This window comes from Sphaerotilus hippei (assembly GCF_003201595.1).
Lineage (GTDB): Bacteria > Pseudomonadota > Gammaproteobacteria > Burkholderiales > Burkholderiaceae_C > Sphaerotilus > Sphaerotilus hippei.
In genome coordinates, this window is the sequence record NZ_QJJS01000020.1 from 1 (window position 1) to 53883 (window position 53883).

The 53883-nt window shown below is 71.4% G+C and carries 59 protein-coding genes (1 of these 59 only partly in view); 27 read left to right on the forward strand and 32 right to left on the reverse strand.

The genetic code is table 11. From position 1 onward, the window contains the following. Nucleotides 1-211: 211 nt before the first annotated feature. The 3 genes from C7444_RS17050 to araD form a co-directional block, all read right to left on the reverse strand. A complete protein-coding gene (locus C7444_RS17050; protein ID WP_110402061.1) occupies nucleotides 212-1213 on the reverse strand; it encodes a Bug family tripartite tricarboxylate transporter substrate binding protein in 1002 nt (333 codons plus the stop codon). Nucleotides 1214-1271: 58 nt separating this feature from the next. Beyond that, nucleotides 1272-1982, reverse strand: a complete 711-nt coding sequence (locus C7444_RS17055; RefSeq protein WP_110402062.1) for a ribonuclease activity regulator RraA — start codon at nucleotides 1980-1982, stop codon at nucleotides 1272-1274. An 85-nt stretch (nucleotides 1983-2067) separates the two neighbouring features. Further along, a complete protein-coding gene (gene araD, locus C7444_RS17060; RefSeq protein WP_110402063.1) occupies nucleotides 2068-3798 on the reverse strand; it encodes an L-arabinonate dehydratase in 1731 nt (576 codons plus the stop codon). 109 nt (nucleotides 3799-3907) lie between these two features. Between araD and C7444_RS17065 the strand changes: the two genes are divergently transcribed. After that, a complete protein-coding gene (locus tag C7444_RS17065) occupies nucleotides 3908-4609 on the forward strand; it encodes a GntR family transcriptional regulator (RefSeq protein ID WP_110402064.1) in 702 nt (233 codons plus the stop codon). A 21-nt stretch (nucleotides 4610-4630) separates the two neighbouring features. Here C7444_RS17065 and C7444_RS17070 read toward each other — a convergent pair whose 3' ends face one another. Then, nucleotides 4631-5581 carry a DUF3616 domain-containing protein gene (locus C7444_RS17070; protein WP_170130789.1) on the reverse strand — a complete coding sequence of 317 codons (951 nt, stop codon included), beginning with the start codon at nucleotides 5579-5581 and terminating at the stop codon, nucleotides 4631-4633. A gap of 271 nt (nucleotides 5582-5852) precedes the next feature. Here C7444_RS17070 and C7444_RS17075 point away from each other — a divergent pair, with 271 nt between their 5' ends. After that, on the forward strand, nucleotides 5853-7844 hold the full coding sequence (locus tag C7444_RS17075) for a secretin N-terminal domain-containing protein (protein WP_110402066.1): 1992 nt from the start codon (nucleotides 5853-5855) through the stop codon (nucleotides 7842-7844). A gap of 18 nt (nucleotides 7845-7862) precedes the next feature. Here C7444_RS17075 and C7444_RS17080 read toward each other — a convergent pair whose 3' ends face one another. Further along, nucleotides 7863-8261: a response regulator gene (locus C7444_RS17080; protein ID WP_211317586.1), complete on the reverse strand. Its 399-nt coding sequence runs from the start codon at nucleotides 8259-8261 to the stop codon at nucleotides 7863-7865. A 324-nt stretch (nucleotides 8262-8585) separates the two neighbouring features. Here C7444_RS17080 and C7444_RS17085 point away from each other — a divergent pair, with 324 nt between their 5' ends. Next, on the forward strand, nucleotides 8586-9566 hold the full coding sequence (locus C7444_RS17085) for an alpha/beta hydrolase family protein (protein ID WP_110402068.1): 981 nt from the start codon (nucleotides 8586-8588) through the stop codon (nucleotides 9564-9566). Between the two features lie 35 nt (nucleotides 9567-9601). Here the strand turns inward: C7444_RS17085 and C7444_RS17090 are convergent, their stop codons facing one another. Continuing rightward, entirely contained in the window at nucleotides 9602-9931 is a 330-nt protein-coding gene (locus C7444_RS17090; protein ID WP_110402069.1) for a hypothetical protein, read from the reverse strand. Nucleotides 9932-10042: 111 nt separating this feature from the next. Between C7444_RS17090 and C7444_RS17095 the strand changes: the two genes are divergently transcribed. Beyond that, nucleotides 10043-10429 (forward strand): SirB2 family protein, encoded by a 387-nt coding sequence (locus C7444_RS17095; RefSeq protein WP_110402070.1) that lies wholly within the window; start codon nucleotides 10043-10045, stop codon nucleotides 10427-10429. 4 nt (nucleotides 10430-10433) lie between these two features. On the opposite strand, the gene C7444_RS17100 is transcribed toward C7444_RS17095, so the two are convergent. The 5 genes from C7444_RS17100 to C7444_RS17120 all read right to left on the reverse strand — a co-directional run bounded on the left by C7444_RS17100 (nucleotide 10434) and on the right by C7444_RS17120 (nucleotide 13905). Continuing rightward, nucleotides 10434-11519 carry a hypothetical protein gene (locus C7444_RS17100; protein WP_110402071.1) on the reverse strand — a complete coding sequence of 362 codons (1086 nt, stop codon included), beginning with the start codon at nucleotides 11517-11519 and terminating at the stop codon, nucleotides 10434-10436. Next, nucleotides 11513-11836 (reverse strand): metal-sulfur cluster assembly factor, encoded by a 324-nt coding sequence (locus C7444_RS17105; RefSeq protein WP_245909614.1) that lies wholly within the window; start codon nucleotides 11834-11836, stop codon nucleotides 11513-11515. Before C7444_RS17105 ends, C7444_RS17100 begins: the two co-directional genes overlap by 7 nt. A 58-nt stretch (nucleotides 11837-11894) precedes the next feature. Next, the gene (locus tag C7444_RS17110) at nucleotides 11895-12365 is read right to left on the reverse strand and encodes an RrF2 family transcriptional regulator (RefSeq protein ID WP_110402073.1); all 471 of its coding nucleotides are present in this window, start codon (nucleotides 12363-12365) and stop codon (nucleotides 11895-11897) included. A gap of 64 nt (nucleotides 12366-12429) precedes the next feature. Beyond that, nucleotides 12430-13626, reverse strand: a complete 1197-nt coding sequence (locus C7444_RS17115; RefSeq protein WP_211317587.1) for an NnrS family protein — start codon at nucleotides 13624-13626, stop codon at nucleotides 12430-12432. 12 nt (nucleotides 13627-13638) lie between these two features. Continuing rightward, nucleotides 13639-13905: a DUF2249 domain-containing protein gene (locus C7444_RS17120; protein ID WP_110402074.1), complete on the reverse strand. Its 267-nt coding sequence runs from the start codon at nucleotides 13903-13905 to the stop codon at nucleotides 13639-13641. Nucleotides 13906-14028: 123 nt separating this feature from the next. On the opposite strand from C7444_RS17120, the gene C7444_RS17125 reads away from it, so the two are divergent. From C7444_RS17125 to C7444_RS17215, 19 genes are all read left to right on the forward strand, one after another. Continuing rightward, nucleotides 14029-15216, forward strand: a complete 1188-nt coding sequence (locus C7444_RS17125) for an HPP family protein (protein ID WP_110402075.1) — start codon at nucleotides 14029-14031, stop codon at nucleotides 15214-15216. 93 nt (nucleotides 15217-15309) lie between these two features. After that, a complete protein-coding gene (locus tag C7444_RS17130; protein ID WP_110402076.1) occupies nucleotides 15310-15744 on the forward strand; it encodes a c-type cytochrome in 435 nt (144 codons plus the stop codon). 14 nt (nucleotides 15745-15758) lie between these two features. Further along, complete coding sequence (locus C7444_RS17135; protein WP_110402077.1) at nucleotides 15759-17210, forward strand: cbb3-type cytochrome c oxidase subunit I; 1452 nt, start codon at nucleotides 15759-15761, stop codon at nucleotides 17208-17210. 20 nt (nucleotides 17211-17230) lie between these two features. Then, nucleotides 17231-18043: a CbbQ/NirQ/NorQ/GpvN family protein gene (locus tag C7444_RS17140; protein ID WP_110402078.1), complete on the forward strand. Its 813-nt coding sequence runs from the start codon at nucleotides 17231-17233 to the stop codon at nucleotides 18041-18043. A 104-nt stretch (nucleotides 18044-18147) separates the two neighbouring features. Further along, nucleotides 18148-19098 (forward strand): 4Fe-4S binding protein, encoded by a 951-nt coding sequence (locus C7444_RS17145; protein WP_110402079.1) that lies wholly within the window; start codon nucleotides 18148-18150, stop codon nucleotides 19096-19098. Further along, on the forward strand, nucleotides 19098-20930 hold the full coding sequence (locus C7444_RS17150; RefSeq protein ID WP_110402080.1) for a VWA domain-containing protein: 1833 nt from the start codon (nucleotides 19098-19100) through the stop codon (nucleotides 20928-20930). The genes C7444_RS17145 and C7444_RS17150 overlap by 1 nt, the downstream gene beginning before the upstream one ends. Before the next feature lie 100 nt (nucleotides 20931-21030). Then, nucleotides 21031-21795, forward strand: a complete 765-nt coding sequence (locus C7444_RS17155; RefSeq protein WP_110402081.1) for a Crp/Fnr family transcriptional regulator — start codon at nucleotides 21031-21033, stop codon at nucleotides 21793-21795. An 8-nt stretch (nucleotides 21796-21803) separates the two neighbouring features. Next, nucleotides 21804-22439, forward strand: a complete 636-nt coding sequence (ccmA, locus tag C7444_RS17160) for a heme ABC exporter ATP-binding protein CcmA (RefSeq protein ID WP_110402082.1) — start codon at nucleotides 21804-21806, stop codon at nucleotides 22437-22439. Next, on the forward strand, nucleotides 22436-23179 hold the full coding sequence (locus C7444_RS17165) for a heme exporter protein CcmB (RefSeq protein ID WP_245909615.1): 744 nt from the start codon (nucleotides 22436-22438) through the stop codon (nucleotides 23177-23179). The genes ccmA and C7444_RS17165 overlap by 4 nt, the downstream gene beginning before the upstream one ends. Before the next feature lie 81 nt (nucleotides 23180-23260). Then, entirely contained in the window at nucleotides 23261-24040 is a 780-nt protein-coding gene (gene ccmC, locus C7444_RS17170) for a heme ABC transporter permease CcmC (protein WP_110402083.1), read from the forward strand. Further along, on the forward strand, nucleotides 24033-24209 hold the full coding sequence (gene ccmD / locus C7444_RS17175; protein WP_211317589.1) for a heme exporter protein CcmD: 177 nt from the start codon (nucleotides 24033-24035) through the stop codon (nucleotides 24207-24209). Before ccmC ends, ccmD begins: the two co-directional genes overlap by 8 nt. Continuing rightward, nucleotides 24206-24637 (forward strand): cytochrome c maturation protein CcmE, encoded by a 432-nt coding sequence (gene ccmE, locus C7444_RS17180; protein ID WP_110402084.1) that lies wholly within the window; start codon nucleotides 24206-24208, stop codon nucleotides 24635-24637. Before ccmD ends, ccmE begins: the two co-directional genes overlap by 4 nt. Further along, nucleotides 24634-26664: a heme lyase CcmF/NrfE family subunit gene (locus tag C7444_RS17185; protein WP_110402085.1), complete on the forward strand. Its 2031-nt coding sequence runs from the start codon at nucleotides 24634-24636 to the stop codon at nucleotides 26662-26664. The genes ccmE and C7444_RS17185 overlap by 4 nt, the downstream gene beginning before the upstream one ends. After that, on the forward strand, nucleotides 26661-27233 hold the full coding sequence (locus C7444_RS17190) for a DsbE family thiol:disulfide interchange protein (protein ID WP_110402086.1): 573 nt from the start codon (nucleotides 26661-26663) through the stop codon (nucleotides 27231-27233). The genes C7444_RS17185 and C7444_RS17190 overlap by 4 nt, the downstream gene beginning before the upstream one ends. Beyond that, a complete protein-coding gene (locus C7444_RS17195) occupies nucleotides 27230-27721 on the forward strand; it encodes a cytochrome c-type biogenesis protein (protein ID WP_110402087.1) in 492 nt (163 codons plus the stop codon). The genes C7444_RS17190 and C7444_RS17195 overlap by 4 nt, the downstream gene beginning before the upstream one ends. After that, nucleotides 27718-28419, forward strand: coding sequence for a tetratricopeptide repeat protein (locus C7444_RS17200; RefSeq protein WP_110402088.1), 702 nt, complete (start codon nucleotides 27718-27720; stop codon nucleotides 28417-28419). Before C7444_RS17195 ends, C7444_RS17200 begins: the two co-directional genes overlap by 4 nt. A gap of 33 nt (nucleotides 28420-28452) precedes the next feature. Beyond that, nucleotides 28453-28977 (forward strand): ferredoxin-type protein NapF, encoded by a 525-nt coding sequence (locus tag C7444_RS17205; protein ID WP_110402089.1) that lies wholly within the window; start codon nucleotides 28453-28455, stop codon nucleotides 28975-28977. Nucleotides 28978-28992: 15 nt separating this feature from the next. Further along, nucleotides 28993-29661: a nitroreductase family protein gene (locus C7444_RS17210; protein WP_110402090.1), complete on the forward strand. Its 669-nt coding sequence runs from the start codon at nucleotides 28993-28995 to the stop codon at nucleotides 29659-29661. A gap of 28 nt (nucleotides 29662-29689) precedes the next feature. Beyond that, a complete protein-coding gene (locus C7444_RS17215) occupies nucleotides 29690-30028 on the forward strand; it encodes a cupin domain-containing protein (protein ID WP_110402091.1) in 339 nt (112 codons plus the stop codon). A gap of 108 nt (nucleotides 30029-30136) precedes the next feature. Here C7444_RS17215 and C7444_RS17220 read toward each other — a convergent pair whose 3' ends face one another. The 15 genes from C7444_RS17220 to C7444_RS17290 all read right to left on the reverse strand — a co-directional run bounded on the left by C7444_RS17220 (nucleotide 30137) and on the right by C7444_RS17290 (nucleotide 44736). Continuing rightward, entirely contained in the window at nucleotides 30137-30757 is a 621-nt protein-coding gene (locus C7444_RS17220; RefSeq protein WP_211317593.1) for a NapC/NirT family cytochrome c, read from the reverse strand. 96 nt (nucleotides 30758-30853) lie between these two features. Continuing rightward, entirely contained in the window at nucleotides 30854-31327 is a 474-nt protein-coding gene (locus tag C7444_RS17225) for a nitrate reductase cytochrome c-type subunit (protein WP_211317590.1), read from the reverse strand. Then, a complete protein-coding gene (gene napH / locus C7444_RS17230) occupies nucleotides 31327-32244 on the reverse strand; it encodes a quinol dehydrogenase ferredoxin subunit NapH (protein ID WP_110402093.1) in 918 nt (305 codons plus the stop codon). The genes C7444_RS17225 and napH overlap by 1 nt, the downstream gene beginning before the upstream one ends. Next, nucleotides 32241-33062 carry a ferredoxin-type protein NapG gene (napG, locus tag C7444_RS17235; protein ID WP_110402094.1) on the reverse strand — a complete coding sequence of 274 codons (822 nt, stop codon included), beginning with the start codon at nucleotides 33060-33062 and terminating at the stop codon, nucleotides 32241-32243. The genes napH and napG overlap by 4 nt, the downstream gene beginning before the upstream one ends. Before the next feature lie 113 nt (nucleotides 33063-33175). Then, entirely contained in the window at nucleotides 33176-35728 is a 2553-nt protein-coding gene (gene napA / locus C7444_RS17240) for a nitrate reductase catalytic subunit NapA (RefSeq protein WP_110402095.1), read from the reverse strand. A gap of 138 nt (nucleotides 35729-35866) precedes the next feature. Further along, on the reverse strand, nucleotides 35867-36187 hold the full coding sequence (locus C7444_RS17245; RefSeq protein WP_110402096.1) for a chaperone NapD: 321 nt from the start codon (nucleotides 36185-36187) through the stop codon (nucleotides 35867-35869). A 112-nt stretch (nucleotides 36188-36299) separates the two neighbouring features. Further along, entirely contained in the window at nucleotides 36300-37859 is a 1560-nt protein-coding gene (locus C7444_RS17250; protein ID WP_110402135.1) for a cytochrome D1 domain-containing protein, read from the reverse strand. A 52-nt stretch (nucleotides 37860-37911) separates the two neighbouring features. Beyond that, nucleotides 37912-39150: a heme d1 biosynthesis radical SAM protein NirJ gene (gene nirJ, locus C7444_RS17255; protein WP_110402097.1), complete on the reverse strand. Its 1239-nt coding sequence runs from the start codon at nucleotides 39148-39150 to the stop codon at nucleotides 37912-37914. Nucleotides 39151-39153: 3 nt separating this feature from the next. Then, a complete protein-coding gene (ahbB, locus tag C7444_RS17260; protein WP_110402098.1) occupies nucleotides 39154-39639 on the reverse strand; it encodes a siroheme decarboxylase subunit beta in 486 nt (161 codons plus the stop codon). Continuing rightward, complete coding sequence (locus tag C7444_RS17265) at nucleotides 39626-40111, reverse strand: Lrp/AsnC family transcriptional regulator (protein ID WP_110402099.1); 486 nt, start codon at nucleotides 40109-40111, stop codon at nucleotides 39626-39628. The genes ahbB (C7444_RS17260) and C7444_RS17265 overlap by 14 nt, the downstream gene beginning before the upstream one ends. Next, nucleotides 40098-41111: a siroheme decarboxylase subunit beta gene (gene ahbB / locus C7444_RS17270; RefSeq protein ID WP_110402100.1), complete on the reverse strand. Its 1014-nt coding sequence runs from the start codon at nucleotides 41109-41111 to the stop codon at nucleotides 40098-40100. Before ahbB (C7444_RS17270) ends, C7444_RS17265 begins: the two co-directional genes overlap by 14 nt. A 1-nt stretch (nucleotide 41112) precedes the next feature. Then, the gene (locus tag C7444_RS17275; protein WP_110402136.1) at nucleotides 41113-42297 is read right to left on the reverse strand and encodes a cytochrome D1 domain-containing protein; all 1185 of its coding nucleotides are present in this window, start codon (nucleotides 42295-42297) and stop codon (nucleotides 41113-41115) included. Then, nucleotides 42297-42668, reverse strand: coding sequence for a c-type cytochrome (locus tag C7444_RS17280; protein ID WP_110402101.1), 372 nt, complete (start codon nucleotides 42666-42668; stop codon nucleotides 42297-42299). Before C7444_RS17280 ends, C7444_RS17275 begins: the two co-directional genes overlap by 1 nt. 7 nt (nucleotides 42669-42675) lie before the next feature. Beyond that, entirely contained in the window at nucleotides 42676-42978 is a 303-nt protein-coding gene (locus tag C7444_RS17285) for a c-type cytochrome (protein ID WP_375136942.1), read from the reverse strand. Nucleotides 42979-43014: 36 nt separating this feature from the next. Beyond that, nucleotides 43015-44736 carry a nitrite reductase gene (locus C7444_RS17290; RefSeq protein ID WP_110402103.1) on the reverse strand — a complete coding sequence of 574 codons (1722 nt, stop codon included), beginning with the start codon at nucleotides 44734-44736 and terminating at the stop codon, nucleotides 43015-43017. Between the two features lie 257 nt (nucleotides 44737-44993). On the opposite strand from C7444_RS17290, the gene cobA reads away from it, so the two are divergent. Continuing rightward, nucleotides 44994-45794, forward strand: coding sequence for a uroporphyrinogen-III C-methyltransferase (cobA, locus tag C7444_RS17295; protein WP_245909619.1), 801 nt, complete (start codon nucleotides 44994-44996; stop codon nucleotides 45792-45794). A 72-nt stretch (nucleotides 45795-45866) separates the two neighbouring features. Here the strand turns inward: cobA and C7444_RS17300 are convergent, their stop codons facing one another. The 6 genes from C7444_RS17300 to C7444_RS17325 all read right to left on the reverse strand — a co-directional run bounded on the left by C7444_RS17300 (nucleotide 45867) and on the right by C7444_RS17325 (nucleotide 51576). Next, a complete protein-coding gene (locus C7444_RS17300; protein ID WP_110402104.1) occupies nucleotides 45867-47867 on the reverse strand; it encodes a family 2A encapsulin nanocompartment cargo protein cysteine desulfurase in 2001 nt (666 codons plus the stop codon). Further along, entirely contained in the window at nucleotides 47842-48771 is a 930-nt protein-coding gene (locus tag C7444_RS17305; RefSeq protein WP_110402105.1) for a family 2A encapsulin nanocompartment shell protein, read from the reverse strand. The genes C7444_RS17300 and C7444_RS17305 overlap by 26 nt, the downstream gene beginning before the upstream one ends. Before the next feature lie 134 nt (nucleotides 48772-48905). Continuing rightward, complete coding sequence (locus C7444_RS17310; protein WP_110402106.1) at nucleotides 48906-49163, reverse strand: helix-turn-helix domain-containing protein; 258 nt, start codon at nucleotides 49161-49163, stop codon at nucleotides 48906-48908. Further along, nucleotides 49160-50095, reverse strand: a complete 936-nt coding sequence (epsC, locus tag C7444_RS17315; protein WP_110402107.1) for a serine O-acetyltransferase EpsC — start codon at nucleotides 50093-50095, stop codon at nucleotides 49160-49162. The genes C7444_RS17310 and epsC overlap by 4 nt, the downstream gene beginning before the upstream one ends. Beyond that, complete coding sequence (cysK, locus tag C7444_RS17320) at nucleotides 50092-51072, reverse strand: cysteine synthase A (RefSeq protein ID WP_110402108.1); 981 nt, start codon at nucleotides 51070-51072, stop codon at nucleotides 50092-50094. Before cysK ends, epsC begins: the two co-directional genes overlap by 4 nt. Nucleotides 51073-51108: 36 nt before the next feature. Further along, on the reverse strand, nucleotides 51109-51576 hold the full coding sequence (locus tag C7444_RS17325; protein WP_110402109.1) for a rhodanese-like domain-containing protein: 468 nt from the start codon (nucleotides 51574-51576) through the stop codon (nucleotides 51109-51111). 282 nt (nucleotides 51577-51858) lie between these two features. On the opposite strand from C7444_RS17325, the gene C7444_RS17330 reads away from it, so the two are divergent. From C7444_RS17330 to C7444_RS20330, 3 genes are all read left to right on the forward strand, one after another. Then, complete coding sequence (locus C7444_RS17330; RefSeq protein ID WP_110402110.1) at nucleotides 51859-52404, forward strand: RBBP9/YdeN family alpha/beta hydrolase; 546 nt, start codon at nucleotides 51859-51861, stop codon at nucleotides 52402-52404. Nucleotides 52405-52553: 149 nt separating this feature from the next. After that, the gene (locus C7444_RS17335) at nucleotides 52554-53564 is read left to right on the forward strand and encodes a sulfate ABC transporter substrate-binding protein (RefSeq protein ID WP_110402111.1); all 1011 of its coding nucleotides are present in this window, start codon (nucleotides 52554-52556) and stop codon (nucleotides 53562-53564) included. Between the two features lie 185 nt (nucleotides 53565-53749). Continuing rightward, nucleotides 53750-53883 carry the 5' portion of a hypothetical protein gene (locus C7444_RS20330; protein ID WP_170130790.1) on the forward strand. 22 nt of this gene lie beyond the right edge of the window, so only the first 134 of its 156 coding nucleotides appear in the window; the start codon lies at nucleotides 53750-53752; the stop codon falls past the right edge of the window.

A 53883-nucleotide genomic window follows, 5' to 3' on the forward strand; every position in this document is an offset into this window, starting at 1 on the left:
CGCCCTGTCCTACTCCAAGGGCAAGGACCTGGCGGCCGGCACCCCCGACAAGAACACCTCCCTGCGCGTGCGCTTCAACTACGCCTTCTGATCCCCCGGGCCTTCGGGCCCGCCGCGCCGGATCCTCCCCACCAGGGAACCCCGGCGCTCACCGCTCCATGCAAAAGGGCTTCCCCTCGGGAAGCCCTTTTTCCATGGCCGGACGGGCCGCTCAGTTGACGCTGGCACCGGACTTCTTGATCAGCGCCGCCCAGCGCGGGATCTCCTTGGCCATCAGCGCGGCCAGCTCACTCGGTGAGCTGCCCACCACTTCCATGCCCAGCGTGGCCAATTTCTCCTTCACGTCGGGCTGCTTCAGCGCCTTGGCGATCTCGTCGTGCAGGCGGTCGACCACGGCCTTGGACGTGCCCTTGGGCGCATACACCGCCTGCCACGAGAACATCTCGAAGCCCGGCACGCCGGCTTCGATCATGGTCGGCGTGCCGGGCGAGGCGGGTGAGCGCTTGGGGCTGGTGACGGCCAGCAGCTTGAGCTTGCCGGCCTGGATCAGCGGCAGTGCGGCGGTGAGCTGGTCGAACATGAAGGTGATCTGGCCCTGCGACACGTCGATCATCGCCGGCGGCGTGCCCTTGTAGGGGATGTGCGTCAGCGGCACCTCGATCAGGTCGGCGAACAGCTCGCCCGCGAGGTGGGTGGAGGTGCCTGCGCCCGAGGAGGCAAAGGTCCGCTGCTTGTCGTCCTTCCTGATCAGCGCCACCAGCTCGGCCACGGTGTTGACCTTGAATTGGGTGCTCACCAGCAGCACGTTCGGCAGGAAGCCGACCAGCGACACCGGCTCGAAGTCCTTCACGGGGTCGTAGCCCAGGTTCTTGTAGAGGCCGGCATTGATGGCGTGCGTGCTGATGGTGCCGCCGATCAGCGTGTAGCCGTCGGCGGGCTGCTTGGCCACGTAGCTGCTGCCCAGGCCGCCGCCGGTGCCGGCGCGGTTCTCCACCACCACGGTCTGCTTGAGCGCGTCCTGCAGCTTGCTGGCCAGCGTGCGGCCCACCACGTCGGTGGTGCCGCCGGCGGTGAAGGGCACGACATAGGTGATGGGCTTGGCGGCGGGCCAGGCGGTTGGTGCCTGGGCCTGGGCCCAGACCGGCAGCACGGCAGCGGCGGCGCCCGCGCCGAGGTGGGTGAGCAGGTCGCGGCGGGTGGGGGTGCGGGTCATGGTCTTGTCTCCGGAGGTCTCGTGGCGCGGGTGCTGCGCGGTCTCGTCAGGTGCAGGCTCAGCGGCCCGTGGCGGCGCGCCAGGTGGCGAAGTCGCTGCGGCTTTGTTCCTGGGTCGGCGGGTACAGGCCGATCACGGCGCGGCCCTTCAACACTTCTTCTTGGACGAAATCTTCGAAGGCGGTCATCTCCACCGCCTCGTCGGCGATCTCGTCGGCGATGGCGGCGGGGATCACGATCACGGCCTCGGCATCACCGACCACGATGTCGCCCGGGAACACCGGCGCGTCGCCGCAGCCAATCGGCACGTTCAGGTCGAGCGCCTGGTGCAGCGTCAGGTTGGTGGGCGCGCTGGGCCGTGCGTGGTAGGCGGGCATGCTGTACTTGGCGATGTCGGGCGAGTCGCGGAAGCCGCCGTCAGTGACCACGCCGGCCACGCCGCGCACCATCAGCCGCGCCACCAGGATGCCGCCGGCCGAGGCCGCGCGGGCGTCCTTGCGGCTGTCCATCACCAGCACCGCGCCCTCGGGGCATTGCTCCACGGCCACGCGCTGCGGGTGGTTCGGATCCTGGAACACGGCGATGCCGTTCAGGTCCTCACGCGCGGGGATGTAGCGCAGCGTATAGGCAGGGCCGACCATGTTGGGCAGGCTGCGGTTGAGGGGCTGCACGCCCTGGATCACCTGGTGGCGCAGGCCGCGCTTGAAGAGCGCGGTGCAGAGGGTGGCGACGCTGACGGTCATCAGCTTGGCGCGGGTGCTGGGGTTCATGGCGGGTCTCGGTCTGGAAATGGAAAGCAGGACTCTGGCGAGCAGGGCAGGGCCTCGTGGACGGCTCGGCGTCGCGGGCGACGCGTCAGAAGATGTCGGGCTCAGGCACGGGCTGGCCGAAAGTGGTCTCCAGGAAATCGAAATCACAGCCCTCGTTGGCCTGCAGGATGTGGCGGCCGAACATCCAGCCATAGCCGCGCTCGTAGCGGGGCGGCGGCGGGGTCCAGGCGGCGCGGCGCGTGGCCATCTCGTCGTCGGAGATGTCGAGATGGATGCTGCGGGCGGGCACGTCGACGCTGATCAGGTCGCCCGTCTTCACCAGGGCCAGCGGGCCGCCCACCGCGGCTTCGGGCGAGCAGTGCAGCAGGCAGCCGCCGTAGCTGGTGCCGCTCATGCGCGCGTCGCTCAGGCGCAGCATGTCGGTCACGCCTTGTTTGAGCAGCTTGGTGGGGATGGGCAACATGCCCCACTCGGGCATGCCGGCGCCGCGCGGGCCGGCGTTGCGCAGCACCAGGATGTCGTCGCCCGTCACGTCGAGGTCGGGGTCGTCCACGGCGGCCTTCAGGCTTGGGTAGTCGTCAAACACCAGCGCGCGGCCGGTGTGCTGCAGCAGGTGCGGCGCGCAGGCGCTGGGCTTCACGGCCACGCCATCGGGTGCCAGGTTGCCGCGCAGCACCGCCAGCGCGCCCTCGGCATAAATCGGGTTCGTCACCGGGCGGATCACGTCGGCGTTGTAGACCTCGGCGCCAGCGATGTTCTCGCCCAGCGTGCGGCCGTTGACGGTGAGCGCCTCGGTGGCCAGGTGCGGGCGGATCTGTTCCAGCATCGCGGGCAGTGCACCGGCGTAATAGAAGTCCTCCATCAGGTAGCGGTCGCCGCTGGGGCGGATGTTGGCGATCACCGGCACGCGGCGGCTGGCGGCGTCGAAGTCGTCCAGCGTCACCGGGTGGCCGGCGCGGCGGCTCATGGCGATGAGGTGAATGATGGCGTTGGTGGAGCAGCCCATGGCCATCGCGCAGGCGATGCCGTTCTCGAAGTTGGCGCGGCTCAACATGCGCGCCGGCGTCAGGTCCTCCCACACCATGTCGACGATGCGGCGGCCGCACTCGGCGCTCATGCGGATGTGGTTGGCATCCGCAGCCGGGATGCTGCTGGAGCCGGGCAGCGCGAAGCCCACGGCCTCGGCGATGCCCATCATCGTGGCGGCCGTGCCCATGGTCATGCAGGTGCCGTGGCTGCGGGCGATGCCGGCCTCCATCTCGGCCCAGGCCTGGTCGCTGAGGCGGCCGGCGCGGCGCTCGTCCCAGTACTTGAAGGCATCCGAGCCCGAGCCCAGCACCTGGCCCTTCCAGTTGCCGCGCAGCATGGGGCCGGCGGGCAGATAGATGAAGGGCAGGCCCATGCTGAGCGCGCCCATGGTCAGGCCGGGCGTGGTCTTGTCGCAGCCGCCCATCAGCACCGCGCCGTCCACCGGGTGGCTGCGCAGCAGCTCCTCGGTCTCCATGGCCAGGAAGTTGCGGTAGAGCATGGTGGTCGGCTTCACCATCGACTCGCTCAAGGAGATGGCGGGCAGCTCCAGCGGAAACCCGCCGGCCTGCAAGATGCCGCGCTTCACGTCGTCCACCCGCTGCTTGAAGTGCGAGTGGCACTGGTTGGCATCGCTCCAGGTGTTGACGATGGCGATCAGCGGCTTGCCGACGAACTCCTGCTTGTCGTAGCCCATCTGCAGCACACGCGAGCGGTGGCCGAAGCTGCGGAAGTCGTCGGGGGCGAACCAGCGCGCACTGCGCAGGGAATCAGGGGTGCGTCGTGTCATGGCCGAAGTAAAGCACTAATATATTAGTGCGTCAACCGGGCCATCACGTCTGCCGGGCTTTCTACAATCGAGGCCACGCCCTCGTGCCGCTCCGTTCCTGCCCGCCCTCATGCCCCTGCCCTCCACTCCCATCCGCCTGGACCGATCCCGCCATGCGGCCCCCCAGGTCTTCGAGAAGCTGCGGGAGATGATCCTGACGCTGGAGCTGGCCCCGGGCACGCTGCTGTCGCGCGCGGAGCTGGCCGCCTGGTTCGGCATCAGCCAGACGCCGGTGCGTGATGCGCTGATCAAGCTGGGTGAGGAGGGGCTGGTCGACATCTTTCCGCAGCACGCCACGGTGGTCAGCCGCATCGGCCTGGCCGCGGCGCGCCAGGCGCACTTCCTGCGCCGGGCCATCGAGCTGGAAGCGGTGCTGGCCGCCGCCGCGCTGCCCGGCGAGGCCCGTGCCACGCTGGCGGCCCGGCTGGGCGACGTCATCCATCGGCAGGATCAGGCGATGAACGCCCAGGACGTGAACGGCTTCATCGAGAGCGACCGCGGTTTCCACCGCCTGCTGATCGAGGCGGCGGCGGTGCCCGACCTCGGCGACCTGATCCACCGGCGCAGCGGCCAGGTCGACCGGCTGCGCCGCCTGCATCTGCCGGCCCAGGGCAAGATGGCCGCCATCCTGATCGACCACCGCCGGATCGTCGCGGCCATCGCCGCCGGAGACGGCGCGGCGGCACAGGCCGCGCTGCGCCAGCACCTGTCGGGCACGCTCAGCCAGGCCGAGCAGATCCGCAGCCGCCATCCGGACTACGTCGAGGACTGAGCCGGGCCGCCCCGGCCGGCCTCACTGCGGCCGGGGCAGGCGCAGGCTGCGGAACGACTGCCGCGCGGCGGGCAGGTCCTTGCAGGCCTGTCCGGCGGTCTCGATGCCACCGTCGTCGCTGAGCAGCTGCAGCGTGCCGGTGGGCATCTCGAACAGCGCCTCGGGCCGCAGGTCGCCCAGAGGGGCCTCGGCATGCGCCTGCGGGGCCTCGCCCGGCAGGCCCGACCACTTGTAGAGCTGGAAACGGCCCTCGTCGGCGGTCGGCCCGGCGACGATGAAGTAGTAGGCGCCGACCCGCTCGATGCTGCGGATGCCCCGCCCGCCCAGGTCGAGCTCGACGGGCGTGCCGAGGCGGGCCCGCTCGCTGCCCATGACCACCTCCTGCGGGTTCTCGATGGGCACCAGCAGCGCCCGGCCCTGGCGCAGCGGGCTGCGCAGGCCGACCAGCAGCTGGCCCTGGGGCGTCGCCGCCAGGCCCTCGATGTTCAGCCCGCCCGGGGCCTCGGGCGCCAGGCGGGCCGCCTCGCGCAGCCGGTAGGGCGCCAGCTGCGGGGCGGCCAGCAGGTCGTCCGGCAACTGGCGGTAAGGCCGCCCGACCGGGACCAGCGTGGGCACCGCGCCGCGGCGGTCGACCTCGGTGGCGAACAGGCGCTGGCGCTCGGGCCGTTCCTTGCCGTTGCGGTTGCGGCCGTGCGAGCCGATCCAGTAGAGGCGCCGCCCCACCGTGGCCACGCCCTCGAGGTCGGACTCCTTGCCCTCGGTGTCGAGGAAGGCGTCGAGCGAGACCGTGGCGCGGGCCGCGGCCCGGCCGCGCTGGAAGATGAACAGGGTGTTGACCTCGTCGCTGGCCACCACGAAGTGCGTGGCATCGAGGGCGGCGGCGGCCGAGGCATCGCACAGGCCCTCGTGCACCGCCTGCTGCTGGGCCGACACCGGTGCGGCGAGCACGCCCAGGCCACCGAGCACCAGCATGCCGCCAGCCAGCAGGCGCCACGGCGACCGCCGGCCGGCCGGACGCGCGCGGGGATCGGCGCACAAGGCGGGAACGGGAACGGGAACGGCAGCGTGGCAGGCAGGGCTCATGGTCGACGCCGATGATGCCTCAATCGCCGCGGCCCACCGTTCGCCGCAGCATCGTTACGTATCTTCAGCAAGCGTTGACACGGCCTGCCGATGATGGCCGGCCCTCCCGACCGAAGCCGTGCCCTTGAATCCAGCGTACCCGGCGTCGCTCCTGCGACGCATGCCCTCGTTCCTGTCGCTGCTGCTGGTCGCCGCCCTGCTGTGCAGCCCGCCTGCGGCCCGGGCCCGCAGCGCCACGGCCGCACCGGTCACGCTGAACTTCCCGGACGCCGACATCGGCGCCGTCTCGCGGGCGATGGCCGCCATCCTGGGCCGCCCGATCCTGGTCGACCCGCGGGTCAAGGGCCGCATGACGCTCTACACCGAGCAGCCGGTGTCGCTGGCCCAGGCCCACGCGCTCTACGTCGCCACGCTGCGGGGGCTGGGCCATGCGGTGGTGGAGTCGGCCGGGCTGCTCAAGGTCGTGCCCGAGACCGAGGCCAAGCTGCAGACCGGCACGGTGGTGACCGTGCCCGCGTCGCCGGCGAGCCGCCAGGGTGACCAGATCGTCACACGGATCTTTCCCGTCGTGCACGAGAGCGCGAACAACCTGTCGACCGTGCTGCGTCCGCTGATCAGCCCGAACAACCTGATCAACGTCAACCCCGGCAACAACACGCTGGTCATCACCGACTACGAGAGCAACCTGCAGCGCCTGGCCACGCTGATCAGCGCGCTCGACACCCCCAGCGCCACCGACGTGGAGGTGGTCGTGCTGCAGCACACGCTGGCCAGCACGCTGGCCGTCACCGTGCAGAAGCTGCTCGACGGCACGCCGTCGTCATCGGGCTCCGGTGGCCAGGGCGGCCAGGGCGGTGGCGCCTCGGGCGGGTCGGCCACGACCGTGCTGGCCGACCCGAGCCTCAACGCCCTGCTGATCCGGGCCCCCCACCCGGCCCGGCTGGCCGCCGCCCGGGCGCTGATCGCCCGGCTGGACCAGCGTGGCGCCGGCGCCGGAGGCAGCGACGTGCACGTCATCTACCTGAAGAACGCCGAGGCGACCCGCCTGGCGACCGTGCTGCGCGCGGCCTTCCCCCACATCGGCGAATCGGGGCGCAGCAGCGGGGGCGGCAGCCCGGCCGCCGCCAGCACCGGCGGCGCGCCGGCCGGTGGCAGCAGCTCGGCCTCCGCGGCCTCGGCCGGCGGCAGCTCGGGCAGCGCGGGCTCGTCGCAGACGACCACCCCGGTCACCGCCACCGCCGCACCGTCGACCGGCGGCTCCATCCAGGCCGATCCGGCCACCAACTCGCTGATCGTCACCGCCGCGCCCCCGCTGCTCAAGGAGCTGCGGGCGGTGATCGAGCGGCTCGACGCCCGGCGCGCGCAGCTCTACGTCGAGTCGCTGGTCGTCGAGGTCGATGCCAGCAAGGCGCGCGACGTGGGCGTCAAGTGGCAGCAGATCTTCAACATCAGCACCCTCTCGGGCCTGACGCTGGGCACGGTGGCCGAGGCGCTCGAGTCGATGTCGGGCACCAACATCCTGTCCACCGCCAACGTGGTGACGCTGGACAACGAGGAGGCCAAGATCGTGGTCGGCCAGAACGTGCCCTTCGTGACCGGCTCCTACACCACGACCAGCGGCACCTCGAGCAACCCCTTCCAGACCATCGAGCGCAAGGACGTGGGCGTCACGCTGCGCATCCGGCCGCAGATCAGCGAGAACGGCAGCGTGCGCATGACCATCTTCCAGGAGTCGTCGTCGATCTCGTCGACCGCCGCGACGGGCACCAGCAACGCCGGCCCGACCACCAACAAGCGCTCGATCGAGACCAACGTGATCGTGCACGACGGCCGCATCGTCGTGCTGGGCGGGCTGATCCAGGACAGCCAGACCGACGATGCCGCGGAAGTGCCCTACCTCTCCAGCGTGCCGGTGCTCGGCGCGCTGTTCCGCAGCCGCAGCCACAGCCGCAGCAAGTCCAACCTGATCGTGTTCCTGCGGCCGGTCGTGATGCGCGACGAGACCGCCTCGAACCAGCTCACGCTGGACCGCTACGACTTCATCCGGGCGCGCCAGCGCGAGATGCCCGAGGACATCAAGGACGTGCTGCCCGGCCGGGATCGCCCCGAAGTGCCCGACCTGCCGGCGCTGCAGCCCGCGGACGGCCGCTGAGCCGCGGGGCCGAGGGACTCAGGCCGTCACCAGGCCCTTCTTGCGCAGGATGTTGCCCAGCTTGTCGGCCAGCGTGGCCGCGGTGAAGGGCTTGACGATGTAACCGTCGGCCCCCGCCTGGGCGGCCTCGACGATGTTCTCCTTGCGCGCCTCGGCGGTGATCAGCAGGAAAGGCAGGTGGCGGTGCTCGGGCGAGCGGCGCACGGCCTTGAGCAGCTCCAGGCCGTTCATGACCGGCATGTTCCAGTCGCTGATCACCATGTGGATGGTGCCCGACTCGATCAGGTCGAGCGCCTGCCGGTCGTCCTCGGCCTCGAGCGTGCGGCTGTAGCCGCTCTCGCGCAGCAGGTTGACGACGATGCGCCGCATCGTGCTGAAGTCGTCGACGATCAGCACGCTCATGGAATTGGGGTTCATGGTCTGTGACGGGTTCTGCGCAGACAGCGCTGCCGGCCCCTGGGGAAAGTACCCGTGCGAGGATTGCCGGGCTTCAGCGAATAGATCGACGGGCAGGCCGAAAACTTGAGCCTTCAAGCAAATTACATTCCCTCTGGGTTCTTCATCGATCCCCACCCGAGTGGATCAGATCGGATCGAACGCACTGATCCGGCTGCGCGAGCATGATCGTCTGACGAGTCCAGTCCGCGGTTGAAAGACCTCGCCGATCACTTTTCTCGCGCTGACAGGCATCCTGTCGATCAGAACAATTTTTGGCCATGCCACGACCGAGGACACGACCGCATGAACTGGACCCCTCGACGACGCGATCTGCTGAAGCTGGGACTGGGCACGGCCCTGCTGTCGGGCCTGCGGCCGGCCTGGAGCGCCGACGAGGACAGCGCGCCGATCCGGGTGCTGGACCTGGACTGGGTCGACCGGGCCCGCGACCGGGCCGTGCCGGTGCGGCTCTACCTGCCCGGGCGCGACGCGCCGGTGGCGCTGATGGTGTTCTCGCACGGCCTGTTCGGCACCCGCCTGGGCTACAGCTACCTGGGCCGCCACGTCGCCGAGCACGGCATCGCCAGCCTGCACCTGCAGCACGTGGGCAGCGACCGCGGCATCTGGAACACCAATGTGCTGACGCGGCTGGGCAACGTGCTTCAGGCGGTTCGGGACAGCGAAGCCACCGCGCGCGCGCTGGACCTGCGCTTCGCGCTCGACCGGCTGCTGGCCGAGCCGGCGCTGGGTGAGCGCATCGACGCCGGGCGCATCGTCGCGGCCGGCCATTCCTACGGCGCCAACACCACGCTGCTGGCCACCGGCGCGCACGTGGTGCGCAGCGGCAAGGCGTTGTCGCTGCGCGACGACCGGCTGCGTGGCGCCCTGCTGCTGTCGGCCCCGCCGTTCTACGGCGATGCCGACCTGAGCCCGATCCTCGGTCCGGTGCAGGTGCCGTCGCTGCATGTCACCAACACCGAGGACACCATCGACATCCCCGGCTACCGCAGCCCGGTGACCGACCGGCTGGCGGTGTTCGACGCCATCGGCAGCACGCAGAAGGCGCTGGCCGTGTTCCACGGCGGCGGGCACAGCGTCTTCACCGACCGCACCGGCCCGGGCGGCGCCGAACTCAACGCCCGCATCAAGGAGGCCACGCGGACCCTGACGCTGGCCTTCCTCGACGGCCTGTTCCGCGACGGTCGCCCCAGCGCCGCCGCCCTCGAGCCCTGGCGCATGCGCCATGCCAACACGCTGGCACGCTTCGACCTGCGGGCGGGCTGAAGGCACCCGAGAATCCAGGAAGCAAGCGCCGTCCCTCACTCCAGCGGCTCGCGCCCCGGCGGCGGATAAGGATCGGCGACGTAGGCCGGCCCCTTCATCACGATGACGATGGCGCAGCCGATCAGCAGCGTCAGCACCAGGGTCCAGTCGAGCACGACCACGCCGATCAGCATGTAGTCCATCAGCCGCAGCGCACGCTCGTCGCCGGGCGTGGGGGTGTCGGGGGCCATCAGGTGCACGAGCAGCGAAGCCAGCGCGGGCAGTGCCGTGCCCCACAGCAGCAGCGCCGGCAGGCGGCGCCAGAGCGCCCACTCGAGGCCGGGGGCCGAGCGCTGGAAGCCCTTGAGCTTGTGGAACCAGTTCATCAGCGGACTCCCTTCGGGGTGATCGGGCCGCATCGTCGGCCGGACTCCGGCTTGTAGCAGACCCGGCGCCCGGTGGGGAATTCAGGGTCAAAAAGGCGCTAGGCTCACGGCATGGACTACAGCACCCTCCGCAGCCTGCACATCGGCTGCGCCGCCCTCAGCATCGGCCTGTTCGCCTCGCGTGGGGCCCTGCAGCTGCTGGGCGTCGACTGGCGCCGATGGCGCTGGCTGCGCATCCTGCCCCACGCCAACGACACCGTGCTGCTGACGGCGGCGGTCTCGCTGGCCGTGCTCAGCGGCCAGTATCCGCTGGCCCGGCCCTGGCTCACGGCCAAGGTGGTCGCGCTGGTGCTCTACGTGGTGCTCGGCCGCATCGCGCTGCAGCCCCGCCCGGGCCGGCGCCTGCATCTGCCGGCCTGGCTGGCGGCGCTGGCCTGCGCGGGCTACATCGTGGGCGTGGCCGTGACCCGCTCCCCCAGCCTGGGGCTGGGGGCCTGACGCCTCAGCGCCGGCGCCGGGCGGCCTGCCCCCGCCGCACCGACACGCCCATCACCAGCGCGAAGACCACCAGGGCGAGGGCGTGTCCGGCGCCGGCCCAGGGCAGCAGGGCCGGCCGGTCGGCCAGCGGCGCGGTGATGCGCAGCAGCAGGCTCAGGCCCAGGACGGGCAGCGGCAGCAGCGCCCAGCGGGTCGGCAGCGGTCGCCAGCCGGCCAGCGCGGGCAGCATGATCGGCGCGTGGCCGAAGACCATCGCCATGACGAAGCCCAGCCACAGCACATGCCAGGCCACCGCCTGTCCGGCCAGGCCCAGCAGGGCCGCGCCCAGCAGCCAGAGGTAGCCCGTGCTCAGGCACAGGGCCGTGTGGCCGGCCCAGCCGCGGGCCCGCCATTGCCGGCTCGGCAGGTCCCAGCGCAGCAGCCAGGCCGCCAGGGCGGCCAGCAAGGCCCACCACAAGGCCAGGCCGGCCGGCTCCCGGCCCGCCAGCAGCAGGCCCGCGGCCACCGCCAGCAGCGCCCAGCCGACGACGAACCCGTGCTCGCTCCAGCGTGGCAGGCGCACCATCTGCATCAGCTCGCGGCGCTCCCCGGCGATCGTCAGCACCAGGAAGGCGCTCCAGCCCAGCCGCGCCAGCATCGGCTGGCCGGCGCCGAAGCCCAGCGTGCCCACCAGCAGCGCCAGGGCACCGGAGGCCTCGACCGCCAGCGGCAGCGATGCCGCCCGGTGCCAGGCCGCCCAGGCGTACAGCCCCAGCAGCCCCGCGGCCGAAGCCGACCACGACACCTGCGCCACCGACCAGGCGCCGAAGCCCCAGGCCAGCAGGCCGCCCAGTCCCGCCAGCGCCGGCACCCACAGCCCGCGCCGCAGCGCCACCGCCCGCTCGAGCGCGATCAGCGCACCGAAGAAGCCGGCCATCATCACCGCGCCGTGGGCGGCGACCGCCTGCGCGCCGCCAGGGCCGTGCAGCGCGGGCGGCAGCGTGCCCAGGCGCACCAGCCCGCCACCGAGCGCGCCCAGCAGGTTCAGCATCGCCAGCAGCACCACGGCGGCCACCGCCGCGCGCGGCAACGGGGCCCGTTCGTTCACCATCCGAAACGCGCCTTCAGCGCCGGCGCCAGGCGTTCGGGCGACCAGGCCGTGTCCCAGTCCATCGCCACCTCCACGGCCAGGCCGGGCGGGCAGATGCGCTCCACCTCGACCCACGCGTCATCGAGGATCACGTCGGCCATCGGACAGGTGACGCTGGTCGGGATCAGCGTGACGCGCAGCTCGCCGGCCGCCAGCGCGACGTCCAGCACCAGGCCCAGGTCGACCAGGTTCTCGCCCATCTCCGGATCGTGCACACGGGCAAGCGCGTCGAGCACGGCGGCATGCAGGTCGGGCGGCATCGGGAGCGGGGGCGACACGACGGGGTTCATGGCAGGCTCGCAGGGAAAGTGGAAAGGGGCCGGCGGCGCCCGGCGTTCAGGCCGGGCTGCGGGCCCGGCGGGTGGCCGCACGGCGTGGCAGCGCCACCACCTGCGCGGCCTCGTGCACCGGCGGGGGCAGCACGTCGGCCAGCGTGCGGCAGTCGAGTGACTGCATGAACGCCGACAGCGCCTCGCTGAACACGCCGGTCAGCCGGCAGCGGCCGGTGAGCTGGCAGCCCGTGCCGCTCGACAGGCATTCGACCAGCTGGAAATCGGGCTCCACGCTGCGCACCAGCGCGCCCAGGTTGATCGCCTCGGGGGCCAGCGCGAGCCGCATGCCCCCGCCCTTGCCCCGCACCGTCGTGATCCAGCCCGCCAGCCCGAGCTGGTGGGTGATCTTCATCAGGTGGGCCTCCGACAGGCCATGGGCCGTCGCGACCTCGGCGATGGTGCACAGGCGGTCGGGGCGCTGGCCGATGTACATCAGCAGTCGCAGCGCATAGTCGGTCATCGCGGTCAGTCGCATGGTCGCTTTCTCGGGGCATCTCTCGGGCCGGGGCCGTGGCGGCCGGACCGCATTGTGGAGCGACTCAGCCGGGCTGGCCGTCGGCACGGGGCTGCAGCAGCCAGGGCGTGTAGCGCACCAGGTACAGCACGAAGGCCAGCGACCACAGGCCGGCCGAGCCCAGCGTGGCCGGCATCAGCCAGGCCGGCTCCAGCAGCGGGCCGCCCACCCGCACCAGCGCGGCCAGCGTCACCAGCAGGTAGGCCGTGGTCTCGACCGGGCCGGCCTGCAGCGGCCGGCCGGTGTGGCCCAGCGCGGTGCGGGTGATCATGCCCAGCGTGATGCCACCGATCAGGCCCACGGTCAGCGCGTGGGTGGCCAGGCCCGATGGCACCCATCCGGCCTGGGCCGCGATGCGCAGCGCCAGGTGCACCGGCAGCCACGCATACGCCAGGTGCAGCACCCACACCAGCGGGTTGGAAAGGGTCTTCCAGGGCTGCCACAGCAGCAGGCGCACGCCGTGAGCCAGCAGCGCGACGCCGAGCAGCAGCACCAGCGGCAGGCCCTGCAGGCCCAGCGCGTCGGCCGCCAGCAGCAGCAGCACGCTGCCCAGGGCCAGCTTCTCGAGGCGCGGATCGCGCCGCGCCTTCAGGCCCGGCACGCCGTTGTTGCTGAACATCGGGATGACCCGTCCGCCCATGACGGCGATCATGAACAGCAGCACGTCCAGCGCCACCGGCAGGCCCGGACCCGCGGGCAGCACGATCCAGCCGAGCTGGCCGAGGTGCAGCACCGCGCAGGCCAGCGCCATCAGCAGCAGCAGGCCGACGAAAAAATAGTTGCGACGGTTGCGGCCCGCGTGCAGCGCACGCCACAGGCCCCAGGCCGCCAGCAGCGGAAACGCGACGTTGACCACCGCCGCGGCCACGCCCCAGGGCGTCAGCACCAGCACGCGGCCGGCCAGCCACAGCAGCGCCAGGGCCATCAGCGGCCAGCCGGTGGGCGTGGGCCGGCCCGACCAGTTGCGCCCGGCGGTGAACAGGAAACCGACGACGATGGCCAGCGTGTAGCCGAACACCATCTCGTGCGCATGCCACAGCGAACCGCGCAGCCAGGGCGGCGTGATCAGGCCGGAGAACTGCAGCGCCCACAGCGGCACGGACAGCACGGCCAGCGCCGCGGCCAGCAGGTAGAACGGCCGGAAGCCCAGGTCCCACAAGGCCAGCCGGCGGGCCGGCGGCAGGCGCCGGGGTTCGGCCAGCGGCATCAGCACGGTCGCCATGGCGGGCTCCGCTCAGCCGCCGCAGCAGCCGCAGCAGCTCTTGCCGGCGGCCTGCCGGGTGATGCGCACGCGCCACTGCGCCGGGCCGGCCTCCAGCACCGTCCAGTCGAACTGGCCGGGCCACCGGGCCTGGAACTGCTGCTGCAGCGGCACCGGCTCATGGTCATTGAGCAGCTCGAAGCCGTCGCCCGCCGGCAGGCCCAGGAACAGGTCGAACAGGGTCGCGTGGCGCAGGGGCGCCGGGATCTGGCGCACGTCCAGCAAGGTGACGGAGCTCATGGTCGGCATGCCTTCATAAGGTTGATTTCAGATGAATCTATTGTGCACAGGAAAACCACCATAAGCAACATCAAGAATAGATCTTATGATGCGCGGCCCGATTTCCGCCTTGATCCCCGCCCGATGTCCCGCCCCTCCCCGATCGATCCCACCCTCGAGGCCGCCCGACCCGCGCCCTGGCAGCGCCTGTGGCGAGCGCTGCGTCCGACGGCGCTGGCGATCGATCGCCGTGAACGCTGGCGGGTCGTCGCCGGGGCCTGGCTGGGCGTGGGCCTGGTCGCGATGCTGGCCTGGCACTGGCCGCCCGCGGCCGGACTGCCCTGGCTGCTGGCCCCGCTGGGCGCCAGCGCGGTGCTGGTCTATGCGCTGCCCGCCAGCCCGCTGGCCCAGCCCTGGGCGGTGGTGGGCGGCAATACCCTGTCCGCCCTCGTGGGCCTGCTGTGCACGGCCTGGGTGCCCTGGCCGCCGCTGGCCGCGGCCCTGGCCGTGGCCGGTGCCATCGCCGCGATGATGGCTGCCCGCTGCCTGCACCCGCCTGGCGGGGCGGTGGCCCTGCTGACGGTGGTCGCCGGCATCGGCGATGCCGGCTTCGCGCTGGCACCGGTGGCGCTGGATTCGGCGCTGCTGGTGGTCTGCGGCCTGCTCTACAACCCGCTGACGGGGCGGCGCTATCCGCATGCCCAGGACCTGCCGCGCCCGGCCCCCGCCGAGGCCGGGCGGCGGGCCTTCGACTTCAGCGCGGACGACCTGGACCGGGTGCTGGCGCGCTACAACCAGGTGCTCGACGTGCCGCGCGACGACCTGCGCGACCTGCTGGTGCAGGCCGAGCACGAGGCCGGCCGGCGGCGCCTGCAGACGCTGCGCTGCCGCGACATCATGACCGCCGACCCGCTGGCGGTGAACTTCGGCACCCCGCTGGCCGAGGCCTGGCAGCGGCTGCGCGGCGCACGCATCAAGGCCCTGCCGGTGGTCGACCGCTACGGCCACGTGATGGGCATCGTCACGCAGGCCGACTTCCTGCGCCACGCCGGACTCGACGAAGCCGGCGGACCGCAGGGCCTGGACCACCGCCTGCGCCAGCTGCTGCGCCCCAGTCCGCTCACGCACGCCGACAAGCCCGAGACGGTGGGTCAGATCATGAGCCGCCAGGTGCGGGTGGCCAGCGCCGACCGGCCGATCGCCGACCTGATCGCGCTGTTCTCGCACGAGGGCCACCACCACCTGCCCATCATCGGCGAGCGCAACCGGCTGGTGGGCATCATCACCCAGACCGACGTGATCGCCGCGCTGGCGGCCGGGACCGGCACCTGAGCCGGCACGATCGGCCGCTTCCTTGAACCGGTTCAAGGAAAAAACCCGAGTGAAACGCGAGGATAAGCCCGTCACGATTCGAGGAGGGCTTCCATGAGCCAGAGTCACGGCGGGTTCACCAAGCAGATGGCCCGCAACATGTTCTACGGCGGCAGCGTGTTCTTCGCGCTGCTGTTCGCCGCCATCGTCTTCCACACCGAGCGCCAGATCCCGCAGCGATCGAACGCGCAGGCGATCACGCCGGCCGTGATCGCGGGCAAGAAGATCTGGGAGACGCGCAACTGCATCGGCTGCCACACGCTCCTGGGGGAAGGCGCCTATTTCGCGCCCGAGCTGGGCAACGTCTACAAGCGCCGCGGCGGCGAGTTCATCAAGATCTGGATGAAGGCCCAGCCCACCCACGTCGAGGGCCGCCGCCAGATGCCGCAGTTCAACCTGGACGAACGGCAGCTCGACGACCTGGTCGAGTTCCTGAAGTGGACCAGCGAGATCAACACTGAAAAGTGGCCGCCCAACATCGAAGGTTGAGGAGCAGAACCACCATGAACCATTCCGTTCTCCCCTACAAGAGCCAGGCCGTCGCGAAGCCCTACTTCATCGCGGCGATGGTCCTGTTCGCCGCCCAGATCGTCTTCGGCATCGGCCTGGGCCTGCAGTACGTGATGGGGGACTTCCTGTTCCCCTACATCCCGTTCAACCAGGCCCGCATGGTGCACACCAACCTGCTGATCGTGTGGCTGCTGTTCGGCTTCATGGGCGCGGCCTACTACATGATCCCCGAGGAGGCCGAGACCGAGCTGCACAGCCCGCTGCTGGCCCGGGTGCTGTTCTGGATCTTCCTGACCGCCGGGGCGCTGACCATCGTCGGCTACCTCGCGGTGCCCTACGCCAAGCTGGCCGAGCTGACCGGCAACGACCTGCTGCAGACGATGGGGCGCGAGTTCCTCGAGCAGCCGCTGCCCACCAAGGTCGGCATCGTCATCGTCGCGCTCGGTTTCCTGTTCAACATCAGCATGACGGTGCTCAAGGGCCGCAAGACCAGCATCTCGCTGGTGCTGCTGATGGGCCTGTGGGGCCTGGCGATCTTCTTCCTGTTCAGCTTCGTCAACCCGCACAACCTGGTGCGCGACAAGATGTACTGGTGGTTCGTCGTGCACCTGTGGGTCGAGGGCGTGTGGGAGCTGATCCTGGGCGCGCTGCTGGCCTACGTGCTGGTCAAGGTCACCGGCGTGGACCGCGAGGTGATCGACAAGTGGCTCTACGTGATCATCGCCTTCGCGCTGATGACGGGCATCCTGGGCACCGGCCACCACTTCTTCTTCATCGGCCTGCCGGGTTACTGGCAGTGGATCGGCAGCATCTTCAGCGCGATGGAGCCCATCCCCTTCTTCATGATGACGGTGTTCGCCTTCAACATGGTGCAGCGCCGCCGCCGTGACCACCCCAACCAGGCCGCCGTGCTGTGGGCCGTGGGCACCTCGGTGATGGGTTTCCTCGGTGCCGGCCTGTGGGGCTTCATCCACACGCTCAGCCCGGTCAACTACTACACCCACGGCTCGCAGGTCACCGCCGCCCACGGCCACCTGGCCTTCTACGGCGCCTACGTGCTGGTGGTGATCACGCTGATCAGCTACGCCATGCCCACGCTGCGCGGGCGCATCGCCAACAGCCGCCGCGCCCAGAGCATCGAGATGTGGAGCTTCTGGATCATGACCATCGGCATGGCCGTCATGGTGCTGGCCCTGACGGGCGCGGGCATCCTGCAGGTCTGGCTGCAGCGCATGCCCACCGAAGGGGCGATGAGCTTCATGGCCACCCAGGACCAGCTGCGCTTCTTCTACTGGACCCGGGTCGCCGGTGGCGTGATCTTCCTGATCGGGCAGTTCACCTACTTCGCCAGCTTCTTCATCGGCGGGCAGCCGGTGCTGGCCGACGACGCCACGCCGGTGCAGGGCGGCGGACTGCTGCGCGCCCGGGCCGCCCGGGCAGCCTGACACACGCCACGGAGGACCGCATGGACCACAGTGAACAGCATCGGCTCGGCGCCGCTCCGTACTATGCCGAGCAGGCGGGCGAGGTCGCCCTCTTCGAGCATGCCTTCGGCCAGCGCCTGCCGCTGCTGATCAAGGGGCCGACCGGCTGCGGCAAGACCCGCTTCGTCGAGCACATGGCCGCCCGGCTGGGCCGGCCGCTGATCACGGTCAGCTGCCACGACGACCTGAGCGCGGCCGACCTGGTCGGCCGCCACCTGATCGGCGCCTCCGGCACCGTGTGGGCCGACGGCCCGCTGACCCGCGCGGTGCGCAGCGGCGCGATCTGCTACCTCGACGAGGTGGTCGAGGCCCGCAAGGACACGACCGTCGTGCTGCACCCGCTGGCCGACGACCGGCGGGTGCTGCCGATCGAGCGCACCGGCGAGCAGCTGGCCGCCGCGCCCGGCTTCATGCTGGTCATCTCCTACAACCCCGGCTACCAGAACCTGCTCAAGAGCCTGAAGCCCAGCACCCGCCAGCGTTTTGTGGCGCTGACCTTCAGCTACCCCGAGGCCGCGGTCGAGCAGGCCATCCTGCAGGCCGAGGCCGGCGTGGCCGCGCCGCTGGCGGCCCGCCTGGTGCGGCTGGCCCAGGCGCTGCGCCGACTGACCGACCACGACCTGGAGGAGACCGTCAGCACCCGGCTGCTGGTCATGGCCGCCCGGCTGGCGGCCAGCGGCGTGGCGCTGCCGGTGGCCTGCCGTGCCGCCATCGTCGACGCCCTGACCGACGACCTCGACACGGCCGCCGCCCTCGACGAGGTCGTGCGCGCCGTGCTGGGCAGCGCGGGCTGAGGCCCGCCCCGGCGCGCGCCTCGGCGCCCTCCGCACGTTTTGCACGCCCTTCACGTTTTCCGCGGCGACGCTGCTCCTCTGCTCCTTGCACCTCAGAAGACTCCATGCAGCGCCGCCGTCTTCTCTTCCAGCTGGGCTTCTTCGCCCTGTTCCTGCTGGCGCCCGCGCTGGACCTGCTGCGCTTCGACCTGGGCGAGACCCAGCTGTGGGTGCTCGGCCAGCGCTGGTCGCTGGGCATCGACGCCTTCCGGGCCGGCCGCATCAGCGCCGACCAGGCCGCGCTGGGCATCCTGCTGCGCGGCTTCCTGCCCGCCCTCGTGCTGATCGTGCTCTTCCTGGCCGTGGCCTGGCGCCATGGCCGCCTCTACTGCGGCTGGCTGTGCCCGCACTTCACGCTGGTGGAGACGCTCGACGCCGTGCTGCAGCGGGCCTGCGGCAAGCTCAGCCTGTGGGACCGCCACCGCACCGAGCGGGCCGGCCAGCCGGCCCGCGCCCGCTGGTGGCCGGTGTTCGGCCTGCTGTGCGCGGGCTTCGGTTTCCTGTGGGCGATCACGCTGCTGAGCTACCTGCTGCCGCCCGCGCAGATCTGGGGCCACCTGATCCACGGCAGGCTGACACCCAATCAAGCCCGTTTCCTCGTCATCGGCAGCGCCGTGTTCGCGGCCGAATTCGCCTTCGCGCGCCACCTGTTCTGCCGCTTCGGCTGTGCGGTCGGGCTGTTCCAGAGCCTGGTGTGGATGGCCAACCCGAAGGGCATGGTCGTGGCCTTCGACCGCGAGCGCGCCCGCGACTGCCGCGGCTGCGGCACCGCCGCACACCAGCAGGGCAGCGCCTGCGACAAGGGCTGCCCGATGCGGCTGCACCCGCGCCACATCAAGCGCGAGATGTTCTCCTGCGTGCAGTGTGGTCGATGCCTGGACTCGTGCGACGAATCGACGCACCATCGTTCGATTCAACCCCTGCTGGAGTGGAAGGTCGGCGCCGATGCGGTGCGCGAGACGCTGCGCCAGCGCAAGGCCGAACTGGCCCGTGGACACCAGGAAGAGGTGCACTGATGGAAGAATGGGTCGGGCGGCAATGGCACCGCTTCATCAGCCAGGCGGCGGACCGCCGGCATGCGCAGGCCGAGGTGCGGCTGGCCGACATGCAGCAGGCCCTCACGATGCTGTTCCGCGCCGGCGGGGGCGCGCCCGCCGTGCGGCTGGCCCCGGCGGCGGCCCGGCGCACCGGCGGGCCGCGCGGCTGGCTGCAGCGGGTGGCCGGCAGCGACACGCACGCGGCCGTCGCCCGCCTGGAGCCCGAGGCGCTGTCGCTGCCGCCGGGCATCGCGGTGTTCGGGCAGCGGCCGCTCAACCGCGCGCTCTACCTCTGGCTGGCCGCGCTGGCCGCGGGGCTGCAGCGCCGTGGCGACTGGCTGGGCGACAACCTGCGCGCGACCGCCTGGGCGCTGGAGCAGTTCCCCGGCCTGCAGGATCAGCACCAGCGGCTGGTGCAGGCTCAGCTTGCGCTGCGGCCCGACCCCGCGGGCATGAAGGGCGCGGCCGCCGAAGCCGAGGCGATGGTGCAGCGGGCGCTGCGCGGCGCGCCGCCGTCCGGCCCCGCCGGCCTGCAGCCGACCGACGTCGCGCCGGTCTGGCTCTGGCTGGACACGACCGGCTCCGACCTGCCGGCCCTGGCCCGACCCGCCGCGGGCGAGGACCGGCCGGACGAGGCCGCCGGGGCCCGCCCGGTGACCGAGGACAGCCGCCGCCGCCAGGCCCGGGCGGTGGAGGACGGCCGCGGCAAGGCGCCGCTGATGATGTTCTTCCGCGCCGAGTCCATCCTGTCCTGGGGCGAGTTCGTGCAGGTCGACCGGGCCAGCGACGACGAGCCCGACGGCAACGCGCTGGCGGCGGCCGACGACATGGACGAGCTGGCCATCGCCCCCGACGGCCAGCACGCCGCCTCGCGGGTGAAGTTCGACCTCGACCTGCCCAGCGCCGCCGCCGACGACCGGCCGCTGGGCCCGGGCCTGCAGCTGCCCGAGTGGGACTTCCGGCAGGCTCGCCTGCTGCCCGGGCACTGCGCGCTGCAGACCCTGGTCAGCACGCCCCCGCCCTACAGCCCGGCGCCGGCCCTGCGGGGCATCGCCCGGCGCGTGCGCCGCCGCATGGAGGTGCTGCGGGCCGCGCCCGGTCGCTCGCGCGGCCAGACCGAAGGCGACGAGATCGACCTCGACGCCTGGGTGCGCCACCGGGTGGACGCCGCCAGCGCGCCGATGGACGAGTCCCCCGCGGTGTTCGTGCGCCGGGTGCGCAGCGAGCGCAGCCTGGCCACGCTGCTGCTGGCCGACCTGTCGCTGTCCACCGACGCCTACGCCACCCAGACCGCCCGGGTGATCGACGTGATCCGCGACGCCCTCTTCGTGTTCGGCGAGGCGCTGAGCGCCAGCGCCGACCCTTTCGAGATGCTGGGCTTCAGCTCGGTGCGGCGCCAGAACGTGCGCATCCAGCACCTCAAGGGTTTCGACGAGGCCTGGGACCGCCCGGCGCGCGACCGCGTCGGCGCCATCAAGCCGGGTTATTACACCCGCATGGGCGCGGCCATCCGCCTGGCCACGCTGCGCCTGCAGGCCCGGCCCGAGCGCCAGCGCCTGCTGCTGCTGCTGACCGACGGCAAGCCCAACGACCTCGATGTCTACGAGGGCCGCTACGGCCTCGAGGACACCCGGCATGCGGTGCAGGCCGCCCGGCTCGCCGGATTGACACCGTTCTGCGTCACCATCGACGAGCAGGCCCACGACTACCTGCCGATGCTGTTCGGCCAGCAGGGTTATGCCCGGGTGCACCGGCCGCAGGATCTGGTGCAGCGGCTCGCGGCCGTGCATGCCCAGCTGACCCGGCACTGAGGAGCCCGGATGCAGACATTGACTTCGGTCAAGTCCGGTGGCGGCGACCCTGCCCACAATCGCCGCTCTCGACCCTTCCGGTCGGGTCGAGGAGACACCCATGGACGCCAGAAGCTTTGATCTGCCCCGCTACCTGGCGGTCTTGCCGCTGTTCCAGGAGATGACCCCGCCGGAGCTGCAGCGCCTGGCCCAGGGCTGCCGGCTGCGCCGCCTGTCGCGGGGCGACGACATCTTCCGGGTCGGCGAGGTCTGCGACGAGTTCCATGTCACGGTGGTCGGCCAGGTCAAGCTGTTCGGGCTCTCGCCGAGCGGACAGGAGAAGGTCATCGAGCTGATCGGCCCGGGCAACAGCTTCGCCGAGGCGCTGATGTTCACCGACAAGCCTTATTTCATCAACGCCCAGGCGCTGACGGACACGCTGCTGCTGTCGGTGGGCAAGTCGGCCGTGCTGGGCGAGATCGAGCGGGACTCCCGCTTTGCGCTGCGCATGCTGGCCGGCATCTCGCGCCGGCTGCACGGCCTGGTGCACGACGTGCAGGCCTACGCGCTGCACAGCGGCATGCAGCGGGTCATCGGCTACCTGCTGCGTGACCTGCCCGAGGAGGCCGACGACGAAATCGAGCTGCCGGGCAGCGGCAGCGGCGGTTGCGCGCCGCTGTGCCGCGGCGACACGCGCAAGCCCCCGCGCGAGCTGCGCGTCTCGCTGCCGGTGAGCAAGGCCACGATCGCCTCGCGGCTGTCGCTGACGCCGGAATACTTCTCGCGCGTGCTGCACGAGCTGGAGAGCGCCGGGCTGATCTGCATCGACAAGCGCGACATCCGCATCCCCGACCCGGCCCGCCTGGCGAGCCACCCGCTGCAGTGAGCCCCGACATGAGTGCCACCAGCCCGCTGCTCGGCACCTGCCAGGCCGTCGGCGAGCGCCAGGGCGTGCGGCTGTGGGGTCCGCTGGACCTGACGCTCGGCCGGGGCCGGGCGGTGCATGTGCAGGGCGCCAACGGCAGCGGCAAGACCACGCTGCTGCGCACGCTGGCCGGCCTGCGTCGTCCGGCGGCCGGCCGGATCGTGCACGGCGGGCCGACCTGGTTCATCGGCCACGCCACGCCGCTGGCCGACGAGCTGGACGCCCGCAGCAATCTGCGCGACCTGCTGGACCTGCACCAGGCCGAGGTCGATGCGGCCCGCATCGACGCCTGGCTGACCCGCCAGGGCCTGCCGGCCCGGCGGGCGGTGCGGCAGCTGTCGGCCGGCCAGCGGCGCCGCATCACGCTGGCCCCGCTGTGGCTGGCGCCGCGCCCGCTGTGGCTGCTCGACGAGCCGTTCGACGCGCTGGACCAGTCCACCTGCGAGGCGCTGGCGCGCTGGAGCGCGGCCCACCTGGCGGGCGGCGGCGCGATCGTGCTCAGCTCGCACCAGAGCCTGCCGGCCGGTTTTCCACGCTGCGACGTGCTGCGCCTCGGCGCGGCGGCGCCCGCGACCCGGCCCGCCGGGCAGGAGCTCACGCCGTGACCCTGGCCGCGCACCCTCCGACCCCGGCGGCAGCCGACACCCCGCGGACAGGCGGCTGGTCGCGGCCGCTGCAGGCGGTCGTGCGGCGCGAGTGGCGCCAGGCGCTGCGCCGGCCGGGCGAGATGCTCTGGCATGCGGGCTTCTTCGTGATGGTCGCCGGGCTGTTCCCGCTGTCGCTGCGGCCCGACCCGGCCACGCTGCAACTGCTGGGCCCCGGCGTGCTGTGGGTCGCCGCCTGGCTGGCGGTGCTGCTGGCCACCGGCCGGCTGTTCCACGACGACCTGCGCAGCGGCTGGCTGGACCAGTGCGTGCTGGCCTGCCGCTCGGCCGGCCTGCCGCCGGCCCTGCTGGTGGCCGCGCGCATGGCGGTGCAGTGGCTGCTCGCCGCCGGGCCGGTGCTGCTGGCCGCCCCGGTGGTGGCGCTGCAGTTCGGCCTGAACGCGGCGGCCCTGGGCGTGCTGCTGCTGTCGCTGGCCCTGGGCACCGCCGTGCTGGTGCAGATCGCCACGGTGGCCGCGGCCCTGTCCGCCGGCCTGCGCAGCGCCGCGCTGCTGACGCTGCTGATGGTGCTGCCGCTGGCCGCCCCGGCGCTGGTCTTCGGCACGATGGCCGTGCATGCGGCCCAGGCCGGCGCATCGGCCGGGGCCGAGCTGTCGCTGCTGGGCGCGATGCTGGCCCTGGCGAGCCTGGCCTGCCCGGTGCTGGGCGCCGTCGCGCTGCAGGCCGCGACCGAAGCCTGAACCCGCCGCCCGTTCAACCCGACCCTTTCCCCTGCTGGCCGCGCCACCCGATCCGGGCCCGGCACGACCCCGGAGCACACGATGGACTCGAGACTGATCTTCTACTTCGCCAGCCCGATGCGCCTGCATGCGCTGGCCGCGCGGCTGGTGGCGCCGCTGCGCTGGCTGGCCCTGGCGCTGCTGCTGCCCGGCCTGTGGCTGGCCCTGGTGGTCACGCCGGCCGACGCGGTGCAGGGCGAAGGCTATCGCCTGCTCTACCTGCATGTGCCCGCGGCGTGGATGAGCATGCTCGTCTACGCGCTGATGGCGCTGTGGGGTTTCGTCGGCCTGGTCTGGCGCACCCGCAGCTCCTTCATGATGGCCCATGCGCTGGCCCCCACCGGCGCGCTGTTCGCGGCGCTGAGCCTGGTCACCGGCGCGCTGTGGGGCCAGCCGATGTGGGGCACCTGGTGGGTCTGGGATGCCCGGCTGACCTCGTCGCTGCTGCTGTTCTTCCTCTACCTGGGCTACCTGGCGCTGCTGGGGGCCAACGACGACCCGGCCCGTGCCGACCGCTCCTGCGCGGTGCTCGCGCTGCTGGGCGCGCTGAACCTGCCGGTGATCTATTTTTCGGTGCGCTGGTGGAACACGCTGCACCAGGGCGCCAGCCTCGCCCCCGGCAAGGCCAGCATGGCCCCGACGATGCTGGCCGCGCTGCTGCTGATGATCGGTGCCGCCTGGGCCTACACCGCCGCCACCGCGCTGCGCCGGGTGCAGCTGGTGATCGCCGAGCGCGAGGCCCACGCCCGCTGGCTGCAGACGCTCGGCGCCGCCGGACACCCTGCCCCGCAGACCCTGAACCTGGAGGCTGTCCATGCCTGACCTGATGACCCCCTGGTGGCCGGACCTGGCCACCTTCCTGCGCATGGGCCGTCATGGCCCCTACGTCTGGTCGGCGCTGGCCGTCTGCGCGCTCGCGCTGGCCGCCGAAGGCTGGTCGCTGCGCCAGCGGGCCCGGCGCCTGCACCAGCTCGAACGGGAGCAGCGATGAGCGCGCGCCAACGCCGTTTCCTGCTGGTGGCCGGCGCGCTCGCGCTGGTGGCCGTGGCCGCCGCGCTGGTGATGAACGCCTTCCGCAGCAACCTGGTCTTCTTCGTCACGCCCACGCAGGTGGTCACGGGCGAGGTCGCCCGGCGCGAGGCGCTGCGGGTGGGCGGACTGGTGCAGGTCGGCTCGATCGAGCGCAGCACCGACAGCCTGCAGGTGCGCTTCACGCTGACCGACAACAGCCACACCGTGCCGGTGGTCTACACCGGCGTGCTGCCCGACCTGTTCTCCGCCGGCAAGGGCGCGATCGCGCAGGGCCGGCTCGACGCCAGCGGCACGCTGCAGGCCAGCGAGGTGCTGGCCAAGCACGACGAGAACTACATGCCCCCCGAGGTGCACCAGGCGCTGAAGCAGGCGCAGGCGCGGCCATGACCGGCGAACTCGGACACCTGCTGCTGATCCTGGCGCTGGTCGCCGCCGCGGTGCAGGCCCTCGCCGGGCTGGGCCGCCGCGCCGCGCCGCGGCTGGCCGCGGTGGCGCTGGGCTGGCAGGCCGTCGGCCTGGGCGGGGCGATGGTCGCGCTGGCCCTGGCCTTCGTGCAGCACGACTTCTCGCTGAGCTACGTGGCCCAGCACAGCCACAGCACGCTGCCGCTGGCCTACTGCATCGCCGCGGTCTGGGGCGGCCACGAAGGCTCGATGCTGCTGTGGGCCCTGGTGCTGGTGCTGTGGAGCCTGGCCGCCGCGGCGCTGCTGCGCCGGGTCGGCGACGGCGGGCTCTACGCCACCCGGGTGCTGGGCGTGCTGGCCCTGGTGTCGATGGCCATGCTGGGCTTCATCCTCTTCACCTCCAACCCCTTCCTGCGCCTGCTGCCCGCCGCGGCCGAAGGCCAGAGCCTGAACCCGCTGCTGCAGGACCCCGGCCTGGTGCTGCACCCGCCGCTGCTCTACCTGGGCTACGTCGGCACCGCCGTGCCGTTCGCGATGACGCTGGCCACGCTGGCCTTCGGCGCGCCGGCGGACTGGGTGCGCCGCGCCCGACCCTTCACCGCGCTCGCGCTGGCCTTCCTGTCGGTGGGCATCGCGCTGGGCTCGTGGTGGGCCTACTACGAGCTGGGCTGGGGCGGCTGGTGGTTCTGGGATCCGGTCGAGAACGCCTCGCTGATGCCCTGGATGGCGCTGGCCGCGCTGCTGCACGTGCAGGCCGCCCGTGACCAGCGGGGCAGCTTCGCGCACTGGAGCGCGCTGCTGTCGCTGGGCGGCTTCGTGCTGGCCCTGCTGGGCACCTTCCTGGTCCGCTCCGGGGTGCTGACCTCGGTGCACGCCTTCGCCTCCGACCCGCGGCGCGGCAGCGTGATGCTGGCGATGATCGCCGCCACGCTGCTGGGCAGCTTCGCGCTCTACGCCCGCCATGCCGGCCGGCTGGAGGCGGCGCGGGAACGACAGGCCGAGAGCGCCCTGTCCCGCGACAAGGCCCTCGCGCTCAACAACCTGGTGCTGGTGGTGGCCTGCGCCAGCGTGCTGCTGGGCACGCTCTACCCGCTGGTGATGGACGCGCTCAGCCTGGGCAAGCTCAGCGTCGGCGCGCCCTACTTCGACGCGGTGATGGCCCCGCTGCTGCTGCCCGCGCTGGTCCTGCTGGTGCCTGCGGCCTGGCTGCGCTGGGGCTCGGACCAGCCGCAGGCGCTGCTGCAGCGCCTGCGCCCGACGCTGTGGGCGATGGCGCTGGGCGGCCTGCTGCTGCCGCCGGCCCTGCTGGCCGGCCAGGGCCGCATCGAGTGGGGCAGCCTGCTGGCGCTCTGGCTGGCCCTGGGCGTGGCCGCCAGCACCTTGCACCTGGCGCTGCAGCGGGCCCGGCGGGCGCCGCTGCGCCAGTTCGGCGCCGCGCCGGCCGGCATGGTCATCGCCCACCTGGGCGTGGCGGTGTTCGTCGTCGGCGTGGCCATGGTCAAGGGCTACGGCATCGAGCGTGACGTGCGCATGGCGCCGGGCGAGAGCCACCTGCTCGACGGCTGTCCGCTGCGGCTGGAGGGGGTGTCGCCCGAACAGGGCCCCAACTACAGCGCGCTGGTGGGGCGCTTCGAGCGCCGCTGCCCGGGCGAGGCGCCGCTGCAACTGCGGGCCGAAAAACGCGCCTACGTCGGCTCGGCCATGCCGATGACCGAATCGGCCATCGACTGGGGCCTGAGCCGCGACCTGTACGTCGCGCTGGGCGAGCCGCTGGGCAGCGGCACCGCGGCGGCCTGGAGCGTGCGGGTGCAGGTCAAGCCCTTCATGCGCTGGGTCTGGCTGGGCGTGCTGCTGATGGCCGTCGGGGCCACGCTGGCCGGCGTCGCCCGCCGCCTGCGCCGCCGGGTGCCGGCCGTGTCGGCCCTCTCCCCCGTGCCCGCCGAAGCGGCCACGCCCCGCAACATGCCCCGACCCCTGTCCCCCCTGCCCCAGGAGGCCCGTCCCTCATGAGCGCCACCCCGATCGACACGCCCGCCCGGCGCCCCCGCTGGGGCCTGTGGGCCACCGCCGCCGTGCTGGCGGCCCTGCTCGGCCTGCTGGCCGCGGGCATGACCCGCGACCCGCGCGAGCTGCCTTCGGTGCGCATCGGCAAACCCTGGCCGGCGATGGTGCTGCCGCAGCTCGACGACCCTGCGCCGCTGGATCCGGCGCAGTGGCGCGGCCAGGCCCGCATCGTCAACCTGTGGGCCTCGTGGTGCAGCAGCTGCCGCGAGGAACATCCGGCGCTGATGGCCCTGGCGGCCGAGCTGCGCGCCCAGGGCCGCGGCGGCCAGCTGATCGGCCTGAACTACAAGGACCGGACGGCGGACGCGCAGGCCTTCCTGCAGCGCCTGGGCAACCCGTTCTCGACCAGCGTGGTCGACGCCGACGGCCGGCTGGGCATCGAGCTGGGGGTCTACGGCGCGCCGGAGACCTACGTGATCGACGCCCGGGGCCTGATCCTCTACCGCCATGTCGGCCCGCTGACGCCCGAGGTGATCCGCACCCAGCTGCTGCCCCGGCTGAAGGACGGCGCATGAGCCGCGCCACGGCGATCCGGCACCGAATCCTGACGGTGCTGCTGCCGGCCCTGCTGCTGGCCGGGCCGCCGGGCGGCCCGCCGGCGCATGCCGCGGCGACGCCGCAGGGGGTGGTGGATCCCGATCGCCTGCACGCCCTCACCGCCGAGCTGCGCTGCCTGGTCTGCCAGAACGAGAGCCTGGCCGATTCCACCGCCCCGCTGGCCCTGGACCTCAAGCGCGAGATCAGCGCCCGCATGGCCGCGGGCGACAGCGACGCCCAGATCCTCGACTTCCTGGTCGAGCGCTACGGCGACTTCGTCACCTACCGGCCACCGCTGGCCCCGCGCACACTGGTGCTCTGGCTCGGCCCGCTGGTGCTGCTGCTCGCCGGGGCCGTCGTGGTGCTGCGGCCGTCGCGCCGCACGACGGCCGGGCGCCGCCCCCCGTCCACCCCGTCGTCCGCCCCGGACCCCTCTTCATCGACCTCGTCGACCCCCCCGCCATGACCACCCTGCCTTCGATGCCCGACTGGCTGCTGCCCTTTCTCGTCACGGCCGCGGGGCTGGCGGCCGCCTTCAGTGCCAGCCTGGTCTGGGCCGCCGGGCGTGCACCGGTGCCCCGCTGGCGCACGGCGCTGCTGTGGGCCGGCGCGCCGCTGGCCCTGGTCACGCTCTACGCCACGCTGGGCCACCCGCGGGCGCTGGATGCGCTGGAGCGCCAGCCGGGCCAGGCCGAACAGGTCGAGGCCATGGTCACCCGCCTGGCCGAGCGCCTGCGCCAGAACCCGGTCGACCCCGACGGCTGGCTGATGCTGGCACGCTCCTACAAGGTGATGGGCCGCCACGAGGAAGCCGCCCAGGCCTACGAGCAGGCGGGCGACCGCGCGATGGCCGATGCCGACCTGCTGGCCGACTGGATCGAGGCGCGGGTGCTGGCCCGGGACCAGCACTTCGACGAGCGCAGCCGCACCCTGCTGGCCCGGGCGATGAGCCTGGCGCCGGCCCATCCGGGCGTGCTGATGATGCGTGGCCTGGCCGCCCTCGACCGCGGCGACCGCGCCGCCGCCCGCGACAGCTTCGTGCAGCTGCGCGCGCTCTTCCCGGAAGGCAGCCCGGACCGCGCGGCCCTGGACGATGCCCTGGCCCGGCTCGACCGCGGCCAGGACCCGCGCCGCGGCGAGACCGCCGGCACCGCCGATCGTTGACCGTTGACCCGGTCGCCAACCACCGCACACCCCATGGATCCACGCCGCCGATCGTTCCTGCGCGGGGCCCTGCGCGAAGCCACGGCCGCCGCGCCGCCGCCCGCCCCGCCCCGCCCGCCCTGGGCGCTGACCCCCGATGCACGGTTCACCGAGCGCTGCACCCGCTGCGGCGACTGCAGCCGCGCCTGCCCCGTGCAGCTGATCCACCCCGGTGACGGCGGTTTCCCGCGCATCGACTTCCAGGCCCGCGGCTGCGACGAATGTGGCGCCTGCAGCCGCGCCTGCCCGACCGGGGCGATCGCGCCGGCGGGCAGCGTGCCCGCCTTCGTGTGGCGGGTGGAGGTGGATCGCCAGCGCTGCCTCGGCGAGCGCCAGGTGGAATGCCGCATCTGCGCCGAAGCCTGCGACACGGGCGCGCTGCGCTGCGTGCCGGCGCTGGGCGGCATCAGCCGCCTGAGGCTGGACACCGAGGCCTGCACCGGCTGCGGCGCCTGCGTGGCGCCCTGCCCGGTCCAGGCGCTGTCGATGGTGGCACCCGCCGCGGCCCCCGACCGCTGACCCGCCCGAGACCCGATGCCCCATCCCACCTCACCCGCCACCTCATCCCCTGCCGCGGCCGCCGCTCCCGACGACCCCGCGGCGCTGCCCGCGCTGTGCGACCAGCTGATCCACGGCCGCCAGCACATCGGCCCGCGCCACCTCGGCGAGCCGGCGCCCGATGCCCACGCGCTGGACGCCATCCTGGCCGCCGCGGCCGCCGCCCCCGACCACGGCCGGCTGCAGCCCTGGCGCTTCATCGTGCTGGGCGAGCGGGCCCGCCCGACGCTGGCGCAGGTGTTCGTCGACGCCCTGCTCGAGCGGGATCCGCAGGCCGGCACCGAGCAGCAGGACGACGCCCGGGAGAAGGCCGGCCGCAGCCCGGTGCTGATCCTGGCCATCGCCGACCTGCACGACGACGAGGCCGACGTGCCCGTGTTCGAGCAGCTGCTGTCATTGGGCTGCGCGGTGCAGAACCTGCTGCTGGCGGCCCGGGCGCGGGGCTACGACAGCGGGCTGTCGAGCGGCCGCGCGCTGCGCAGCCGGGTGCTGCGCCGCACCTTCGCGCTGGGCGAGCACGAGCACGCCGTGTGTTTCATCAGCCTGGGCACCGCCCGGCGGCGCAAGCCCATGCGGGTCAGGCCGGAGGTGGATCGTTTCGTGACCCACTACGATGGGCCGGCGGACGGCAGCAGCACGCCGTGATCCGCGACGATCCGCCAGGAGGAATGCCATGTCCCTGCGTCACGCCCGTGCCGGCGAGCCCGTCGAGGTGCTTGCACCGGGCCCCGAGCCCGCCCTCAGCCCCTCGGTCGCGCTGTTCAAGTCGCGTGACCTCGAGGTGATCCGCCTGGTGCTGCCCCAGGGCAGGACCATGCCGGCCCACCAGGTGGCGGGGGACCTGACGCTGCACTGCCTGGACGGCGAGCTCGAGGTCAGCACCGGCGACCGGCCGACCGTGCTGCGCCGCGGCCAGCTGATGTACCTGCCGGGCGGGCAGGTCCACCGGGTGCTCGCGCTCCAGCCCAGCTGCGCGCTGCTGACCATCGCCCTGCTGGCGCCTGCGGCCTGAATCCGCCCCACCCGCAGGACGTGGCGGGCACCACCCACAACGCACAGGGCTCCAGACCGCCTCGGCAGCCTGGAGCCCTGCGGCCCTCGGGCGGGTGCGACCCCGGGATCAGCTCGATGCGGCCCGCTCCGCCCGGACCGCCTCTTCACGCGGATTCACCACGCCGGGGCTGGTCGGATCGGCCGGCGCGACCTTGGGTGCACCGATGTGCTGCTCGACGGACGGCAGCGTGTGGGCGATGCCCTTGTGGCAGTCGATGCAGGTCTTGCCCTCGTTGAAGGCCTGCTGGTGGGTGGCCGAGCTGCGCTGGTTCTGCTCGGCATAGTCCATCGACTCGAAGTGGTGGCAGTTGCGGCACTCGCGGCTGTCGGTGCGCTTCATGCGGTCCCACTCGTGCTGGGCCAGTTCGGCGCGCTTGGCGTTGAACTTCTCCGGCGTGTCGATCGTGCCCAGGATCTTGTGCAGCACCTCGTTGCTCGCCTGGATCTTGCGGATCATCTTGTGGCCCCATTCCTTGGGCACGTGGCAATCCGGACAGGTGGCGCGCACGCCGGTGCGGTTCTGGTAGTGGATGGTGTTGCGGTACTCGGCGTAGACGTTGTCCTTCATCTCGTGGCACGAGATGCAGAACTCCTCGCGGTTGGTCCATTCCATCGCGGTGTTGAAGCCGCCCCAGAACAGGATGCCGGCCACGAAGGCGCTGGACAGGATGGCGAAGCGGCGGGTCATCACCGCCGCCAGGACACGGCGGATCAGGCCGGGCCGGGCGGCCGGTGCGGCCGCTTCCTTGTGCTGGTCGTCACTCATTGGAAGTCTCCTCGGGCCTCACTGCAGACCGCGCGCACGCTGGAAGGTGTTGTCCACCAGCGGCTTGGCATCGGTCTGCGGCACATGGCACTGGGTGCAGAAATAGCGCCGCGGACTGATGTTGTCGAGCTCCTGGCCATCGCGGGTCCTGAAATGGGTCACGCTGACCTTGGTGGCCCCGCTGGCCTTGGTCTTCTGCCACGCATGGCAGTCCATGCACTTGTTGTAGTTGCGCGTGATCTGGTAGCCCGACACGGTGTGCGGAATCAGCGGCGGCTGCTGCACGAAGTCCCGGTCGGCCGGACCGTGGTCACGCTCCTGGCGGTTGCCCGCCGGCGGGTTGTCCTGGTTCAGCGGCGTGCCCCCGCGCAGGCCTTGCAGTTTCACCGGCGCGCTGGCGGCGGCATCGGCTGCGTGGGCCGGGCCCACGCCCACCCACACCAGCGCGCCCGCGAGCACGCACTTGGCCAGGTTGTTCAGCAGGGTTCTCATCAGTCTCTCCGGGTATCGTATCGATGGGTCAAGGTGAAGACATCCGGGCCGCAGACATCGATGCAGCGGCCACAGTTGGTGCAGGCGGCGTCGGTGATGACCGGCCCCACCCCACCCTTGCCCTTGAGCGCGATGGGAATCACCTGCGGCTCGGGACAAACGGCATAACAGTCGGCGCAGTCGGTGCAGCGGCTGCCGTGGCGTGCACTCACGCGCAGCAGGGCACCGTGGCCGATCAGCGAATACATCGCGCCCATCGGGCAGAGGTGGCCGCACCAGCCCCTCGGGGCGACCAGCAGGTCGAAGCAGAAGACGGCGGCGGTGATGCCCCAGGCCAGGCCGCCCCCGAAGATCAGCGCCCGCTGCGTCATCGACACCGGGTTGACGGTCTCCCAGACGGTGTAGCCGCTCCAGGCGCTGGCGATCAGCACCGCGCCGAGCAGCCAGTGGCGCAGATCGCCCCGCGGGGCACGGCCGGTGCCGATGTTCAGGCGCCGGCGCAGCCAGGCGGCCGTGTCGGTGACGGCGTTGACGGGGCAGACCCAGCTGCAGAACAGCCGGCCGCCGGCCAGCGCGTAGAAGGCGATCACGAGGCCCGCGCCGATCAGCGCGCTGGCCTCGGGCAGGTGGCGGGTGGCCAGCACCTGGGCCAGCACGAACGGATCGGTCAGCGGCAGCACCCCCAGCGTCAGGCTGGAGGCCAGGTTGCCCTTGACCAGCCAGACGCCGGCCAGCGGCCCGAGCAGGAACAGCGTCAGCAGCCCGAGCTGGGTCAGCCGGCGCAGCAGCAGGAAACGGTGGGCCCGCCACCAGCCCTTGGTGGCCACGGCCTCGCGCCCGGGCCGGCGCGCCACGGGCGCACGCCGGGGCGCGCCGGCCCGGGGCTCGGCGGATCCCATCGGCGGGAGCGGGCTCATCGGCCGACCCCCGAGGCCGCAGGCACCGACGGGGACGGGCCGGCATACGGCTCGGCCCCCGAGCGCAGCGGCACCAGGTCGCCCGGCACCGCGTGCTCGGGCAGGGTCTGGGTCGGCTGCTCAAAACGGGGCCGGCCCGCCTGGTTGCCGGCGTCCCAGCCCTTGCGGTAGTGGTGGCCCAGCTCGCCCCGGGCGATGGCCGCGGGCAGCACCTTGATCGCCGCCTGCTCCAGCACGCAGCTCTTCTCGCACATGCCGCAGCCGGTGCAGGCCTCGGCATGCACCGTGGGCAGCAGCATCGCGTGGCGGTCGCTGCGCGGGTTGCTGACCTTCTCCAGCGTGATGGCCTGATCGATCACCGGGCAGACGCGGTAGCAGACGTCGCAGCGCAGGCCGAGGAAATTGAGGCAGTTCTCCTGGTCGATCAGCACCGCCACGCCCATCCGGGCCTGGGTGATGTCGGTCAGCGCCGGGTCGAGCGCACCGGTCGGACAGGCCTTCACGCAAGGCAGGTCCTCGCACATCTCGCAGGGGATCTCGCGGGCGACAAAGTAAGGGGTGCCGATGGACACGTCCGCCGCCAGTCCGTCGCCCCAGCGGCTGAGCTTGAGGTTCTGCGGCGGGCAGTCGCGCACGCACAGCCCGCAGCGCACGCAGGCCCCGAGGAAGTCGGCCTCGGCCAGCGCCCCGGGCGGTCGCAGCGCCTGGGCCGGACGCGCGAGCGCCGGCCGGCCGGCCAGCGTCGCCCCGCCGGCGATCAGGCCGGCGGTGGTGGCGCTGGCAGCGCCTTGCAGCAGTTGACGGCGGTTCAGGTCCACGAGGAGCGTCGCAGGGAGTGTTCAGCCGGCACACACCGTGGATCCGGCGCGGCCGGTCCACGGGTGCAGCCCCGTCGAGGGGGCGCGGCATGAGCCGTTTCGGGGGTGGGTCTTCAAGCCCGCACGACCTTGATCGCGCACTTCTTGAAGTCGGTTTCCTTGCTGATCGGGCAGGTGGCGTCCAGCGTCAGCTTGTTGACCAGCCGGCCCTCGTCGAAGAAGGGCACGAAGACCAGGCCACGCGGCACCTTGTTGCGGCCCTTGGTCTCGACGGCCAGCTCGATCTCGCCCCGACGCGAGATCGCCTTGACCTTCATGCCGCGCTGCAGCCCACGGTCCTTGGCATCGTCCGGATGCATGAACAGCACGGCCTCGGGCACGGCACGGTGCAGCTCGGGCACACGCCGCGTCATCGAGCCGGTGTGCCAGTGCTCGAGCACGCGGCCGGTGCACAGCCACAGGTCGTATTCCTTGTCCGGGCTCTCGGCCGCCGGCTGGTAGGGCAGCGCGAAGATCACCGCCTTGCCGTCCTTGTGGCCGTAGAACTTCACGCCCTCGCCCTTCTTGACGTAGGGGTCGTAGCCTTCGCGGAAGCGCCACAGCGTCTCCTTGCCGTCGACCACCGGCCAACGCAGGCCGCGCACCTCGTGGTAGACGTCGAAGGGCGCCAGGTCGTGGCCATGGCCACGACCGAACTCGGCGTACTCCTCGAACAGGCCCTTCTGCACGTAGAAGCCGAAGGCCTTCGACTCGTCGTTCGTGTAGTCCTTGATGTACTTGGCGTTGACCTTGGTCAGGTCGGCCAGCGGGTACCTGTTGACCTTGCCGTTCTTGAACAGCACGTCGAACATCGTCTTGCCCTTGAGCTCGGGCTTCTTGGCGATCAGCTCGGCCGGCCAGACCTCCTCGATCTTGAAGCGCTTGGCGAACTCCATCATCTGCCACAGGTCGGAGCGGGCCTGGCCCGGTGCGCTGACCTGCTGGCGCCAGACCTGGGTGCGGCGCTCGGCATTGCCGAAGGCGCCTTCCTTCTCGACCCACATCGCGGCCGGCAGGATCAGGTCGGCGGCCATCGCCGACACCGTCGGGTAAGGATCGCTCACGACCACGAAGGCCTTGGGATTGCGCCAGCCCGGCAGGATCTCGCCGTTGATGTTGGGCCCGGCCTGCATGTTGTTGTTGGTCGTGACCCAGTAGCACTTGAGCTTGCCGTCCTTCAGCGCCCGGCTCTGGGCCACCGCGTGCAGGCCGACCTTGTCGGGGATGGTGCCCTCAGGCAGGCCCCAGATCTCCTCGGCATGGTGGCGGTGCTCGGGGTTGGTCACGACCATGTCGGCCGGCAGGCGATGAGCGAAGGTGCCGACCTCGCGTGCGGTGCCGCAGGCGCTGGGCTGGCCGGTCAGGCTGAACGGACCGCTGCCCGGCGTGCTGATCTTGCCGGTCAGCAGGTGGATGTTGTAGACCATGTTGTTGGCCCACGTGCCCCGGGTGTGCTGGTTGAAGCCCATGGTCCAGAAGGACACGACCTTGACCTTCGGATCGGCATAGAGCTCGGCCAGCGCCTTGAGCTTCTCGACCGGCACGCCGCTGATCTCGCTGACCTTCTCGGCCGTGTACTCGCTGACGAACCTGGCGTATTCCTCGAAGCCGATCGGCGTCGAGTCGTTCGGGTTGCCCTTGGGCTTGCCGTCGGCACCGGGATAGCCGTTGCTGGTGGCATCCTTCTCGAGGGCGTGCACCGGCCGCAGGCCGTAGCCGATGTCGGTGGCGCCCTTCTTGAAGTTGATGTTCCTCTTCACGAACTCGGTGTTCACCTTCTTGTTCGTGATGATGTAGTTGGCGATGTAGTTCAGGATCGCCAGGTCGGTCTGCGGCTTGAAGATCAGGCCCTGGTCGGCCAGGTCGAAGCTGCGGTGCTCGTAGGTCGACAGCACCGCCACCTTGACGTGCGGGTTGCTGAGGCGGCGGTCGGTGATGCGGCTCCACAGGATCGGGTGCATCTCGGCCATGTTGCTGCCCCACAGCACGAAGGCGTCGGACTGCTCGATGTCGTCGTAGCAGCCCATCGGCTCGTCGATGCCGAAGGTGCGCATGAACCCGGTCACGGCGCTGGCCATGCAGTGGCGCGCGTTCGGATCGAGGTTGTTGGAGCGGAAGCCCGCCTTCCACAGCTTGACCGCGGCGTAGCCTTCCCACACCGTCCACTGGCCCGAGCCGAACATCGCGATGCCGTTGGGGCCATCGGTCTTGAGCGTCTCCTTCCACTTGGCGGCCATGGTGTCGAAGGCCTCGTCCCAGCTCACCGGCACGAACTCGCCTTCCTTGTCGTAGACGCCGTTCTTCTTGCGCAGCAGCGGCGTCTGCAGGCGGTCCTTGCCGTACATGATCTTGGACAGGAAGTAGCCCTTGATGCAGTTCAGGCCGCGGTTGACCGGCGCCTCGGGGTCACCCTGGGTGGCGACGACCTTGCCGTCCTGCACCCCGACCATGACCGCACAGCCGGTGCCGCAGAAGCGGCACGGCGCCTTGTCCCAGCGCACGGCGACATCGGCCGCGTTCTTCGGTGCGGCCTGGCCGGCCGCCTCGGCCACGATGGGGATGCCGGCAGCGGCCGCGGTGGCGACCAGAGCCTGGGACTTCAGGAAATCACGTCGGTGGGCTTGCATTCGGGAGCTTTCTTCGTCCGGGCTCTCCCGCAGGACGGGTCTGCGCCAGGAGAGTGCGGGGGTTGGATGTCAGGACCCGATGCTGCGATGCGGCAGCCCGGCTGTCCTTGAACTGGTTCATCAAAAAGGCGGATCGCCTCAGCGGGCGGACATTTCCGCCAGGCTGGTGCGCCAGGTCTGGTAGTCGATGCCATCGGAGCCCGCCGGCGCTGGCGACTCCTGGCCCGAGTACTCGTAGACCAGCGACAGGTTGAGCACCTCGGGCCACTGGGCGATGGTGGCCATCGTCGCGGCCGCGGTCACGGCCGTGCCGTCGACCTCGGCGTCCTCGATCAGGACCACCAGGCGCCCGTCGCCCGGATCGAGCGCGACATCGGTGCCGGGCCATCCGGCCAGGCGTGCGGCCACGGCGGCGCTGTCTTCGCGGCGCATGCGGACCACGGTTCCCAGAATGCTCATGTTGTCTCCTGCGGCTGGAACTTCTTGCCGGGAGCGGACTGTGGTCTCATGCGGCCGACATGGGTTTGACTTGCATCAATCTGACGGTCGGGTCATATCGGTTCCGTCCAGCTCAGTGGGACGTGCCCTCGGAGCGGGTGATCTTGTTCCACACGTTGTACTTGCCCACGGGCTTGCTCATCGGCAGGCGCCGGACCTCCTGGAACGTCCGGGCGTCGTAGACGATCAGTGCGCCGTCCATCTCCCACAGGCTGGCCAGCGCGTGGCGGCCGTCGCGGGTGAACTCGATGTGCGCCAGCGTCCTGCCCGGCTCGCGCACGCTCGCCACCGGCTGCAGGGTCTGCTTGTCGATGATGGTCAGCGTGTCGCGCGCGGTCGGGCTCATCATCGAGTCGGTCCAGGCGTAGCGGCTGGCCTCGTGGCTGCGCATGAAGAACCCCGGGCCGGGCGTGGTGATGGTGGTGACCGTGCGCCAGGTCTTCATGTCGATGACGTCGATGCGACCGTCCTTCAGGTTCGGGCTGGCCAGCACCGTCGTGCCCTGCCAGCCGAAGGTGATGCCCGAGCCCAGGTGCGGCATGCCGGCGATCGGCAACTCGGCGATCTTCTTGCGGATGTCGAGGTTGACGACCTGCGCGGTGGGCGTGTCGTCATCTTTCGCACGCGTGGCCCCCAGCACGTTGCGGTAGCCCTGGTCGAAGAAGAAGTCGTCCAGCGGCTCGTCGAGCAGCGTGCGCCGCGCGCCCAGGTAGCCGGGCTTGGCGATCGCCTCGCCCATCGGGTAGTCGTGCACGTAGCCGTCGTGGATCGGCTCGGCCTTGGGGTCATAGGAGATCTCCCAGACCTCGGGGATGTCCTTCATCGCCACCACGAAGCTCTTGCGCGGCGCGGCGTCGTAGACCGCCGACACGCGCGAGGCGCTCTTGCCGTCGAGCGTGGCGGCGTCGAAGCTCTTGACCAGCTTCAGGTCGGCATCGAACAGCGCCAGGTTGCGCGGCAGGTAGTTGGCCGCCATCACCCACTTGCCGTCGCCGCTGACCGCGACGTTGCGCATGTTCAGCCCGGCGCGCACCTCGGCCACCACCGTCAGGTTCCACAGGTCGTACTTGGTGATCCAGCCGTCCCGCGAGCCGAAGAAGACGTAGCGCCCCTCGGGCGTGAACTTCGGCCCGCCGTGCAGCGCATAGCGGCTGGCGAAGCGGTGGATGGGCTCGAAGCGGTCGCCGTCGACCAGGCTCACATGGTGATCCCCACCCTCGACGACGACGAACAGGTTCATCGGATCGGCCGACCAGACGGGGCGATCGGGCAGGTCGCGTGCCCCGGCCACCTCCAGGCGCGAGGCGCGGATGTCGGCCTCGCTCCAGGTCGGCGCCGGGCTGACCGGTTGCCGGATCCAGGTCGACAGCGCCTCGATCTCCCGGGCCGACAGCGTCTGGCCGAAGGCGGGCATCTGCGTGGCCGGCCGGCCCTGGGCGATGACCTGCTGCGCCTGGGCGGGCCGCAGCCGCTCCAGGCTCTCGGGCAGCAGGGCCGGCCCCATGCCCCCGGTGCGCTGCTCGCCGTGGCAGGCGGCGCAGTGCTGCTGGAACAGCGCGGCCACCGGCACCGGCCCGCTGGCCGGGGCGGCCGACGCCTCGGGGCCGGCCGCGCGGGCCAGGCCGTGGCCCATCCAGACCAGCCCGGCGGCCAGCAGCAGCTTGGCCACGCCCGACCACAGGTGTTCACGCATGGCGCGACTCCCGACGGGCGTGGTCGGCCGGGCCGAAGGGCAGCACGGCGAGCCGCCCGGCGTCGCTGCCCGGCGTGGCACCGATCTCGTCGTCGCGCAGGTAGCAGCCCGGATCCTCGGCCCAGGGATCGCCGCTGGTCTGCTGCGCCCGCACCCGGGTGTTGCCGCCGCACAGCGCCAGGTGGGCACAGCCGGCGCAGCGCCCGCCCACCGGGCGGGGCGAGGTCTTCAGCCCCGCCATCAGCGCATCCGAGGTGTCGGACCAGATCGTGCTGAACGGCCGCTCGCGCACGCTGCCCAGGTCGTGATGCCACCACATGGTGTCCGGGTGCACATGGCCCAGGTTGTCGATGTTGGCCACGTGGACCCCGCTGGCATTGCCGCCCCAGGCGGCCAGGCGCTCGCGCAGCGCCGGTGCCCAGCGGGGCAGGCGCTGCTGCACCCACTGCAGCAGGTAGGGCCCGTCGGCGTCGTTGTTGCCGGTGACGTACTCTTCGGGCCGGCCCTCGAGGGCCGCCTGCCAGGCGCGCTCGAACAGCAGGTCCATCGCCTGCCGGGTGGCCATGAACTGCGCATCCTGGCCGCGGTGCACATTGCCCCGGCCGGCGTAGTTCAGGTGCGAGAAGTAGAACTTGTCGACCTGCAGCTCGCGCATCAGCTCGAGCAGCGCCGGCAGGTCGTGGGCGTTGAGCGCCGTCATCGTGTAGCGCAGGCCCACCTTCACGCCGCGCTCGCGCAGCAGCCGCACGGCGGCCACGCTGCGGTCGAAGGCGCCGTCGAGGCGGCGGAAGCGGTCGTGGGTGGTGCGCAGGCCGTCCAGGCTGATGCCGACGTAGTCGAAGCCGGTGGCGGCGATGCGGTCGGCGGTCGCCGCGTCGATCAGCGTGCCGTTGCTCGACAGGCCGGTGTAGAAGCCCATCGCCCGGGACCGGGCCGCGATCTCGAAGAGGTCGGCACGCATCAGCGGCTCGCCCCCCGACAGGATCAGCACCGGCACCCGGAAGGCCTTCAGGTCGTCCATCACGGTGAAGACCTCGGCGGTGGACAGCTCGCCCGCGTAGTCGTGGTCGGCCGACAGCGCGTAGCAGTGCCGGCAGGTCAGGTTGCAGCGGCGGATCAGGTTCCAGATGACCACCGGCCCGGCGGGCGCGGTGCCGCGGCGTGGCACCGGAAACGCCCCGGTGTGCCGGGCTTGCGCCAACTCGCGCATGAACTGGCTGATGCGGAACATGGTTCAGGCTCCCGGGGTGAGCCGCAATCCGGTCTTCTTCAGGATGGCGGTGGAATAGAGGATGTCGTGGCTGCGGCAGGCCGGCCCGAGCAGCCGGGCGATCGTGTCGGCCTGCTGCCGCACCTCGTCGCGCGAGCGGCCGTGCAGCATCGCGAACAGGTTGTAGGGCCAGGTCGGCAGGTGGCGTGGCCGGCGGTAGCAGTGGCTGACCCCGGACAGCGCGCCGACCTGCTCGCCCAGCGTGTCGACCTGCGTGTCGTCGACGTCCCAGACGCTCATGCCGTTGGCGGTCCAGCCCAGCCGGTAGTGGTTGGGCACCGCGCCGATGCGGCGCACCAGGCCGGCCTCGAGCATCCGGCCCAGGCGCTCGCGCACCCGCTCGCCCGACACGCCCAGCATCGCGCCGACCGCTTCATAGGGCCGGCTCACCAGCGGCAGGCCGCCCTGGGTGGCGGCGATCAGTTCACGGTCGAAGTCATCGAGCGGCATGGCCGGCCTCCTCTGCTGCGCCCGACTGCAGCGGCAGGCGCAGCTCGACGAAAAATTCGCGCTCCTTCGGAAAGGCCAGCACCGGCAGGCCGGTCACGGCCTCGATGCGCCGCAGCGCGGCCTCGGCCAGCGCGGGGGTCTGCGCGGCGACGACGAACCACATGTTCAGCGCATGCTCGCGCCGGTAGTTGTGCGCCACCTCGGGCAGCGCATTGACCTGCGCGGCCACCTGCTCGTAGCTCGCCTCGGGCGCGGTCAGCGCGGCCAGCACGAACAGCCCCCCGGCCCGCTCGATCTGGAACAGCGGGCCGAAGCGGGTCAGCACGCCACGCGACAGCAGGTGGCGCAGGCGCTCGATCAGCACGTCCTCGCTGCAGCCCAGCTCCTCGGCCACGTCGGCGAAGGGCCGGTCGCTCAGCGGCAGGTCGCCGTGCAGCCGGGTGAGCAGTCGCACTTCGTCAGGAGACAGCATGGAGAACCTCTTGGACAGACGGATCGATGGCCGGCAGGTCGCGGAAGCGCCGCGCGCCGGTCTGCTTGAAGCGCCGGGTGGAGAACAGCACCGCCTGCGGATGGGCGGCCAGCCCGCAGCGGCTGCCGACACGCTCGAGCACCTCGTGCACCGCCGCCCGGTCGCGGCCATGCACCATCGCGTACAGGTTGTAGGGCCAGCCCGGCGCGCGCTCGCGGCAGTAGGCCAGCGTCACGCCGGGTTCACGCGCCAGCAGCTCGCCGCTGAGATCGACCTGCGTGTCGGGCAGGTCGAAGACGGCCATCGCGTTGGCGTCGAAGCCGAGTTCGTGGTGGCGCACGATGGCGCCGAAACGCTTGAGCGTGCCCTCGGCCAGCCAGGCCCGCAGGCGGTCCAGCACCGCCTCGACCGGCCGCCCCAGGGCCTCGGCCCAGACGTCGAAGGGACGGGGCACCAGGGGCAGCCCCTCCTCGACCCGTGCGGCCAGCGCCAGGTCGGCCGCAGCGATCGGCCGGGCCTCGCCGGCGGGCGGCATCACGCCCGGGGCGGTGCGGTGGCGCAGGTCGAAGCCGAGGTCGATGCGATAGGCCCGGCGCATGCGCAGGCGCAGCGCCGGCAGGCCGCCGCGCCGCTCCAGGTCCAGCATCGCCTGCTCGACGGCAGCGGCATCGCGCCCGGTCATCACGAACCACAGGTTCAGGCGGTGATCCCGCTGGTAGTTGTGGTTCACCCCCGGGTGGGACGACACCAGGGCCGCCACCGCCTCGAGCCGTTCGGGCGGCACGGCCATCGCGGCCAGCAGCGCCGCCCCGCCCGCGCCGGTGCCGAAGACCCCGCCGATGCGGCTCAGCGCGCCCCCGTCGCGCGCCCGCTCGCAGGCGGCCAGCACGTCGACGACCCGGCAGCCCAGCCGGTCGGCCAGGCGGGCGAAAGGCTCACGCTCCAGCGGAAAGTCACGCTGCCAAGGGTTCAGCAGATCGATCGCCTGCAGTGCATTCATGTCAGAACCCCATCCGCGCCGCGCGCGAGGTGAAGAAGATGCCGCTGGGCGCCTGGACGTCGAGCATGGCCAGCGTGGTGAAGCCGCCGGTGTCGATCACGCGCACCCGGTCGTCGTCGCGGCAGCTGATCCACACCGCCTCGCCGCGTGGCGTGAACTCCATGTGCAGCACGGCCTTGCCGGGTTCGAGCGTCCGGATGACGCGCTGGCCGGGCGTGTCGATCACCTGCACGCGGTCGTAGTCGGGCACGGCGAAGTTGACCCAGACCTGGCGGCCGTCGGGCCGCGCCATCACGAACACCGGCTGGCCGGCGACCGGGATGCGGCCGACCTCGGCCCAGGTCGCGGTGTCGACCACCAGCACCTCGTGGCGGCCGATCGCGGGCAGGTAGGCACGCCGCCCGGCCACCGCCCAGCCGCGCAGGTGCGGCATCTTGTAGACCGGCAGCGCCTGCTCGCCCCGGCCGTAGCCGCCGAGGATGCGGCGCGCCACGGGCGTCTCGGCCCACAGGTCGACCAGCGCCAGGCCGTCCTCGCCGAACAGGCCGGCGATGTAGTGGCGGCCATCGGGCGTGACCAGCGCGTCGTAGGGCTGGCGGCCGATGCCGGGCAGCCTGGTGATCTGCGGGCGGCGGATGTCCGACAGGTCGGCGATCCAGATCGCGTCGGCATCGAACAGGCTGAACGCGAAGCGCCGGCCCGGCAGGTCGACCAGGCCGACCACCCGCGAGGGCTTGTCCGCACCGTATTCGGCGGGGATGTCGGCCAGCAGCGTGAGCGTGCGGGCATCGAACACCTTGACGCCGCCGGGCGTGTAGTTCTGCGCCGCCACCAGCGTGCCGTCGGCGCTGATGGCCCCGCCGATCGAGTTGCCGGCCTGCATCACGCGCGCCACCAGGCGGCGCTGCAGCAGGTCGACCTTGCTCAGCCCGCCGTCGCGACCGAACACGTAGGCGTGCAGGCCGTCGCGCGAGAACACCACCGAGGCGTGCGACAGGTCGCCCAGGCCGTCGACGCGGCCCAGCACCGTGCGCTGCGTGGTGTCGACCAGCACCACCGAGCCACGGGCCCGTTCGATGACGAGCCCCAGGTCACCGGTGCCGCGTGGCGGCGCCACGGCACAGGCGGACAGGAGGCCCAGGGCCGGCCAGGCGGCCAGGCTGGCGAGCAGTTCACGGCGCTGCATCATCGGGACACTTTCGAGAGGTCATCCGGGAAGCCGGCCCGCAGGCGCTCGGCGATCCAGCGGGCCTCGGCCTCGCTGAGCATCGCTCGCCACGGGGGCATCGGCGTGCCCGGACGGCCATGGAAGATCGTGGCGGCCACGCTGTCGGCCGGCAGGCCCGACAGCGCGGCCGGCGTGAGGGCCGGGCCGAGCCCGCCGGTCAGGCGCATGCCGTGGCAGGACCCGCAGTCCTGCGTCACCATGCGCACCAGCTGCTGCCGGCGCGGCCCGTCCGGCTCGACCGCCTCGGGGTGATCGAGCGCGGCCGCACCCACGCCGCCGGCACCGGCCAGCAGGGCCAGCAGGACGACGCCGTGGCGGTGCGGGCTCATGTCGGCCTCAGGACTTCAGGATCCACTCGACGGCTTCCTTCAAGTCGCCGTCGCTGATCTTGTCCGCCCCGATCGGGGACATCGGGACGGGCCCGAAGCTGCCCGAGCCGCCCTTGCGCACCTTCTCCATCAACCGCGCCGTGACGTCCTGGCCCTTGTACCGGGCCGCGATGTCCTTGAACGCCGGGCCGAGGATCTTCTTGTCCTTGGCGTGGCAGGCCATGCAGCCGGCCTTGCCCATGGCCTCGTCGGGCGCCGCCCAGGCACCGGCCGAAGCCAGCGCCAGGACGGCCACGATCATCATCTTCACTTTCATGTCGCTCTCCTGCCTCGATCCCGAGGGACCTCAATAGACGTCGTGCTGGGTGTTGTGCACGTTGAAATGCCCGGTCGGCGTGATCAGGCGCGGGTCCTTGATGACGGCCTTGAGCTTGAGCGTCTTGTCATCGACCACGACCAGCGCGCTCTGCTTGTTCTTGGCCGACCAGACCGAGAACCACACCTCGTCACCGGCCTGGTTGAACTCCGGCTGCACGACCCGCTTGGCGCCGTCGTCCTGCAGGTCGGCCCATTCGGCGATCGGCAGCACGGTGTAGCCCTTGTCGAGGTTGCGGATGTCGTAGACCGCCACCGACTGGGAGATCTTCGGATCGGGGTTCAGCGGCGAATCCGAATACAGGTGGCTGCTCTTCGGATGGCTCTTGATGAACAGCGCCCCGCCACCCTGGCCCTTGAGCTCGGCGACCTTCTTGAACGCGTATTCACGGTGCCGCTTCGGGTCGGTGCCGATCAGCGAGATGGAGTCGTCGCCCAGGTGGCCGGTCGACCAGACCGGGCCGAACTTCGGATGGATGAAGTTCGCGCCCCGGCCCGGGTGCGGGATCTTGCCCACGTCGACCAGCGCCGCCAGCTTGCCGTCCTTGGCATCGATCACCGAGATCTTGTTGCTCTGGTTGGCCGCGACCATGAAATAGCGCTTGGACGAGTCCCAGCCGCCGTCGTGCAGGAAGGGCGCCGAGCCGATCTCGGTGACCTTCAGCGCATCGATGTTGCTGTAGTCGACCATCAGCGTCTTGCCGGTCTCCTTGACGTTGACGACGAACTCGGGCTTGAAGTGGCTGGCCACGATCGAGGCCACGCGCGGCTCGGGGTGGTATTCCTGCGTGCCCACCACCATGCCGCGGGTGCTGACGATCTTCAGCGGCTCCAGCGTGTCGCCGTTCATGATGGTGTACTGCGGCGGCCAGTACGAACCGGCGATGGCCAGCTTGTCCTCGTAGCCCTTGTACTTGCTGGTGTCCACCGAGCGGGCCTCGAGGCCGACCCGCACCTCGGCGACGTTGTCGGGCGTGGCCATCCACAGGTCGATCATGTTGATCTTGGCGTCACGCCCGATCACGAACAGGTAGCGCCCCGAGGCCGACGTGCGCGAGATGTGCACCGCGTAGCCGGTCTTGACGATGTTGATGATCTTCTTGGTGTCGCCGTCGATCAGCGCCACCTCGCCGGTGTCGCGCAGCGTGGTGCTGAAGATGTTGGCGATGTTGTAGCTGTTCATCTTCTTCGTCGGACGCTGCTCCGGCGGCACGATGACCTTCCAGGTCGAGCGGGTCTGCGCCATGCCCCACTCGGGCGGCGTCGGCGCGTCCTGCTGGATGTAGCGGGCCATGATGTCGACGGTCTTCTCGTCCATCTCGCCCGAGGTCAGCCAGTTGGGCATGCCCGCGGCCGAGCCGTAGGCGATGAAGACCTTCAGGTAGTCCGTGCCCTTGGCCAGCGTGATGTCGGGGGTCAGCGGCTTGCCGGTCGCCCCCTTGCGCAGCACGCCATGGCAGCCGGCGCAGCGCTCGAAGTAGGTCTTGCGCGCCAGATCGAACTCGGCCTGCGTCATCGCCGGCGCCTTGGGGTTGGTGCTCTGGTACATCGGCTCGCCGGCCAGCGGCGAGCCCCCGGCCTGGTAGTTCATCTCGGGCTGGGTGACGTTCTTGCGGTCCTGGGCCATCACGCCGGTGCTGGCCAGCGCAGCCAGCACGAGGGCGGTGATCCGGGCGACTTGGGGGGTGGTCATGAAAGGCTCTCTCCTTCTGGGATCAGCACGGTGCGGGACCGGCGCCAGGCGTCGGACCGGGCTCGCCAGGCTGCTGTCCATGGGCCCGCAGCGAGCCATCGCATGGTCCGTTCGGGCGCACCGGACGTCCTTGAACTGGTTCAAGGACGCGAACGGCCCGGCCTCCGAACATGGACCCCGAGCCCAACGACGAGGAGACCTGGACCATGAGCGCGCTCGATGAACCGCTGCTGTTCGTGCCTGACCCGCGGCCGCCGATGCACAGGCAGGGGCCACCCCGCCCGACGCGGCCGCAGGCCGCCTGCGTGACGATGGTGGGCGCGGGCCCGGGAGACCCGGAGCTGCTGACGCTCAAGGCCGTCAAGGCGCTGCAGCGGGCCACGCTGGTGCTGCACGATCACCTGGTGAGCCCGGAGGTGCTGCAGTTCCTGCCGGCCGACGCCGAGCGCATCTACGTGGGCAAGGAGTCGTCACGCCACACGCTGTCGCAGGCGTCGATCATCGAGCTGATGGTCAAGCTGGCCCGCAGCGGGCGGGCGCTGCTGCGCCTGAAGGGCGGCGACGGCTACATCTTCGGCCGGGGCGGCGAGGAGGTGGCGGCACTGGCCCGGGCGGGGGTGCCGTTCGAGGTCATCCCCGGCATCACCGCGGCGCAGGGGGCCGGCGCGAGCGCGGGCATCCCGCTGACGCATCGCGACCACGCCCGTGCGCTGGTCTACGCCACCGGCCACCTGCGCGAGGACCGCGAGATCGACCTCGACTGGGTGATGCTGGCCCGGCCGCGCCAGACCGTCGTCATCTACATGGGCGTGGGCACGCTGCCCGTCATCTGCCACCAGCTGATGGGCCACGGCCTGGCGCCGCACACGCCCGCGGCGATCGTCGAGCGGGCCACGCGGCCCGACGAGCGCTGCATCACCGGCACGCTGGCGACGCTGGCCGCGCTGGCGCGGACCCACCGGGTGCAGGCCCCGGCGCTGATCGTGATCGGCGAGGTGGTGGCGCTGCAGCCGCTGCTGGCCGGCGCCGCCCACGCGACGGGAGCGGCCCCCGCCTGAGCCGGCCCGCAACGGACGAGGCGGCCCGCAGGCCGCCTCGTGGGTCACGTCGGAACCCGGACGCGACCGGGTTCAGCGGCGCGCGCGCGCCAGCCGGTCCACGACGCGCACCAGCAGGTCCACTTCCTCGCAGGTGTTGTAGAACGCCAGCGAGGGCCGCACCGTCGCCTCGACGCCAAAGCGCCTCAGGATGGGCTGGGCGCAGTGGTGCCCGGAGCGCACCGCGATGCCCTCCTGGTTCAGCGCCTTGCCCACTTCTTCGGTCGAGTGGCCGGCCAGCACGAACGAGGCCACGCTGGCCTTGTCACGCGCCGTGCCGATCAGGCGCAGGCCCGGAATGCGGATCAGCCCGTGCGTGGCGTACTCCAGCAGGTCGTGCTCATAGCGGGCGATGCGCTCGATGCCGATGCGCTCCACGTAGTCCAGCGCCGCGCCCAGGCCCACCGCGTCGGCGATGTTGCCGGTGCCGGCCTCGAACTTGTTGGGCGGCGGCTGGAACACCGTGCGCTCGAAGGTGACGTCGGCGATCATGTTGCCGCCGCCCTGCCACGGGGGCATCTCCTCGAGCAGCGCCTTCTTGCCGTAGACCACGCCGATGCCGGTGGGACCGAAGATCTTGTGTCCGGAGAACACGAAGAAGTCGGTGTCCAGCGCCCGCACGTCGACCTTCATGTGGCTCACCGACTGAGCCCCGTCGACCAGGGTCCTGGCGCCGGCACGATGAGCCATCGCCACGATCTCGGCCACCGGCACCACCGTGCCCAGCGCGTTGGACACCTGCGTCACCGCGACCAGCCTGGTGCGCGGGTTCAGCAACCGCTGGTACTCGTCCAGCAGCACCTGGCCCGTGTCGTCCACCGGGATGACGCGGATCTTGGCGCCCTTCTGCGCGGCCAGCTGCTGCCACGGCACGATGTTGGCGTGGTGCTCCAGGTTGGAGACGATGATCTCGTCGCCTTCCTGGATGTTCTGCACGCCCCAGGTCTTGGCCACTAGGTTGATGGCCTCGGTCGCGCCGCGCACGAAGATCACCTCGTCCACCGAACCGGCACCGATGAAGCGGCGCACGGTCTCGCGCGCCTTTTCATAGGCATCGGTGGCGCGCGCCGCCAGCTCGTGCGCGGCGCGGTGGATGTTGGAGTTCTCGTGCGCGTAGAAGTGGCTCACCCGGTCGATGACCGACTGCGGCTTCTGCGTCGTGGCGGCGTTGTCGAACCACACCAGCGGCCGGCCGTTGACCCGCTCCTGCAGGATCGGGAAGTCGCGCCGGATGGCCTGCACGTCGAACGCCGGGCGGGCCGAAGCCCCCGCCTGAGGCACGGCCTGCGGATCCCCGGCGTGACGGGCCGAGAACGGGGCCGGTCCGGCCTCCACGAAGTAGTAGCCGGGCGCAGCGGCACCGGGCGCCGACGCCGGAGCGGGCGTGGTGCGGCCGGGCTCGGCCAGCAGGCTGCGCAGCGTGTCGGCACCCGGCAGTCCGAAGGACTGCGCGGTCACACGATCGTCACCGGGGACCTGCAGTTCAGGCGTGGCGGCCTGGGGCTGGAACGCACGGGCTTCACCCAGAAAGTAGTAGGGCGAGGTTGGCGGAGAAGGCGCCGGGCGGCCACCTGCACCTGCACCTGCACCTGCATCGGGCAAGGCAGCGGCGTAGCCTTCAGGCACGCCCAGCGCATGGCCGCCCAGCCTCGGCTCGAAGGCCGGTGCGGCGGTGGCCACCGAATCGGGCAGGCCGTTGGGTGCCGCGGCGTGCGGCACCAGCGACGGAATGGACGCCACCTGGTTGGCCGCGCCTTGAGGCGAGGTCGGTGCGACGTTGGCGCCGGGCGCCAGCGTGCCGGGCAGCGCCGGGCCGTTGGCCAGCGGCCCGGGCGCGAACCCGGCCGGCAGCGGGTTGGACGGCACCGGCACGCCACCGGCGGCCTGCTGCCCGGGCAGCAGCGCCCGCGCAGCGCCCACCGGACCCGCGCCCGGCAGCGCGGCGAAGAACTCGCCGGCCAGCGCGTTCAGCATCGCCAGGTCCGGCAGGCCAGCGCCCGCCGAGGCCTCACTTGTAGGTGTCGGGGTAGTCATGGAACTTGCCGATCTCCACGTCTTCGAGCACCGCCAGGGCGTCCGGGGTCTGCACGGCCAGCGAGCAGTACAGGCTGACCAGGTAGGAGGCGATGGCGCTGCGGCTGATGCCCATGAAGCGCACGCTCAGGCCCGGGCTCTGCTCACCGGCCAGGCCGGGCTGGTACAGGCCGACCACGCCCTGGCGCTTGTCGCCCACGCGCAGCAGGATGATCTTGGTCTTGCCATCGGCCACCGGCACCTTGTCGCTCGGGATCAGCGGGATGCCGCGCCAGGTCAGGAACTGCGAGCCGAACAGGCTCACGGTCGGCGGCGGCACGCCGCGGCGCGTGCACTCGCGGCCGAAGGCGGCGATGGCCAGCGGGTGCGTCAGGAAGAAGGCCGGCTCCTTCCAGACCTTGGTCAGCAGCTCGTCCAGGTCGTCCGGGGTCGGCGCGCCGGTCAGCGGGTAGACGATCTGGTCCGGGTGCACGCTGGCCAGCAGGCCGTAGTCGGCGTTGTTGATCAGCTCGCTTTCCTGCTTCTCCTTGATCGTCTCGATCGTCAGGCGCAGCTGCTCCTTGATCTGGTCGTGCGGGCTGCTGTACAGATCGCTCACGCGGGTGTGCACGTCCAGCACGGTGGAGACCGCGTTCAGGAAGTACTCGCGCGGCGCGGCGTCGTAGTCGACGAAGGTCTGCGGCAGCTCGGACTCGTCGCGCTTGGCGCAGGCGACATGCACCGAGGCCGGGTTCTTCACCTGGTTGAGGCGATAGATGCCCGCCTCGACCGGCAGCCACTGCAGCAGGTGGGTCAGCCAGCGCGGGCTGATGGTCGACAGGACCGGCGTGGTCTTGGTGGCATTGGCCAGCTGCCGCGCGGCAGCATCGCCCAGCGCGAGCTGGGTGGGGACGGTATCCGCCATGGGGGAAGACTCCTGAGGGGAAGGTGGAGGAAAGAGAAGGGAAAGGGGCTTCTTCGAAAAACGAATGAGCTCATGCGCTCAACGACTGAGCGAGTGTCGGCAAGGCCGCCGGGCGCTTCAACCGGCTATCGCCATCAAACGGCCATGCCCCGGGACGGGACCGCCTGCTGCAGCATCTCGCAACGCACCAGCAGGCCGGGCAGGCTGACGTCCAGCGCCTGGGCCAGCTTGGCCACGGTCGCCAGCGAGGGCATCACGCAGCCCCGTTCGATCTCGCCCAGGTAGCTGCGGTTGAGATCGGCCCGCAGGGCCAGCTCCTCCTGGGACCAGCCCTGTGCATCACGCAGCTGGCGCACGGCCAGGCCGAAGCGGGCACTGAGCGCCTGGCTCATGTCGGACCTCCGGTCGTCGACTCCTGCTGCGAGCGGGCCTGCGTGACCTGGCTGCCCGGCGGCACGCTGTGCGTGAGCCAGACGTTGCCGCCGATGCTCGAGCCCCGACCGATGGTGATGCGGCCCAGCACGGTGGCTCCGGCGTAGATGACCACGTCGTCCTCGACGATCGGATGGCGCGGCTCGCCCTTGGTGAGCTGGCCTTCGCCATCGACGCTGAAGCGCTTGGCACCGAGCGTGATGCCCTGGTAGAGGCGCACCCGCTCGCCGATCACGGCCGTCTCGCCGATGACGATGCCGGTGCCATGGTCCATGAAGAAGCCCGCACCGATGCGTGCGCCCGGGTGGATGTCGATGCCGGTGGCCGCATGGGCCTGCTCGGCCACGATGCGCGCCAGCAGCGGCACGCCCAGCTCGTAGAGCTGGTGGGCGATGCGGTGGTGGATCATCGCCTCGATGCCCGGATAGCACAGCAGCACCTCGTCGACGCTGCGGGCGGCCGGGTCGCCCCGGAAGGCCGCCAGCACATCGCTGTCGAGCAGGCTGCGCAGCGCCGGCAGCGCGGCCGCGAAGTCGCGCACCAGACGCAGCGCCTGGCCGTCGAGGTCCTGCTCGGTCTGGGCGGTCTGGCGGGTGCGCGCGTCGTGGCGCAGCTCCAGCCGGACCTGGGCCAGCAGGGCCTGCAGCACGGTGTCGAGCGTGTGGCCGACGTAGTAGTCCTCGCTCTCCTGGCGCAGGTCGGGCGGGCCCAGACGCATCGGGAACAGCGCCCCGCGCAGGCCCGACAGGATCTCGGCCAGGGCCTCGCGCGAGGGCAGCTCGCGCCCGCCCGGTTCGAGCGAACGCCCCTGCTGCTGGCGCCAGCGCTCGCGGGCAGCCCGCAGGTCGCTGACCACCTTCTCCAGGTCAAATCCGTTCGGGCGGCCGCTCATGCGTTCACCGGCAGGCCGCTGGCGTCGAACAGGCCCTCGAACAGCACGGAGCTGAGGTAGCGCTCGCCGGAGTCGGGCAGCACGACCACGATGGTCTTGCCCTCGTTTTCCGGCCGGCGGGCCCAGCGCACCGCCGCCGCGGTGGCCGCGCCGCAGGAGATGCCCGCCAGGATGCCCTCCTCGCGCGCCAGGCGACGGGCGTAGGTGATCGCCTCCTCGTTGCTGACCTGCTCGATCGCGTCGACCAGCGACAGGTCCAGCACCTCGGGCACGAAGCCCGCGCCGATGCCCTGGATCTTGTGCGGCCCGGGCTGGACGGGCTCGCCGTTGCGCGTCTGGGTCAGCACCGGGCTGGCGGCGGGCTCCACCGCCACCGAAGTGATGGCCTTGCCCCGGGCCTGCTTGATGTGGCGGGACACGCCGGTGATGGTGCCGCCGGTGCCCACGCCCGAGATCAGGATGTCGATGGCGCCATCGGTGTCCTGCCAGATCTCGGGGCCGGTGGTGGCCTCGTGGATGGCGGGGTTGGCCGGGTTCCTGAACTGCTGCAGCAGCACGTACTTGGGGTCGGAGGCGGCGATCTCTTCGGCCTTGGCGATGGCGCCGCTCATGCCCCTGGCGCCTTCGGTCAGCACCAGCCGGGCGCCATAGGCCAGCAGCAGCTTGCGCCGCTCCAGGCTCATGGTCTCGGGCATGGTCAGCGTCAGCGGGATGCCCTTGGCCGCGGCCACGAAGGCCAGCGCGATGCCGGTGTTGCCGCTGGTGGGCTCGACCAGCTCCTTGCCCGGACCCAGCAGGCCACGCTGCTCGGCATCGTGCACCAGCGCCGCCCCGATGCGGCACTTGACCGAGTAGGCCGGGTTGCGGCCCTCGATCTTGGCCAGCACGGTCGCGGGAGCGCCATCGGTGACACGGTGCAGCCGGATCAGCGGCGTGCGGCCGATCGACAGGGAATTGTCTTCGAAGATGTGGGCCATGGCCTCTTTCCGATGGAATGCAGATGGGGGTGGGGATCAGTCCTGGATCCAGGGCAGGTCGTGGAAACGCCAGCCATCGGCATGGCCCCGCTGCTGGCTCGCATCGATCTCGCCCTCGAAGCCTTCCAGCACGTTGAACACCTGCGTGAAGCCGGCCTTGGTGGCCGCCTCGGCGGCCAGCGCCGAGCGCTTGCCGCTGCGGCACAGCAGCAGGATCACACCGTCCTTGCCGACCTTGGCTTCCAGCTCGCGGGTGAACCTGGGGTTGCGGGTCAGGCTGGTGCCGGTCGCCCAGGGCACATGGACGCTGCCCGGCACATGGCCCACGAACTTGCGCTCCTCGGCACTGCGCACATCGACCAGCGTGGCCACGCCGGCATGGGCCAGTGCCCAGGCATCGGCCGGGGGCACGCCGCCGGCATGGGGCAGGCTGGCCTGGCTGGCGGCCTCGCGGGCCTGCTCCAGCAGGGTCGTTTCAATGGACGCGGTCAGCACGGCTGTCATCTCGATTCCTCATGCGGCGCCGGCGGGGGGGTCGGGCTCGGCGGCTGGTGGTTAAAGGCATCAAACAGCGTCGAGCGTAAGGACGCCCCATCCAGCGACGAACGAAGGATTGCGAGCTTCGTCATGCAGAAAACGAGCAAGCGCAGCCCGTCGACCCGATGAATGCCTGCCGCATAAACATTCACGTTCGTCTTCGTTCACGGGCCGATCCGGGCGCACTAACGTCATGGCTCGTCACGTCTTGTGTTGATGTGTTCACACCCCACCACCCAGGAGCTGCCCATGACCTCGCCACCTCGTGTGCTGATCGTGCCCGGACTGCACGACAGCGGGCCCGCGCACTGGCAGACCTGGCTGCAGGCACGGGTGGCCGGCGCGCTGCGGGTCGAGCAGCAGGACTGGCACACCCCGGACCTGGACCGCTGGAGCGCACGCCTCACCGAGGTGCTGACGCAGCAGCCGCCCGGTCCGTGGATCGTGGTGGCACACAGCTTCGGCTGCCTCGCGCTCGCCCGGCACCTGCTGCTGCACCCCGACAGTCCGGTGCAGGCCGCGCTGCTGGCCGCACCGGCCGAACCGGACAAGTTCGGCGTCAGCGCCCTGCTGCCGCACGACAGGCTCGGCGTGCGAGCCACCCTGGTGCTGAGCGACACCGATCCCTGGATGAGCCCGGGCAGCGCACGGCGCTGGGCCGGCCGCTGGGGTGCCCGGGCCGTCGCGCTGGGCGACGTCGGGCACATCAACAGCGACAGCGGCTTCGGGCCCTGGCCGCTCGCGGAGCAGTGGGTGGCCCGGCAGCAGGCGACGCCAGGGCTGCTGGCCGCCTGAGTCCTCGCCCCGCCGCGGCATCCGGTGCACGGGCCGGAGGCCCTGCTTCATTCAATAATCAGATAAGCAGCGAAGTTTTCATTCGTTCTTCAATGAAGTCGACTTTCCTACGATGCGAGACATCCCCTCCCCGCTCGAAGGAATCCCTCATGTCCCGTCGTCTCGCCCTCCGCACCGTCCTGGCCGCCGCGGCACTGTCGCTGTCCGCCGGTGCGGCCCTGGCCAAGGATTTCACGCTGCTCAACGTGTCCTACGATCCGACACGTGAGCTTTATCAGGATTTCAACAAGGCGTTCGCCGCCCAGTACAAGGGCAAGACCGGCGACACCGTGTCGGTGAAGGTCTCGCACGGCGGCTCGGGCAAGCAGGGCCGCTCCGTCATCGACGGGCTGGAAGCCGACGTGGTCACGCTGGCCCTGGCCTACGACATCGACGAGATCAGCGACAAGGCCCGGCTGCTGCCGCCCGACTGGCAGAAGCGCCTGCCGCACAACAGCTCGCCCTACACCTCGACCATCGTCTTCCTGGTGCGCAAGGGCAATCCCAAGGCGGTCAAGGACTGGGACGACCTGACCCGCCCGGGCGTGGCCGTGGTCACGCCCAACCCCAAGACCTCGGGCGGCGCCCGCTGGAACTACCTGGCCGCCTGGGGCTATGCCAAGAAGAAGTTCGGCTCGGACGCCAAGGCCCAGGAGTTCGTGCAGAAGATCTTCGCCAACGTGCCGGTGCTCGACACCGGCGCCCGCGGCTCGACGGTGACCTTCGTCGAACGCGGCATCGGCGACGTGCTGCTGGCCTGGGAGAACGAGGCGCTGCTGGCCATCAAGGAACTGGGGCCCGACAAGTTCGACATCGTCGCCCCGTCGCTGTCCATCCTGGCCGAGCCGCCGGTGGCCCTGGTCGACAAGGTGGTCGACAAACGTGGCACCCGTGCGGTCGCGCAGGCCTACCTGGACTACCTCTACTCCCCGGAAGGACAGGACATCGCCGGCCAGAACTACTACCGGCCGATCGATGCGAAGGCCGCCGCAAAGTACGCCCGGCAGTTCCCCAAGCTGGAGCTGTTCCGGCTGGATGACGTCTTCGGCAGCTGGCGCGAGGCCCAGAAGGTGCACTTCAGCGATGGCGGCAGCTTCGACAAGGTCGTGACGCGCCGCTGAACGCGGCTCGCCGACGGGCCGCGGCCGTGCGGCCAGGCCTCCTGCCCGAGAGGGGCCTGCACGTTCGTGCAGGCCCCTCTCGTCCTTGCTCGTCCGGCGAGGACCATCATGACGGAAGCTTCCTTGTCCGGCGCGGTCCCGCCGCCTATCCTGAAACCCACTCAACGGCAGCAGGCGATGCAGCGATGGAACCCTTGTCCGACGATCTGATCCTGTGGCTGGGCATCGTGGTCTTCGTCGCGCTGCTGCTGTTCCCCAGGTGGCACGACCGGGAGGCCGGGACGGGCGAGGCGCCGCCTCGGGATCAAGCCGACCGGGA

What these genes read in the sequence shown, in the direction of transcription:
- C7444_RS17050 (WP_110402061.1), bottom strand. Translation starts at nt 1,213, where the DNA reads ATGACCCGCACCCCCACCCGCCGCGACCTGCTCACCCACCTCGGCGCG.
- C7444_RS17055 (WP_110402062.1), bottom strand. Translation starts at nt 1,982, where the DNA reads ATGAACCCCAGCACCCGCGCCAAGCTGATGACCGTCAGCGTCGCCACC.
- araD (WP_110402063.1), bottom strand. Translation starts at nt 3,798, where the DNA reads ATGACACGACGCACCCCTGATTCCCTGCGCAGTGCGCGCTGGTTCGCC.
- C7444_RS17065 (WP_110402064.1), top strand. Translation starts at nt 3,908, where the DNA reads ATGCCCCTGCCCTCCACTCCCATCCGCCTGGACCGATCCCGCCATGCG.
- C7444_RS17070 (WP_170130789.1), bottom strand. Translation starts at nt 5,581, where the DNA reads ATGCTGGTGCTCGGTGGCCTGGGCGTGCTCGCCGCACCGGTGTCGGCC.
- C7444_RS17075 (WP_110402066.1), top strand. Translation starts at nt 5,853, where the DNA reads ATGCCCTCGTTCCTGTCGCTGCTGCTGGTCGCCGCCCTGCTGTGCAGC.
- C7444_RS17080 (WP_211317586.1), bottom strand. Translation starts at nt 8,261, where the DNA reads ATGAACCCCAATTCCATGAGCGTGCTGATCGTCGACGACTTCAGCACG.
- C7444_RS17085 (WP_110402068.1), top strand. Translation starts at nt 8,586, where the DNA reads ATGAACTGGACCCCTCGACGACGCGATCTGCTGAAGCTGGGACTGGGC.
- C7444_RS17090 (WP_110402069.1), bottom strand. Translation starts at nt 9,931, where the DNA reads ATGAACTGGTTCCACAAGCTCAAGGGCTTCCAGCGCTCGGCCCCCGGC.
- C7444_RS17095 (WP_110402070.1), top strand. Translation starts at nt 10,043, where the DNA reads ATGGACTACAGCACCCTCCGCAGCCTGCACATCGGCTGCGCCGCCCTC.
- C7444_RS17100 (WP_110402071.1), bottom strand. Translation starts at nt 11,519, where the DNA reads ATGGTGAACGAACGGGCCCCGTTGCCGCGCGCGGCGGTGGCCGCCGTG.
- C7444_RS17110 (WP_110402073.1), bottom strand. Translation starts at nt 12,365, where the DNA reads ATGCGACTGACCGCGATGACCGACTATGCGCTGCGACTGCTGATGTAC.
- C7444_RS17115 (WP_211317587.1), bottom strand. Translation starts at nt 13,626, where the DNA reads ATGGCGACCGTGCTGATGCCGCTGGCCGAACCCCGGCGCCTGCCGCCG.
- C7444_RS17120 (WP_110402074.1), bottom strand. Translation starts at nt 13,905, where the DNA reads ATGAGCTCCGTCACCTTGCTGGACGTGCGCCAGATCCCGGCGCCCCTG.
- C7444_RS17125 (WP_110402075.1), top strand. Translation starts at nt 14,029, where the DNA reads ATGTCCCGCCCCTCCCCGATCGATCCCACCCTCGAGGCCGCCCGACCC.
- C7444_RS17130 (WP_110402076.1), top strand. Translation starts at nt 15,310, where the DNA reads ATGAGCCAGAGTCACGGCGGGTTCACCAAGCAGATGGCCCGCAACATG.
- C7444_RS17135 (WP_110402077.1), top strand. Translation starts at nt 15,759, where the DNA reads ATGAACCATTCCGTTCTCCCCTACAAGAGCCAGGCCGTCGCGAAGCCC.
- C7444_RS17140 (WP_110402078.1), top strand. Translation starts at nt 17,231, where the DNA reads ATGGACCACAGTGAACAGCATCGGCTCGGCGCCGCTCCGTACTATGCC.
- C7444_RS17145 (WP_110402079.1), top strand. Translation starts at nt 18,148, where the DNA reads ATGCAGCGCCGCCGTCTTCTCTTCCAGCTGGGCTTCTTCGCCCTGTTC.
- C7444_RS17150 (WP_110402080.1), top strand. Translation starts at nt 19,098, where the DNA reads ATGGAAGAATGGGTCGGGCGGCAATGGCACCGCTTCATCAGCCAGGCG.
- C7444_RS17155 (WP_110402081.1), top strand. Translation starts at nt 21,031, where the DNA reads ATGGACGCCAGAAGCTTTGATCTGCCCCGCTACCTGGCGGTCTTGCCG.
- ccmA (WP_110402082.1), top strand. Translation starts at nt 21,804, where the DNA reads ATGAGTGCCACCAGCCCGCTGCTCGGCACCTGCCAGGCCGTCGGCGAG.
- ccmC (WP_110402083.1), top strand. Translation starts at nt 23,261, where the DNA reads ATGGACTCGAGACTGATCTTCTACTTCGCCAGCCCGATGCGCCTGCAT.
- ccmD (WP_211317589.1), top strand. Translation starts at nt 24,033, where the DNA reads ATGCCTGACCTGATGACCCCCTGGTGGCCGGACCTGGCCACCTTCCTG.
- ccmE (WP_110402084.1), top strand. Translation starts at nt 24,206, where the DNA reads ATGAGCGCGCGCCAACGCCGTTTCCTGCTGGTGGCCGGCGCGCTCGCG.
- C7444_RS17185 (WP_110402085.1), top strand. Translation starts at nt 24,634, where the DNA reads ATGACCGGCGAACTCGGACACCTGCTGCTGATCCTGGCGCTGGTCGCC.
- C7444_RS17190 (WP_110402086.1), top strand. Translation starts at nt 26,661, where the DNA reads ATGAGCGCCACCCCGATCGACACGCCCGCCCGGCGCCCCCGCTGGGGC.
- C7444_RS17195 (WP_110402087.1), top strand. Translation starts at nt 27,230, where the DNA reads ATGAGCCGCGCCACGGCGATCCGGCACCGAATCCTGACGGTGCTGCTG.
- C7444_RS17200 (WP_110402088.1), top strand. Translation starts at nt 27,718, where the DNA reads ATGACCACCCTGCCTTCGATGCCCGACTGGCTGCTGCCCTTTCTCGTC.
- C7444_RS17205 (WP_110402089.1), top strand. Translation starts at nt 28,453, where the DNA reads ATGGATCCACGCCGCCGATCGTTCCTGCGCGGGGCCCTGCGCGAAGCC.
- C7444_RS17210 (WP_110402090.1), top strand. Translation starts at nt 28,993, where the DNA reads ATGCCCCATCCCACCTCACCCGCCACCTCATCCCCTGCCGCGGCCGCC.
- C7444_RS17215 (WP_110402091.1), top strand. Translation starts at nt 29,690, where the DNA reads ATGTCCCTGCGTCACGCCCGTGCCGGCGAGCCCGTCGAGGTGCTTGCA.
- C7444_RS17220 (WP_211317593.1), bottom strand. Translation starts at nt 30,757, where the DNA reads ATGACCCGCCGCTTCGCCATCCTGTCCAGCGCCTTCGTGGCCGGCATC.
- C7444_RS17225 (WP_211317590.1), bottom strand. Translation starts at nt 31,327, where the DNA reads ATGAGAACCCTGCTGAACAACCTGGCCAAGTGCGTGCTCGCGGGCGCG.
- napH (WP_110402093.1), bottom strand. Translation starts at nt 32,244, where the DNA reads ATGAGCCCGCTCCCGCCGATGGGATCCGCCGAGCCCCGGGCCGGCGCG.
- napA (WP_110402095.1), bottom strand. Translation starts at nt 35,728, where the DNA reads ATGCAAGCCCACCGACGTGATTTCCTGAAGTCCCAGGCTCTGGTCGCC.
- C7444_RS17245 (WP_110402096.1), bottom strand. Translation starts at nt 36,187, where the DNA reads ATGAGCATTCTGGGAACCGTGGTCCGCATGCGCCGCGAAGACAGCGCC.
- C7444_RS17250 (WP_110402135.1), bottom strand. Translation starts at nt 37,859, where the DNA reads ATGGGCCACGGCCTGGCCCGCGCGGCCGGCCCCGAGGCGTCGGCCGCC.
- nirJ (WP_110402097.1), bottom strand. Translation starts at nt 39,150, where the DNA reads ATGTTCCGCATCAGCCAGTTCATGCGCGAGTTGGCGCAAGCCCGGCAC.
- ahbB (WP_110402098.1), bottom strand. Translation starts at nt 39,639, where the DNA reads ATGCCGCTCGATGACTTCGACCGTGAACTGATCGCCGCCACCCAGGGC.
- C7444_RS17265 (WP_110402099.1), bottom strand. Translation starts at nt 40,111, where the DNA reads ATGCTGTCTCCTGACGAAGTGCGACTGCTCACCCGGCTGCACGGCGAC.
- ahbB (WP_110402100.1), bottom strand. Translation starts at nt 41,111, where the DNA reads ATGAATGCACTGCAGGCGATCGATCTGCTGAACCCTTGGCAGCGTGAC.
- C7444_RS17275 (WP_110402136.1), bottom strand. Translation starts at nt 42,297, where the DNA reads ATGCAGCGCCGTGAACTGCTCGCCAGCCTGGCCGCCTGGCCGGCCCTG.
- C7444_RS17280 (WP_110402101.1), bottom strand. Translation starts at nt 42,668, where the DNA reads ATGAGCCCGCACCGCCACGGCGTCGTCCTGCTGGCCCTGCTGGCCGGT.
- C7444_RS17290 (WP_110402103.1), bottom strand. Translation starts at nt 44,736, where the DNA reads ATGACCACCCCCCAAGTCGCCCGGATCACCGCCCTCGTGCTGGCTGCG.
- cobA (WP_245909619.1), top strand. Translation starts at nt 44,994, where the DNA reads ATGCACAGGCAGGGGCCACCCCGCCCGACGCGGCCGCAGGCCGCCTGC.
- C7444_RS17300 (WP_110402104.1), bottom strand. Translation starts at nt 47,867, where the DNA reads ATGACTACCCCGACACCTACAAGTGAGGCCTCGGCGGGCGCTGGCCTG.
- C7444_RS17305 (WP_110402105.1), bottom strand. Translation starts at nt 48,771, where the DNA reads ATGGCGGATACCGTCCCCACCCAGCTCGCGCTGGGCGATGCTGCCGCG.
- C7444_RS17310 (WP_110402106.1), bottom strand. Translation starts at nt 49,163, where the DNA reads ATGAGCCAGGCGCTCAGTGCCCGCTTCGGCCTGGCCGTGCGCCAGCTG.
- epsC (WP_110402107.1), bottom strand. Translation starts at nt 50,095, where the DNA reads ATGAGCGGCCGCCCGAACGGATTTGACCTGGAGAAGGTGGTCAGCGAC.
- cysK (WP_110402108.1), bottom strand. Translation starts at nt 51,072, where the DNA reads ATGGCCCACATCTTCGAAGACAATTCCCTGTCGATCGGCCGCACGCCG.
- C7444_RS17325 (WP_110402109.1), bottom strand. Translation starts at nt 51,576, where the DNA reads ATGACAGCCGTGCTGACCGCGTCCATTGAAACGACCCTGCTGGAGCAG.
- C7444_RS17330 (WP_110402110.1), top strand. Translation starts at nt 51,859, where the DNA reads ATGACCTCGCCACCTCGTGTGCTGATCGTGCCCGGACTGCACGACAGC.
- C7444_RS17335 (WP_110402111.1), top strand. Translation starts at nt 52,554, where the DNA reads ATGTCCCGTCGTCTCGCCCTCCGCACCGTCCTGGCCGCCGCGGCACTG.